Source organism: Nonomuraea rhodomycinica (assembly GCF_013363995.1).
In the GTDB taxonomy this organism is placed as follows: domain Bacteria; phylum Actinomycetota; class Actinomycetes; order Streptosporangiales; family Streptosporangiaceae; genus Nonomuraea; species Nonomuraea rhodomycinica.
Map to the genome: position 1 here is coordinate 451842 of NZ_JABWGO010000003.1, position 56159 is coordinate 508000.

The 56159-nt window shown below is 74.4% G+C and carries 55 protein-coding genes, 1 tRNA gene, 1 pseudogene and 1 riboswitch (2 of these 58 cut by a window edge); of the genes and pseudogenes, 21 read left to right on the forward strand and 36 right to left on the reverse strand.

The window, feature by feature from the left end; translation table 11 throughout:
* A protein-coding gene (locus HT134_RS17870) for a DUF7825 domain-containing protein (RefSeq protein ID WP_175601496.1) crosses the window boundary here: on the forward strand, positions 1-1320 show its 3' portion. 1311 nt of this gene lie to the left of the window's left edge; the window shows 1320 of its 2631 coding nt (coding positions 1312-2631); the start codon falls outside the window, past its left edge; its stop codon occupies positions 1318-1320.
* 171 nt (positions 1321-1491) lie between these two features.
* On the opposite strand, the gene HT134_RS17875 is transcribed toward HT134_RS17870, so the two are convergent.
* Positions 1492-1689 carry a hypothetical protein gene (locus tag HT134_RS17875; protein ID WP_175601497.1) on the reverse strand — a complete coding sequence of 66 codons (198 nt, stop codon included), beginning with the start codon at positions 1687-1689 and terminating at the stop codon, positions 1492-1494.
* 280 nt (positions 1690-1969) lie between these two features.
* A complete protein-coding gene (locus HT134_RS17880; protein ID WP_175601498.1) occupies positions 1970-3055 on the reverse strand; it encodes a Zn-dependent alcohol dehydrogenase in 1086 nt (361 codons plus the stop codon).
* A 153-nt stretch (positions 3056-3208) separates the two neighbouring features.
* On the opposite strand from HT134_RS17880, the gene HT134_RS17885 reads away from it, so the two are divergent.
* Positions 3209-4639, forward strand: coding sequence for an aldehyde dehydrogenase (locus HT134_RS17885; RefSeq protein ID WP_175601499.1), 1431 nt, complete (start codon positions 3209-3211; stop codon positions 4637-4639).
* A 12-nt stretch (positions 4640-4651) separates the two neighbouring features.
* Here HT134_RS17885 and HT134_RS17890 read toward each other — a convergent pair whose 3' ends face one another.
* Positions 4652-5101, reverse strand: a complete 450-nt coding sequence (locus HT134_RS17890) for a DUF2690 domain-containing protein (protein ID WP_175601500.1) — start codon at positions 5099-5101, stop codon at positions 4652-4654.
* A gap of 282 nt (positions 5102-5383) precedes the next feature.
* On the opposite strand from HT134_RS17890, the gene HT134_RS17895 reads away from it, so the two are divergent.
* From HT134_RS17895 to hypF, 3 genes are read left to right on the forward strand one after another with little or no spacing between them, the layout of a single operon-like run.
* Positions 5384-6220, forward strand: coding sequence for an SIS domain-containing protein (locus HT134_RS17895; protein WP_175601501.1), 837 nt, complete (start codon positions 5384-5386; stop codon positions 6218-6220).
* Positions 6217-6843 carry a D-sedoheptulose-7-phosphate isomerase gene (locus HT134_RS17900; protein WP_175601502.1) on the forward strand — a complete coding sequence of 209 codons (627 nt, stop codon included), beginning with the start codon at positions 6217-6219 and terminating at the stop codon, positions 6841-6843. The genes HT134_RS17895 and HT134_RS17900 overlap by 4 nt, the downstream gene beginning before the upstream one ends.
* Positions 6840-9206, forward strand: a complete 2367-nt coding sequence (gene hypF / locus HT134_RS17905) for a carbamoyltransferase HypF (RefSeq protein WP_175601503.1) — start codon at positions 6840-6842, stop codon at positions 9204-9206. Before HT134_RS17900 ends, hypF begins: the two co-directional genes overlap by 4 nt.
* 97 nt (positions 9207-9303) lie before the next feature.
* On the opposite strand, the gene hypE is transcribed toward hypF, so the two are convergent.
* From hypE to HT134_RS17965, 13 genes are read right to left on the reverse strand one after another with little or no spacing between them, the layout of a single operon-like run.
* A complete protein-coding gene (hypE, locus tag HT134_RS17910) occupies positions 9304-10476 on the reverse strand; it encodes a hydrogenase expression/formation protein HypE (protein WP_175601504.1) in 1173 nt (390 codons plus the stop codon).
* Positions 10473-11600 carry a hydrogenase formation protein HypD gene (gene hypD / locus HT134_RS17915; RefSeq protein ID WP_175601505.1) on the reverse strand — a complete coding sequence of 376 codons (1128 nt, stop codon included), beginning with the start codon at positions 11598-11600 and terminating at the stop codon, positions 10473-10475. The genes hypE and hypD overlap by 4 nt, the downstream gene beginning before the upstream one ends.
* Positions 11601-11609: 9 nt before the next feature.
* Positions 11610-11882: a HypC/HybG/HupF family hydrogenase formation chaperone gene (locus tag HT134_RS17920; RefSeq protein ID WP_175589329.1), complete on the reverse strand. Its 273-nt coding sequence runs from the start codon at positions 11880-11882 to the stop codon at positions 11610-11612.
* Positions 11860-12225 (reverse strand): hydrogenase maturation nickel metallochaperone HypA/HybF, encoded by a 366-nt coding sequence (locus HT134_RS17925; RefSeq protein ID WP_175601506.1) that lies wholly within the window; start codon positions 12223-12225, stop codon positions 11860-11862. The genes HT134_RS17920 and HT134_RS17925 overlap by 23 nt, the downstream gene beginning before the upstream one ends.
* Before the next feature lie 6 nt (positions 12226-12231).
* Positions 12232-12339: a DUF6893 family small protein gene (locus tag HT134_RS48100; RefSeq protein ID WP_376768095.1), complete on the reverse strand. Its 108-nt coding sequence runs from the start codon at positions 12337-12339 to the stop codon at positions 12232-12234.
* Positions 12336-13337: a hydrogenase maturation protease gene (locus HT134_RS45685; protein WP_246364512.1), complete on the reverse strand. Its 1002-nt coding sequence runs from the start codon at positions 13335-13337 to the stop codon at positions 12336-12338. The genes HT134_RS48100 and HT134_RS45685 overlap by 4 nt, the downstream gene beginning before the upstream one ends.
* The gene (locus HT134_RS17935; RefSeq protein WP_217707981.1) at positions 13334-14371 is read right to left on the reverse strand and encodes a hypothetical protein; all 1038 of its coding nucleotides are present in this window, start codon (positions 14369-14371) and stop codon (positions 13334-13336) included. The genes HT134_RS45685 and HT134_RS17935 overlap by 4 nt, the downstream gene beginning before the upstream one ends.
* Positions 14361-15086: a DUF6084 family protein gene (locus HT134_RS17940; protein ID WP_217707982.1), complete on the reverse strand. Its 726-nt coding sequence runs from the start codon at positions 15084-15086 to the stop codon at positions 14361-14363. Before HT134_RS17940 ends, HT134_RS17935 begins: the two co-directional genes overlap by 11 nt.
* A gap of 3 nt (positions 15087-15089) precedes the next feature.
* Positions 15090-15314, reverse strand: coding sequence for a hypothetical protein (locus HT134_RS17945; protein WP_175601507.1), 225 nt, complete (start codon positions 15312-15314; stop codon positions 15090-15092).
* Positions 15311-16090 (reverse strand): DUF5947 family protein, encoded by a 780-nt coding sequence (locus HT134_RS17950; protein ID WP_217707983.1) that lies wholly within the window; start codon positions 16088-16090, stop codon positions 15311-15313. The genes HT134_RS17945 and HT134_RS17950 overlap by 4 nt, the downstream gene beginning before the upstream one ends.
* A gap of 10 nt (positions 16091-16100) precedes the next feature.
* A complete protein-coding gene (locus tag HT134_RS17955) occupies positions 16101-16628 on the reverse strand; it encodes a NifU-related iron-sulfur-binding protein (protein WP_175601508.1) in 528 nt (175 codons plus the stop codon).
* A 6-nt stretch (positions 16629-16634) separates the two neighbouring features.
* Positions 16635-18428 (reverse strand): nickel-dependent hydrogenase large subunit, encoded by a 1794-nt coding sequence (locus HT134_RS17960; RefSeq protein ID WP_312888201.1) that lies wholly within the window; start codon positions 18426-18428, stop codon positions 16635-16637.
* Positions 18429-18444: 16 nt separating this feature from the next.
* Positions 18445-19488, reverse strand: a complete 1044-nt coding sequence (locus tag HT134_RS17965; RefSeq protein ID WP_175601509.1) for an NADH-quinone oxidoreductase subunit B family protein — start codon at positions 19486-19488, stop codon at positions 18445-18447.
* Between the two features lie 264 nt (positions 19489-19752).
* On the opposite strand from HT134_RS17965, the gene HT134_RS17970 reads away from it, so the two are divergent.
* Complete coding sequence (locus tag HT134_RS17970; RefSeq protein WP_175601510.1) at positions 19753-21243, forward strand: purine-cytosine permease family protein; 1491 nt, start codon at positions 19753-19755, stop codon at positions 21241-21243.
* On the forward strand, positions 21240-21821 hold the full coding sequence (locus HT134_RS17975) for a cysteine hydrolase family protein (protein ID WP_175601511.1): 582 nt from the start codon (positions 21240-21242) through the stop codon (positions 21819-21821). Before HT134_RS17970 ends, HT134_RS17975 begins: the two co-directional genes overlap by 4 nt.
* A 13-nt stretch (positions 21822-21834) precedes the next feature.
* On the opposite strand, the gene HT134_RS17980 is transcribed toward HT134_RS17975, so the two are convergent.
* The 5 genes and pseudogenes from HT134_RS17980 to HT134_RS45695 form a co-directional block, all read right to left on the reverse strand.
* Positions 21835-22500 (reverse strand): CAP domain-containing protein, encoded by a 666-nt coding sequence (locus HT134_RS17980; protein WP_217707984.1) that lies wholly within the window; start codon positions 22498-22500, stop codon positions 21835-21837.
* A gap of 123 nt (positions 22501-22623) precedes the next feature.
* Positions 22624-23226, reverse strand: coding sequence for a TetR/AcrR family transcriptional regulator (locus tag HT134_RS17985; protein WP_217707985.1), 603 nt, complete (start codon positions 23224-23226; stop codon positions 22624-22626).
* Complete coding sequence (locus tag HT134_RS17990) at positions 23214-24752, reverse strand: FAD-dependent monooxygenase (protein ID WP_175601513.1); 1539 nt, start codon at positions 24750-24752, stop codon at positions 23214-23216. Before HT134_RS17990 ends, HT134_RS17985 begins: the two co-directional genes overlap by 13 nt.
* A gap of 71 nt (positions 24753-24823) precedes the next feature.
* Complete coding sequence (locus HT134_RS45690; protein ID WP_312888221.1) at positions 24824-25615, reverse strand: IclR family transcriptional regulator domain-containing protein; 792 nt, start codon at positions 25613-25615, stop codon at positions 24824-24826.
* Positions 25616-25945: 330 nt separating this feature from the next.
* Positions 25946-26419, reverse strand: a pseudogene (locus HT134_RS45695) (helix-turn-helix domain-containing protein); the annotation flags it as partial.
* A 71-nt stretch (positions 26420-26490) separates the two neighbouring features.
* Between HT134_RS45695 and HT134_RS18000 the strand changes: the two are divergent.
* The 6 genes from HT134_RS18000 (at position 26491) to pcaDC (ending at position 31779) form a co-directional block, all read left to right on the forward strand.
* A complete protein-coding gene (locus tag HT134_RS18000; RefSeq protein ID WP_175601515.1) occupies positions 26491-27267 on the forward strand; it encodes a CoA transferase subunit A in 777 nt (258 codons plus the stop codon).
* A complete protein-coding gene (locus HT134_RS18005) occupies positions 27264-27893 on the forward strand; it encodes a CoA transferase subunit B (RefSeq protein WP_175601516.1) in 630 nt (209 codons plus the stop codon). The genes HT134_RS18000 and HT134_RS18005 overlap by 4 nt, the downstream gene beginning before the upstream one ends.
* 125 nt (positions 27894-28018) lie before the next feature.
* Entirely contained in the window at positions 28019-28771 is a 753-nt protein-coding gene (gene pcaH, locus HT134_RS18010) for a protocatechuate 3,4-dioxygenase subunit beta (RefSeq protein ID WP_175601517.1), read from the forward strand.
* Positions 28768-29292 carry a protocatechuate 3,4-dioxygenase subunit alpha gene (pcaG, locus tag HT134_RS18015; RefSeq protein WP_175601518.1) on the forward strand — a complete coding sequence of 175 codons (525 nt, stop codon included), beginning with the start codon at positions 28768-28770 and terminating at the stop codon, positions 29290-29292. The genes pcaH and pcaG overlap by 4 nt, the downstream gene beginning before the upstream one ends.
* On the forward strand, positions 29279-30589 hold the full coding sequence (locus HT134_RS18020) for a lyase family protein (RefSeq protein WP_246364513.1): 1311 nt from the start codon (positions 29279-29281) through the stop codon (positions 30587-30589). Before pcaG ends, HT134_RS18020 begins: the two co-directional genes overlap by 14 nt.
* Positions 30586-31779, forward strand: coding sequence for a bifunctional 3-oxoadipate enol-lactonase/4-carboxymuconolactone decarboxylase PcaDC (gene pcaDC, locus HT134_RS18025; protein WP_175601519.1), 1194 nt, complete (start codon positions 30586-30588; stop codon positions 31777-31779). Before HT134_RS18020 ends, pcaDC begins: the two co-directional genes overlap by 4 nt.
* On the opposite strand, the gene HT134_RS18030 is transcribed toward pcaDC, so the two are convergent.
* The 6 genes from HT134_RS18030 to HT134_RS18055 form a co-directional block, all read right to left on the reverse strand.
* Positions 31769-32995: a cytochrome P450 gene (locus HT134_RS18030; RefSeq protein WP_175601520.1), complete on the reverse strand. Its 1227-nt coding sequence runs from the start codon at positions 32993-32995 to the stop codon at positions 31769-31771. The genes pcaDC and HT134_RS18030 overlap by 11 nt on opposite strands.
* Before the next feature lie 62 nt (positions 32996-33057).
* Complete coding sequence (locus tag HT134_RS18035) at positions 33058-34503, reverse strand: MFS transporter (protein ID WP_175601521.1); 1446 nt, start codon at positions 34501-34503, stop codon at positions 33058-33060.
* Positions 34504-34526: 23 nt separating this feature from the next.
* Positions 34527-35762 (reverse strand): NAD(P)/FAD-dependent oxidoreductase, encoded by a 1236-nt coding sequence (locus HT134_RS18040; RefSeq protein ID WP_175601522.1) that lies wholly within the window; start codon positions 35760-35762, stop codon positions 34527-34529.
* Positions 35759-35959 carry a ferredoxin gene (locus HT134_RS18045; RefSeq protein WP_175601523.1) on the reverse strand — a complete coding sequence of 67 codons (201 nt, stop codon included), beginning with the start codon at positions 35957-35959 and terminating at the stop codon, positions 35759-35761. The genes HT134_RS18040 and HT134_RS18045 overlap by 4 nt, the downstream gene beginning before the upstream one ends.
* Before the next feature lie 17 nt (positions 35960-35976).
* A complete protein-coding gene (locus HT134_RS18050; protein ID WP_376768099.1) occupies positions 35977-37197 on the reverse strand; it encodes a cytochrome P450 in 1221 nt (406 codons plus the stop codon).
* Positions 37198-37272: 75 nt separating this feature from the next.
* Positions 37273-38028 (reverse strand): SDR family NAD(P)-dependent oxidoreductase, encoded by a 756-nt coding sequence (locus tag HT134_RS18055; RefSeq protein ID WP_175601525.1) that lies wholly within the window; start codon positions 38026-38028, stop codon positions 37273-37275.
* 124 nt (positions 38029-38152) lie between these two features.
* Here HT134_RS18055 and HT134_RS18060 point away from each other — a divergent pair, with 124 nt between their 5' ends.
* Positions 38153-38707 (forward strand): TetR/AcrR family transcriptional regulator, encoded by a 555-nt coding sequence (locus HT134_RS18060; protein ID WP_175601526.1) that lies wholly within the window; start codon positions 38153-38155, stop codon positions 38705-38707.
* A 42-nt stretch (positions 38708-38749) separates the two neighbouring features.
* Here HT134_RS18060 and HT134_RS18065 read toward each other — a convergent pair whose 3' ends face one another.
* From HT134_RS18065 to HT134_RS18085, 5 genes are all read right to left on the reverse strand, one after another.
* Entirely contained in the window at positions 38750-39367 is a 618-nt protein-coding gene (locus HT134_RS18065; RefSeq protein ID WP_175601527.1) for a hypothetical protein, read from the reverse strand.
* Positions 39364-40755, reverse strand: coding sequence for a selenium-binding protein SBP56-related protein (locus HT134_RS18070; RefSeq protein WP_175601528.1), 1392 nt, complete (start codon positions 40753-40755; stop codon positions 39364-39366). Before HT134_RS18070 ends, HT134_RS18065 begins: the two co-directional genes overlap by 4 nt.
* Positions 40756-40818: 63 nt before the next feature.
* Positions 40819-41562: an alpha/beta fold hydrolase gene (locus HT134_RS18075; protein ID WP_217707986.1), complete on the reverse strand. Its 744-nt coding sequence runs from the start codon at positions 41560-41562 to the stop codon at positions 40819-40821.
* A gap of 128 nt (positions 41563-41690) precedes the next feature.
* Positions 41691-42731, reverse strand: coding sequence for a phosphate ABC transporter substrate-binding protein PstS (pstS, locus tag HT134_RS18080; protein WP_175601530.1), 1041 nt, complete (start codon positions 42729-42731; stop codon positions 41691-41693).
* Positions 42732-42950: 219 nt separating this feature from the next.
* A complete protein-coding gene (locus tag HT134_RS18085) occupies positions 42951-43274 on the reverse strand; it encodes a DMT family transporter (RefSeq protein ID WP_175601531.1) in 324 nt (107 codons plus the stop codon).
* 16 nt (positions 43275-43290) lie between these two features.
* Positions 43291-43356: riboswitch (guanidine-III (ykkC-III) riboswitch) on the reverse strand.
* A gap of 132 nt (positions 43357-43488) precedes the next feature.
* Here HT134_RS18085 and fdh point away from each other — a divergent pair.
* From fdh to nrfD, 3 genes are read left to right on the forward strand one after another with little or no spacing between them, the layout of a single operon-like run.
* Positions 43489-46665: a formate dehydrogenase gene (gene fdh, locus HT134_RS18095; protein ID WP_312888202.1), complete on the forward strand. Its 3177-nt coding sequence runs from the start codon at positions 43489-43491 to the stop codon at positions 46663-46665.
* Positions 46658-47482, forward strand: a complete 825-nt coding sequence (locus tag HT134_RS18100; RefSeq protein ID WP_175601533.1) for a 4Fe-4S dicluster domain-containing protein — start codon at positions 46658-46660, stop codon at positions 47480-47482. Before fdh ends, HT134_RS18100 begins: the two co-directional genes overlap by 8 nt.
* Positions 47479-48426, forward strand: a complete 948-nt coding sequence (gene nrfD / locus HT134_RS18105; RefSeq protein WP_312888203.1) for an NrfD/PsrC family molybdoenzyme membrane anchor subunit — start codon at positions 47479-47481, stop codon at positions 48424-48426. The genes HT134_RS18100 and nrfD overlap by 4 nt, the downstream gene beginning before the upstream one ends.
* A gap of 324 nt (positions 48427-48750) precedes the next feature.
* Here nrfD and HT134_RS18110 read toward each other — a convergent pair whose 3' ends face one another.
* From HT134_RS18110 to HT134_RS18120, 3 genes are all read right to left on the reverse strand, one after another.
* Positions 48751-49617 (reverse strand): hypothetical protein, encoded by an 867-nt coding sequence (locus tag HT134_RS18110; RefSeq protein ID WP_175601534.1) that lies wholly within the window; start codon positions 49615-49617, stop codon positions 48751-48753.
* A gap of 137 nt (positions 49618-49754) precedes the next feature.
* Positions 49755-50687: an AraC family transcriptional regulator gene (locus tag HT134_RS18115; protein WP_175601535.1), complete on the reverse strand. Its 933-nt coding sequence runs from the start codon at positions 50685-50687 to the stop codon at positions 49755-49757.
* An 8-nt stretch (positions 50688-50695) separates the two neighbouring features.
* The gene (locus HT134_RS18120) at positions 50696-51619 is read right to left on the reverse strand and encodes an NADP-dependent oxidoreductase (RefSeq protein ID WP_175601536.1); all 924 of its coding nucleotides are present in this window, start codon (positions 51617-51619) and stop codon (positions 50696-50698) included.
* A 223-nt stretch (positions 51620-51842) separates the two neighbouring features.
* On the opposite strand from HT134_RS18120, the gene HT134_RS18125 reads away from it, so the two are divergent.
* Entirely contained in the window at positions 51843-52289 is a 447-nt protein-coding gene (locus tag HT134_RS18125) for a Clp protease N-terminal domain-containing protein (protein ID WP_175601537.1), read from the forward strand.
* 41 nt (positions 52290-52330) lie between these two features.
* On the opposite strand, the gene selD is transcribed toward HT134_RS18125, so the two are convergent.
* The gene (gene selD / locus HT134_RS18130) at positions 52331-53356 is read right to left on the reverse strand and encodes a selenide, water dikinase SelD (RefSeq protein ID WP_376768100.1); all 1026 of its coding nucleotides are present in this window, start codon (positions 53354-53356) and stop codon (positions 52331-52333) included.
* A 118-nt stretch (positions 53357-53474) separates the two neighbouring features.
* On the opposite strand from selD, the gene HT134_RS18135 reads away from it, so the two are divergent.
* The 3 genes from HT134_RS18135 to HT134_RS18145 all read left to right on the forward strand — a co-directional run.
* Positions 53475-53568, forward strand: a tRNA-Sec gene (locus HT134_RS18135).
* Positions 53569-53581: 13 nt separating this feature from the next.
* On the forward strand, positions 53582-55018 hold the full coding sequence (selA, locus tag HT134_RS18140) for an L-seryl-tRNA(Sec) selenium transferase (protein ID WP_175601539.1): 1437 nt from the start codon (positions 53582-53584) through the stop codon (positions 55016-55018).
* Positions 55015-56159 carry the 5' portion of a SelB domain-containing protein gene (locus tag HT134_RS18145; protein WP_175601540.1) on the forward strand. It continues 859 nt past the right edge of the window, so only the first 1145 of its 2004 coding nucleotides appear in the window; it begins with the start codon at positions 55015-55017; its stop codon lies beyond the right edge, outside the window. Before selA ends, HT134_RS18145 begins: the two co-directional genes overlap by 4 nt.

Genomic DNA, 56159 nt, shown 5'->3' on the forward strand with positions numbered 1-56159 from the left:
GTGCCCGCGCAGTTCGAGCGCATCCTCGCCGCTCTGGTCAGGCTCACTCATCTGGACCGCGGCGCCGTCGTGACGGGGTTGCAGTCCTGGTGGCAGACGAACTGGCAGCATCCGTTCGACGCGCACCCGTACGTGTACGGCATCTCCGGCTTCGACGAGGACATCCGTTCCCTGCTGATGCGTTGCGTGCTGGCCGTCGTCTCGCCCGACGACAGCCGCGCGCTGACCGCGGCGCTGAACGAGAGCAGCCGCCGCTGGCCCAGCTCCGAGCCCGCCCCACAGCGATTCGTCCAGCGGCGGTTCCGCGAGGTCATGTCCCTGTTCGAACGGGGCGAGTCGGTCCCCGTGCTGCTGGCCACACCGACCTCGCCCACTGGGCACGTCGACGCCGCGACCCTGCTCACGCGCATGGAGGAGCTGGGCGGCACCGAGCCGCTGGAGTGCGATTTCCTGCAGGCGCTGCTCCGGTTGCCGCGCCACATCGACCCCGCGCTGGTGGCACGGGCGGAGAAACTGCCGTCACAGGCGGGCCGGCGGCTGACTGCGTGCCTGCGCGACGGCGGGTTGCCCGAGCCCGTCGTGACATGGGAGCTTCTGGCATTCGACCGCCCGGCGCACTACCCGCAGTCGCTGCAGGAGGCCCATGCCGGCCTCGCACCGCCCGAGGGGGTCTCTGAGCAGCTCGCCGAACTGTGGACCCTGCACCCCAAGCCGGGCTATCCCCCGTTCTCCCGGCACATGGTGTGGTGGCCGTCCGTCATGCCGTCCCATCGTGAGGCCGTCGCGGCCCACGTCCTGGCGTGCCTGCCGTGGATCATGGACAGTACTGACGGCCAGGTCGGGGCCGTGGCCGCCCTGGCGCATGGCGACGGCCCCGCGGGCATCGCGACCGCCGGCGCGATCGTCATCGGCATGGGGCATCAGCACTCCGCCCAGCGGGCGTACGCCGCCGACGCGATCATCACCCTTGCTGCGCACGGTGAGCTGCCGGCGGCCGACCTCGGCCGGGCCCTTGGGCACATGATCAGAGGCGAGCAGGTCAAGCTCAATCGGGTCACCGGCGTACTGGACGAGGTCACGTCGGCCGGGGCGCACGCCGAGGTGTGGGCCGCCCTGGCGGAGGCGATCCCGCTGCTACTGCCCGGGCCCGGCGAGAAGGCCAGGGCTGGGCTGGGCGAGCTGCTCAAGGTCGCCGTGCGAGCAGCGGAGCTGAGCGAGGCGCGGGGCGACACGCCGAGGCTGGCGGAGCTGGCTGCGCGCAAGGGCTCAAGCCAGCTACTCCACCAGGCCCGGCGCCTGTACGAGGTGATCGCAAGATGATCATCTCAGTCGAAGCGGGGCAGGTCAGCGAGGGGGACATGCCTGCGGCCGGGCACCGGAATCGCGTGGTGCCGCTGGCCGGGTGTTCACGAATAGGGCTGCCTGGGGCACAGGAGGGGTTGAGAATGATCGCTTCCCGCGTACACAGCCCGGGCGCTGACCCTCCAGGGGTCAGCGGGTCGCGTCGGGCATGCGGACCGTCATGCAGGGGTGCGGCCGCTCCAGCCACTCGCCGGTCAGCCGTGCCCCGGTGCCGTGGTCGATGACGGCCAGACAGGCGGCCCTCCAGCCGTAGTCGGCGCGGTCATCGAGGTCGTCCTCATCCTCGTCGAGGTCCTCGGACGCGGGCGCGGCGAAGAAATCCGTCATCGCCTGCAGCTCGGGCCATCGAGTCAGGCCGGCATGGTGTTCCTGCCGCCCGGGGAAGGGGTACCGGTAGTAATCGCGGAAAAGGGCCCGGCCCACGGCCGAGGAGCTGGACGCCCACTGCCGGCGTCGCCTGTCCGGCTACAAGGTGCCGAGGACGTACGCGTTCGTGGAGCGGATGACGCGATCACCCGCCGGAAAGGCCGACTACCGCTGGGCGAGGGAGACCGCGCAAGCTGGCGAGCCGCGGGGCGGGGACGGCCCCGCCCCGCGAAGGGCCGGGTCAGTCGAAGAGCACCACCTGGCGGATCACGTCCCCGCCCTTGTCCAGGGCCAGCACGGCGTCCGGCAGGTCCTCGAAGCGGATGCGGCGGGTGATGAGGCTCTCCAGGTCCAGCCGGCCGGCCCGCCACAGGTCGACGAACCGCCTGGCGTCGCGGCGCAGGTCGGAGCAGCCGTAGATGGAGCTCAGGATGTTCTTGCCGTCGAACAGCAGCGAGAAGGCGTCGAGCTCGACCTGGTCGTCCGCGGCGCCCGCGCCCACGACCACCACGTCGCCGCCGCGCCTGGCGGCCTGCCAGGCGGCCTTGACGGTGCTCGACCGGCCGACGGCCTCGAAGGCGTGGTCGAAGCCGCGCCCGCCGGTGAGCAGGCCCTTGACCGCCTCCATCTGCTCCGGCGTGGTCGCGTGGGTGGCGCCGAAGCGCTTGGCGGCCTCGTGCTTGGCCTCGACCGGGTCCACGGCCAGGATGGTCGCCGCGCCGGCCAGCCGCGCCCCCTGGATGACCGACAGCCCGATGCCGCCCGCGCCGATGACCACGACGGAGGCGCCCTCCTCGACCCGGGCCGTGTTGATGACCGCGCCGACGCCGGTGGCGACCGCGCAGCTCAGCAGCGCGGCCAGCTCGAACGGCACGTCCGGGTCGATCTTGACGGCGGCCTGTGCGGGGACGACGAGCTCCTCGGCCCAGGCGCCCAGGCCGCCGAAGCCGAAGCACGGGGAGCCGTCGCCGAGGCGGAAGCGCGGCTTGGTGAAGCCCTCCAGGACGTAGGTGATGCACAGGTACGGCTGGCCGCCCAGGCAGTCGGCGCACGAGCCGCACGGCGGGATGAACGACAGGATCACGTGGTCGCCCGGCGCGAGCCCGCTCACCTGGGAGCCCGCCTCGACGACCTCGCCGGCCGCCTCGTGGCCGAGCACCGCGGGCAGCGAGGCGGGCAGCACGCCCTTGAGCGCCGACACGTCGGAGTGGCAGACGCCGGTCGCCCGGACGCGGACCCTGACCTCGCCCGGGTCGGGCCCGGCGACGGTGACGTCGTCGCGCAGGTCGATGGCGGCACCGGGCTCGTGCACTAATGCGGCGCGCATGGGCTGTTCCTTCCCGGACGGGATTCCGGCTGCTCTTGATAGAACCTGTTTCAGGTGGATGTTATTGTCGCTCGGTAGCCATATTTCAAGCAAGCGTTTGGTCGGATGGTGCGGGGACGGGCGCGAGTCCCCTCTTCGTGAGGAGAGGCGGAAGTGCGCGAGTACACCCAGCTCTACATCGGGGGCCGCTGGACGGCCCCGGCCACGGGCCAGGTCATCGAGGTGGTGTCCCCCCACACCGAGGAGGTCGTCGGCAGGGCGCCCGAAGGGTCCCCGGCCGACATGGACCGCGCCGTCGCCGCGGCCAGGGAGGCGTTCGACAGTGGTCCGTGGCCGCGGATGTCACCGGCGGAGCGGGCCGGGGCGCTGGGCCGGCTCGCCGCCGCGTACGAGGCCAGGCGGGGCGAGATGGCCGAGACCATCACCGCCGAGATGGGCTGCACGCTGGCCTTCTCCCAGCTCGCCCAGGCGCCCATGGCCCACGCGGTGCTGTCGTTCTACGCCGGGCTCGGCGACTCGCTGGTCGTGGAGAGCGAGCGGCAGGGCCTGTTCGCGCCCATCACCGTCCGGCGCGAGCCGGTCGGCGTCGTGGCCGCCATCGTGCCGTGGAACACCCCGCAGTTCCTCACCATGACCAAGATGGCGCCCGCCCTGCTCGCCGGCTGCACGGTCGTCGTCAAGCCGGCCCCGGAGACGCCGCTCGACGCGCAGCTCCTGGCCGAGCTGGTGGACGAGGCGGGCCTGCCGCCGGGCGTGGTCGGCATCGTCCCGGCCGGCCGCGAGACCGGCGAGCACCTGGTCCGGCACCCGGGCGTGGACAAGGTGGCCTTCACCGGCTCCACCGCCGCGGGCCGGCGCATCGGCGCCCTCTGCGCCGAGCGGGTCAGGCGGTGCAGCCTGGAGCTCGGCGGCAAGTCCGCGGCGATCCTGCTGGACGACGCCGACCTCGACTCCTACATCGCCTGGCTGCCGATGACGTCGTTCATCATCAGCGGCCAGGGCTGCATCGCGCAGACCCGGGTGCTGGTCCGGCGCGACCGCGTGCAGGAGGTGCTGGACCGCCTGTCGCAGGCGTGCCGGGCGATGCGGATGGGCGACCCGTTCGACCCCGCCACCGAGCTCGGCCCCCTGGCCACCGCGCGGCAGCGCGACAGGGTCGAGGGCTACATCCGCCTCGGGCGGGAGGAGGGCGCCGAGCTCGTCGTCGGCGGCGGGCGCCGCGGCTTCGAGCGCGGCTGGTACGTCGAGCCCACCGTCTTCCTGGGCGACAACACCATGCGCGTGGCCCGCGAGGAGATCTTCGGCCCGGTCCTCGTCGTCATCCCGTACGAGGACGAGGAGGACGCGGTCCGGCTGGCCAACGACAGCGAGTACGGCCTGGGCGGCTCGGTGTGGACCAGGGATGCCGAGCGCGGCCTGGCCGTCGCGCGGCGGGTGCGCACCGGGGTGTGCGCGCTCAACGGCTTCCTCCTCGACCCGGCCGCCCCGTTCGGCGGCTTCAAGGCCAGCGGCATGGGACGCGAGCTCGGCCCGGAAGGGCTCGACGGCTACCTGGAGTACAAGTCCATCCCGCGGATGGGGTGAGTTCCCGGCCGCTCAGCCGCACGCCTTGGCGGTGCCGCCGGAGCCGGTCTGGAGGGCGCGGCCGCTGTTCCACCGCACCGTGACCTCGCCCCAGGCGCAGGTCCTGGCGGCCTGGAGCATGTTGCCCCAGTGGCGGCCGTTGTTGCCCGGCCTGAAGTCGAAGACGTCCCTCCTGCGATCGGCGGTGTACAGCTGGATGGTGCCGCCCGCCTTGGAGTCGGTCGTGACCTCGACCCAGTTGGTCCGGCAGCGGGGGGACCACCACAGGTTGATCCGCCCGGCGGGGTGGTGGCCATGATGGCGTACCAGGGTGCCGGTCCGCGCCACGTGTGCGGAGTTCCAGCATCCGGACCTGGCCGGGTCCTGGTGATCGTAGGTCCTGACCTGGGCCTGCGCGGGCGCGCCTGACAGCAGGCCCAGCGCCGCGGCTGCCACGGTGACGGCCGTGACTCGAAGCTGCATGTGGGTCGACCCCTTCCTTGGGATGAGAACGCGTGCCGCGCCACTATAACAGAGCATCTGCTCTGTTATAGTGGATCCTGGGTGGGTCGTTCCGAACCAGCCGGCATCGACGCAGACGGTCGTCTAGACGTATCCGTACACCTGCGCTCCGCGCCGGGACGATGACCTGCGCGTGCGGCCGAAACCTGGCCCAACATTGACGCGACCCGGGCACTCGCACACCCCGGGCGCGTCGCGGCGCCGATCAGCATGTCTGCTGAGGCACCACCACGGGGGACGCGCATGGCCATCGAACCGGGGACACCCGAGGACCTGCTGGAGCAGGCCGCCGCGCGCCGGGCCGCGCCCGGCCGGGCGCTGGCCCGCGACGCCGGGCCGATCGCCGCCGCGGCCCGGGGCATGGCGGCGCGCCTGCGCCGCGGGGGCCGGCTCATCACGTTCGGCGACGGCGCGGCGGCGGCCGACGCGGGGCACGTGGCCGTGGAGTTCACCCATCCGGTGATCGTGGGCAAACGGGCGCTGCCGGCGATCTCGCTGGCCGGGGACGCGGCGGCGCTGGGCGGCCCCGCCGGGGGGAGCGGGCCCGAGACCGGGTTCGCCGCCCAGATCAGGACGTTCGGCCGGCCGGGGGACATCGCGCTCGGCGTGCTGACGGGCGAGGACGACCGTCGCGTGCGGGACGGGCTCGCGGCGGCCCGCGAGCTCGGCCTGCTGACCGTCGCCCTGACGGCCGCCTCGCCAGAGGAGGGGGGCTCGTCCGGCCCGGTGGCCGCCGATCACGTGCTGACCGCCTGGTGCGACGATCCGCTCGTCGCCCGGGAACTGCACGTGACGGCCTACCACCTGCTCTGGGAGCTGGTCCACGTCGTGCTGGACGAGCCCGAGGAGGCGGCGCCGCGGGCGGCGTGCGACACCGGCGGCACGTGCGTGACGTGCTCCGACACGGCCGTCCCGGTGCACGTCACCGAGCTGCGTCCCGGCGGGCTCGCCCTCGTGGACACCGGCGAGGGCGTCGAGGAGGTCAGCGTCGCCCTGGTGGAGGCGCGGGTCGGCGACGTCGTCCTGGTCCACGCCAAGGAGGCCATCGCGGTGCTGGGCGGCGGCGGTGACGGCTCGTGAGCGCGCTCTACCCGTTCCTCGCCCCCGACGGCGACGCCGCCACGGACCTCGTCCGCTCCACCGAGGCCAAGGCGGCCGAGAGCCTGGAGCTGCGCCTGCGCGTGCTCGCCGGACTCGGCCCCGCCCTCGTCTCCTGCGCCGCCGCCATGGCGGCCGCCTTCCGGGCCGGGGGCACGCTGTTCGCCTTCGGCAACGGCGGCAGCAGCACCGACGCCCAGGCCGTCGCCCAGGTGTTCCGCACCCCGTACGGCAGCAGCCCGGGCGTCCCGGCGATCTGCCTGACCGGCGACGCCGCGCTGCTGACCGCGCTGGCCAACGACGTCGCCTTCGAGGTGGTCTTCGCCCGGCAGCTCGCCGCGCTCGGCCGTCCCGGTGACGTGGCGATGGCCCTGTCCACCAGCGGCGGGTCCGTCAACGTGCTGCGCGGCCTGGAGCAGGCCCGCCGCACCGGCATGGTCACGGTCGGCCTCGCCGGGGCCGGCGGCGGCCGGATGGCCGAGGAGGGCCTGGCCGACCACCTGTTCGTCGTCCCCTCCTCGTCGGTGCACCGGGTGCAGGAGGCGCAGACGACCCTCTGCCACGTGCTGCGCGAGCTGGCCGGGCGGGCGCGGGCGGAGGCGTGAGCGGGCGGGTGCGCTCCCTCATCCGGGTCGAGGGCGTCGTCCAGGGGGTCGGCTTCCGGCCGTTCGTGCACGCCCTCGCCTCCCGGTACGGGCTGGCGGGGCTGGTCGGCAACGACGGCGGCGGGGTGTTCATCGAGGCGGAGGGCCCGCCCTCGGCCGTCGCCGCGCTGGTGGAGGCGGTGCGCGAGCGGGCCCCCGTACTGGCCGTCGTCGAGCGGGTCAGCGTCACCCCGGTCCCGCCGACCGGGGACGGCGGGTTCCGCATCGTGCCCAGCGTCGCCGGCGGCCCCGGGCGGGCGCTCGTCCCGCCGGACGTGGCCACCTGCGACGACTGCCTGGCCGAGCTGTTCGACCCGGCCGACCGCCGCTTCCGGTACCCGTTCGTCAACTGCGTCACCTGCGGGCCCCGCTTCACGATCATCACGGCGGTGCCGTACGACCGGGCCGTCACCACGATGGCGGGCTTCGCCCTGTGCGCCGCCTGCGCCCGCGAGTACCACGACCCGGCCGACCGCCGCTTCCACGCCCAGCCCACGTGCTGCCCCGCCTGCGGCCCCCGGCTGTCGCTGCGCGCGCCGGACGGCACGTCGCTGCCCGGCGACCCGCTCACGCAGGCGGCGGCCCTGGTCGCCGGTGGCGCCGTCGTGGCCGTCAAGGGGCTCGGCGGCTACCACCTGGCGGCCGACGCCGCGTCCGAGGACGCGGTCGCCGCCCTGCGGGCGCGCAAGCGGCGGCCGGACAAGGCGTTCGCGGTGATGGCCGCCGACCTGGCCGCCGCCCGGGAGCTCTGCGAGGTCGGCGAGGCCGCCGCAGCCCTGCTGACCGGGCCGGCCCGGCCCATCGTGCTGCTGCCGCGGCGGGCCGGCGCGCCGGTCGCGCCCTCGGTGGCGCCCGGCGGGCCCGACCTGGGGGTGCTGCTGCCGTACACGCCGCTGCACCACCTGCTCTGCCACGAGCTGGCCCGCCCGTACGTGCTGACCAGCGGCAACCTGGCCGACGAGCCGATCGCGCACGACGACGAGGACGCGCTGCGGCGGCTGGGCGGCGTCGCCGACGCGTTCCTGTGCCACGACCGGCCCATCCACACCCCCGCCGACGACTCCGTGCTGTGCGTCTTCCGCGGCGCGCCGGTGCCCGTGCGCAGGTCGCGCGGGTACGCCCCCGAGGCCATCACGCTGCCGTGGCCGTTCCGCCGGCCCGTGCTGGCCTGCGGCGCCGAGCAGAAGAGCACCTTCTGCCTCGGCCAGGGCCACCGCGCGGTGCTGTCGCAGCACCTCGGGGACCTGGAGGGCCACCTGGCGTGGCGCGCCTACACCGGCGAGATCGGGCGGCTGCGGCGGCTGCTCGGCGTCGAGCCGGAGGTCGTCGCGTACGACCCGCACCCGGAGTACCTGTCGACGAAGTACGCGCTGGAGCTCGACGGCGTGGACCTGGTCGCGGTCCAGCACCACCACGCCCACATCGCCTCCTGCCTGGCCGACAACGGCGAGCCCGGACCGGTCGTGGGAGTGGCGTTCGACGGCACCGGCCACGGCCCCGACGGCACGATCTGGGGCGGCGAGCTGCTGGTGGCGAGCCTGGCGGGGTACGAGCGGGCCGGTCACCTGGAGCGGGTGCCGCTGCCGGGCGGCGTGAGCGCCATCCGCCAGCCGTGGCGCATGGCCGCGGCGTACGCGGGCGCGGCGGGCCTGGCCGCGGCGGGGGAGCCCGCCGACCGGCTCGCGGTGGCCCGCCGCAACGCCCGGCTCTGGCCGGCCGTGTCGGCGCTCGCCGCCGCCGGCGGTCCGGCCGCGCCGCTCACCTCCAGCGCCGGGCGGCTGTTCGACGCGGTGGCGGCTCTGCTGGGCGTACGCGACACGGTCACCTACGAGGGGCAGGCGGCCATGGGGCTGGAGCACCTGGCCGACCCGGCGGTGCGCGACGGCTACCCGGTGACCGTGACCGGAGGGACCGGGTCGCGGCTCGCCGGCGAGCGCTGCGCCGCCGGCTCTCCGGGAGCGGCCGGAGCCGGCCGCGGGGCGGCGCGCGCCCTCGCCGCCCCTGTGGTGATCAGGAGCACCGACCTGGTGCGGGCCGTCGTGGAGGACCTGCGGCGCGGCGTGCCGACGCCGGTGATCGCGGCGCGGTTCCACCACGGGCTGGCCGAGGCGGTGGTGACGGCGGCCGGCCTGGTCGCCGAGGCCGCCGGGATCGGGACGGTGGCGCTGTCGGGCGGCGTGTTCGCCAACGAGCTGCTGCTCGGTGGCGTGGCCGACGGGCTGCGCGCCCAGGGGCTGCGCGTGCTGACGCACCGCCGGGTGCCGTGCAACGACGGCGGGATCAGCCTCGGCCAGGCGGCCGTGGCCGCCGCCTCCGCTCCATGAGCGAGCCTCGTCCCTGACCCGGCCTCATTCCTGGCGCGCGCCCGGAGAGGGTGCGCGCGGGCGGTGCCCTCAGCGTCGTGGGCCCCGCCCTCCCCGGTCAGCAGATGCGCGGCAGCGGGTCGCCCACGAGCAGGTCCACGATGCGGGTGCCGCCGAACGCCGTGCGCAGCAGGACGAGCCCCGGCGGGTCGTCCCGCACCGTGCCGATCACCGCCGCCCCCGCGCCGAGCGGGTGCCCGCGCAGCGCCTCGACCGCGCGCTGCGCGTGCTGGCCGTCCACCACCGCCACGAACCGGCCCTCGCACGCCACGTACAGCGGGTCGATGCCCAGCAGCTCGCACACCCCGGTCACCTCGGGACGCACCGGCAGCGCCTCCTCCTCCGCCACCACGCACACGCCGGAGGCGACGGCCACCTCGTTGAGGATGGTGGCGACCCCGCCGCGCGTGGCGTCGCGCAGCGCCCGCACCCCGCCGGGCGGCAGGTCGTCCAGCAGCGCGGCCACGATCCCGTGCAGCGGCGCCGTGTCGGAGACGATCGGCGCCTCGATGCCGAAGTCGCCGCGCGCCAGCATGATCGCGGCGCCGTGCTCCCCGATCGGCCCGGACACGATCACCGCGTCACCCGGCCGCGCCCGCGCGGCCGACAGCTCCACGGGCCGCTCCAGCAGCCCGACGCCCGCGGTCGTGACGTAACAGCCGTCCGCCTTGCCCCGCTGGACGACCTTGGTGTCACCGGTGACGATCTCCACCCCGGCCGCGGCCGCGGCGGCCGCCATCGAGGCGGCGATCCGCCGCAGGTCGGCGACCGGGAAGCCCTCCTCCAGGATGAAGCCCGCCGACAGGTACGCGGGACGGGCCCCGCACATCGCCAGGTCGTTGACCGTGCCGTTGACCGCGAGGTCGCCGATGTCTCCCCCCGGGAAGAACAGCGGCGACACCACGAAGGCGTCGGTCGTGAACGCGGTCCGCGCGCCGCCCAGGGCCAGCGTCGCGCCGTCCTCCAGGGGCGCGAGGCGCGGGTTGCGGAACGCCTCCAGGAAGACCGCCTGGACGAGCGTCTGCGTGGCCTTGCCGCCCGAGCCGTGGGCGAGCGTGATCCGCTCCTCCCTGACCACCGGCCGGCGCCGCCTGGCCCGCGCGATCCGGTCGAGAACCTGCTGCTCGCGGTCGCGCAACGGCGTCCCGGGAGCGGGCGGCGCGTCCTCCTCGAACGCCACCCCGGCGGGCGGCGCGTCCTCGTCGAGGGAGCCCTCCGTCTCGGCGGTCATGAGCGCGTCGCCTCCCTCACGCGTTCGCGGCTGAAGCGGCCGAAGTTGTAGTACGCGGCGCAGGCGCCCTCGGAGGACACCATGCACGTGCCGATGGGCGTCTCCGGCGTGCAGGCCGTGCCGAACACCTTGCACTCCCACGGCTTGAGCACGCCCTTGAGCACCTCGCCGCACTGGCACGCCTTGGGGTCGGCCACGCGCAGCCCGGGCAGCTCGAAGATCCGCTCGGCGTCGAAGGCCGCGTACGCGTCGGACAGCGCCATCGCCGAGTGCGAGATGAAGCCGAGCCCGCGCCACTCGAAGTGCGCCCGCATCCGCATCACCCGCCCGATGGCCGCCATGGCCGTGCGGTTGCCCTCCCAGGGCACCACCCGCGCGTACTGGTTGGCCACCTCCGAGCGGCCCGCCGCCAGCTGCCCGAGCAGCATGTGCACGGACTGCAGGATGTCCAGCGGCTCGAACCCCGCCACGACGAGCGGCTTGCCGTAGTCGCGGGCGATGAAGTCGTACGGCCGGCAGCCGATCACGGCCGAGACGTGGCCGGGGCCGATGAAGCCGTCGAGCCGCAGGTCGGGCGAGTCGAGGATGGCCTTGATCGCCGGGATGATGAGGACGTGGTTGCAGAAGACCGAGAAGTTGCGCACGCCCTCGGCGGCGGCCCGCAGCACGGTCATCGCCGTGGACGGCGCCGTGGTCTCGAAGCCGATCGCCATGAACACGACGCGGCGGTCCGGGTTCTCCCTGGCGATCTTGAGCGCGTCCAGCGGCGAGTAGACCATGCGGATGTCGGCGCCGGCGGCCTTGGCGTCGAGGAAGGACCCGGTCCCGCCCGGCACCCGCATCATGTCGCCGAACGACGTCATGATCACGCCGGGCTGCGACGCGATGTGGATGGCGTCGTCCACGCGGCCCATCGGGATCACGCACACCGGGCAGCCCGGGCCGTGCACGAGCACGACCTCCTCGGGCAGCAGGTCCTCCAGCCCGTGCTTGTAGATGGTGTGGGTGTGGCCGCCGCACACCTCCATGAACGTGTACCGGCGGCCCGGCTCGCACCGGGCGGCGATGCCGGCGGCCAGCGCCCGCGCCCTGCCCGCGTCGCGGTACTCATCGACGAACCGCACGCGACCCCCTCACGTGATGTCCGACTGGCGCAGCGCGTCCAGTTCGTCGTCGTAGGCCGGGCCGAGCCCCTCCAGGTAGTCCAGCACCGCCTGCGCCTCCTCCTCGGAGATCTTCGACAGCGCGAACCCCACGTGGACCAGCACCCAGTCACCGATCTTCAGGTCCTCGTCGGCGAGCAGGCCGACGTTGATGCGGCGGCGCACGCCCGCGACGTCCACCACCGCGAGGTCGGCGTTGTCCGCGTCGGCGGCGACGAGCTCACCGGGGATGCCCAGGCACATCGGCCGGCTCCTCCCCGAACGTGATGGACTCCAGCACCAGCTCGTCGCCTCCGGTGACGTCCACGTCGTCGCTGCCGCAGGGCGGGCAGACCGCCAGCACGTCCAGCGACTCGCAGCGGGCGCCGCAGGCCCGGCAGGTGACGGTGACGGGCGTCACGACGAGATCGACGGCGGCGTCCTGCGCGACGGTGCCCGCCGAGGCGAGCGTGAAGGCCTGGTCGAACGCTTCCCCGACGACCGCGTGGCGGACACCGACCCGCACCCGCGCGCCGTTGATCCGCCTGCCACCGGCCCGCCGCTCCAGCAGCTCGACCAGGCCCTCGCACATTCCGATCTCGTGCATACGGCACTACATCCGTTTCATCGTTATGTACCGGTGAATTTCCGGCCATTGGCGGACGATGACCGCGCTTACCGTGGCTATCGCGATCAGTGCCGCAACGTGTCTCTTTCTCATGCCATGTCACCTCCTTCCGCATGCGGAGGCCGGGAAGCGGGCCCGGCGTTTTCCGCAATCATGTCCATCACCAGACGGACCGCATGGCCGGCCGCCTCCCGTACGGGCGCGCTCAGCTCCACCAGCACGTCCTCGTCCGGACCGCCGGACGGCGCGACGGCGGGCTCGCAGCACACGACGACCACCCGGCCGGGCAGCCGCCCGAGCTCCGCGGCGAGGCGGAGCACCGTGACCGGGTCCATGCCGTGGCCGTCCGCCCGCGCGGCCTCCCGCGCCGCGCCGCCGTCCCCGGACAGGTCCGGCTCCAGCACCGTCAGCGTGCCGGGCGCCTGGCCGCGGGGCGCGGCGTCGACGAGGATCGCGAGGTCGTAGTCCCGCTGCAGCGCGTACGCGAGGTCCATGCCGCGGATGCCGAAGTCCACCACGTCCACGCCGCCCGGCAACGGCAGCGCCGAGAGCCGGCGGGCCACCTCGACGCCGAACCCGTCGTCGCCGAAGAAGACGTTGCCGATGCCCGCGACGAGGATCCGCACGGCCGGGGGCGCCTCGGCCCGCTCGTCCAGCGGCTCGATCTCGTCGGCCGCGTAGAAGAAGCGGTGTCCGGGCATCCGCGCCTCGCCGAGGTCGCGGCCCGGGTCGTCGTCGAGCGTGACCGCGACGTGGAAGGCGCCCTCGTCGTCCTGCTCCACGGACTCCACGACGGCGACGCGGCCGTCCAGCACCAGGTCCATGATGTCGGCCCGCCTCATCGGCGAGGGCCGCAGCCGGACCCGGCTGCCCGCGCGCACGGCCCGGCCGCCGACCGTCACCACGCCGGGCCCGCGCCGCTCCATCCGCGCCCAGAACCCCAGGCCGATCAGGCGATCGCCCCCCGGATCAGGACGCGCCGGGCGGCCGTCCGGATCGCCGTTCATGGGATCGAGGTCGGCCGGGCTTCCGTGGGGATCGCCGTTCATGGGATCGGGGTTCGCCGGGCTTCCGTAGGGATCGCCGTTCATGACGGATCCGCGCGCAGGACGCCGTGCAGACGCATGAGCTGCTCGGGCGTGAGCCCGGCGCAGCGCTCCAGGATCTCCCGGCCGCGCGGGTCGCCCTCGCGGATCTCCCGCTTCTCCTCCTCGCTGAGCGCCAGCACGCTCAGCGTCAGGAGCTGGTCGATCTCCGTCGCGTCGAACAGGTCGCCGGGGCTCTCGGGCGAGATCCGCGGGTGGTCGTACAGGATGATCGGCGCCGACAGCATCGTGTCCCGCTCGCCCTCCTCGCCGACGAGCACCGGCCAGGCGCCGAGGCCGCGGCAGCCCTCCGCGTGGGCGCGCAGCTCCTCGGGCGGGTCCATGAGCGACACGAACCGGCCGCCACGCGCGTGCAGCACCGTGTGCGCCGACACCAGCGTGCGCCGCATGAGGTCGGTACGGGTGCCGCCGGGCCACGGGGTCGTGTTGACCACGTCGGCCGTCAGCCGGAACAGGCCGGGCTCCAGCGGCTCGGCGCTCACCTCGACGTGGCCGCGCAGCGCCTCCCAGTGCCGCACCACCGCGCCCGCCGGCCGCCCCCGCGTGACCGGGCCGGGATCCGGCAGCGGCTCCATCTCCTGTCCGGCGGGCACCTCGATCGCCGCGCGGACCGGCCGCCGCGCCACCTCCTCCAGGGCCAGGCCGCACGCCGCCGCCTCGCGCTCGGTCGCCTCCTCCCGGGGCAGCACCCGCACGCCGCCGGCGACCAGCTCCGGCACGGGCTCCGCGAGGCCGTCCCGGACCAGGGCGGGCTCCCGCACGACGACGTGCAGGTAGCGCACCCGCACGTCCACGCTCGCGCCCGCGCCGGCCTGCACGAGGCACTGGGTGCGCATGAGCCACGGGTGGCCGTCGTGCTCGCGCCCGTAGGGCTCGGGGTGGACGCCGCCGATCGTCCAGCGGTGCCGGTTCTTCAGCGCCGACTGCCGGTACGGCCACAGCAGGTAGCCCTCGTACAGCACGGCCCGCGCGATGCGCCGCACCTGCTCCAGGGGCGCCCGCCCGTCCTCATCGTGCATCGGCTCGTCCATCGGCTCCCGCCTCCAGCAGCGACTCGACCACGTCGTCCCAGCCCGGCAGCGCGTTGCGGGTCCGGTAGGCGTGCAGCCGGTCGAACGTGTCACGGCCCAGGCGCAGCCACGCCGCGCCCGGGAAGTAGCGGTCCATGAGGTCCCGCCAGGTGGCGGCCGGCATGCGGAAGCCGGCCTCGGTGTCCCACGGGATCCGCGTGGCCCGCAGCATGCCGCCGGCCAGGGCGAACACCGTGCCGCTGAAGAGGAACTCCAGCGGGATCTCGCCGTCGCGCACGCCGTCGAGGTACTTGGCGGCGGCCACGTCGAAGTCGTAGGTGCAGGGCACCCGGAGCAGCGCGGTCGTCTCCCCGGTGAAGGCCGGGAGCTGCGTGACGATCTGCGCCCACAGCAGGCTGGCCGGTTTGCGTCCCCACAGCTCGGGCGGCCCGAACAGGTCGGCGAGGCGTTCGCGGCACGCCTCGTCGTAGCCGCGGCGCGCGACGGCGATGCGCAGCTGCGTCTCCAGGATCACCGAGCGCACCTCCGCCCCGCCGGTGCCGGCGATCCGCAGCGCGAACTCCAGCGTCGGCACGGCCGCGAACTCGGCGGCCCGGACCCCCTCGACCGTGATGCGCAGGGCCGGGACCTGCTCGGCCGTGGTGAGCGCGGACGGGACGGCGCCGGCCGCCGCCCCGTCCTTCGGCGCTGTGGTGTCGCGCACGGCTCAGGCGGGGGAGAGGTTCGGCATGCCGGGCAGGATGGGGTCGCGGTCCGCGGCGTTGACGCCGGTGGAGCGCGCGGCGGTCGAGCGGCCGTCCACGAGGTGCCCGACCTGGCTCTCGTAGTGGCCGACGGCGTTGCCCTCGTTGACGCCGTCGATGTGCGAGGGCGTGTCGGGGTGCACCTGGGGCCGTCCGGTCCTGATCCGCGTCTCGCTCGTCCTGGTCATCGCGTTCCCCCTCGGATGTGCGTCGGTTGTCCGGCCGGGGTCACGGTCGCCGACCCCTGGCGTAGCTCGGTGAAGAAGCCGCTGACCGCGTCCCAGACGCGCGGGCCGCCGGCCAGCCCCTTCCAGTGGGTGCGGAGCAGGCCGACCAGGCGGTAGCAGTCGTCCACCGGCACGATCCAGTGCTCGGCGGCGGCGCCGGTCCGGTTGACGAGCAGCGCCTCGACGTCCGGTGTCAGCCGCCGCAGCACGGGGTTGGCCTCCTCCAGGCGCCGCCACAGGGACGGCTCCAGCGGCGACTCCACCGGCCCGCCGGGGCTCGGGTAGAACAGCGCGGTCCGGCCGGCCGCCGCGTCGTGGAAGAGGAACGCCATCCGCACCGGGATGCCCAGCTCGGCCCACATGGCGTCGTCCAGGACGAAGCCGTCGAGCAGCCACCGGCGGTCCGGGACCAGCCGGTAGCGCCCGCCGCCGCCTTCCCCCGCTGACGGTGCCTCGCGCGGTTCGGCGAACAGCACCGAGCAGGGACGGCAGGCGCAGCGCAGCTCGCGGGCCGCCAGGTCGAGCAGGTGCCGGTGCGGCGCGTCGAGAGGCGCGGCGCACAGCTCGCACGACTCGCGCGGCTCGGGCCTCGGACCGCCGGGAGCCGCGCGGGCGATGAGCCTGCGCAGCGCGCCGCCCGGGACCCGCCCTCCTCCCGGGAGCCGTCCTCCGGCCGGGACCCGCTCTCCGTGGACCCGCTCTCCGCCCGGGACCCGCCCTCCGGCCTGGGCGCTCATCGCGGCCGCCTCACGCCCGCGTCCCCGGCACCCGGAGCAGGCTCTCCACGGGGATCACCACCGGTTCGGGCGCGGCCGGGGCCTCCTCCTCGACCACCACCCGCTCGAACTCGGGCGCCGCGTCCCGCACCGCGCTCTCCACGGCCGAACGCGCCCGCGCCGCCGTGGAGCCGCACCCGCCCTTCGCCCCGGGAGCCGGGCGCAGCCGCAGCCGCACCGCGTCCTCCTCGACCGCGACGAGCACCGCCTCCGCGCCGCCCAGCCGGTCGCGGACCCGCTCCAGCGCGTGGCGGACGCGGGTGGCCGCGTCCAGGGGGTGCAGGTCGTGCAGCAGCAGCAGGTGCGCGACCAGGTCGTCGGCGGCGATCCGTTCCGGCAGGCCGCCGCCGGCCGCCGCGGCCACCGTCATCACCCGCGCGAGCGCCTCGCCGTACAGGTCGAGCAGCGCCTCGGCGAGCTCGACCGCCCGCGGGTCGGCGCCGCCTTCGAGGAGCTCCTCGACGCGGCGCACCCGCTCGGTCACCTCGTGGTCGTCCATCGCGGCTCAGCCCGCGACGCTCGTGCCGAGGGTGGGGGAGTGGACCTGCCGCAGCACCTTGCCGCCGCCGACGTACATGTGCACGCCGCAGGGCAGGCACGGGTCGAAGCTGCGGACGGTCCGCATGATGTCGATGCCCTTGAAGGTGTCGGGGCCGTTCTCCTCGAAGATGGGCAGCCCCTGCACGGCGTCCTCGTACGGCCCCGGAGTGCCGTAGACGTCGCGCGGGCTGGCGTTCCACGGCGTGGGCGGGTACGGGTGATAGTTGGCGATCTTCCCGTTGCGGATGACCATGTGGTGCGACAGGACGCCCCGCACGGCCTCGTGGAAGCCGCAGCCGATCGCCTCGTCCGGCACGTCGAAGTCGGTGAAGACCTTGGTGCGCCCGGCCCTGACGTCGTTGAGGGCCTGGTCGACGAAGTGGAAGGCCAGCGCGGCGGCGTAGGCGACGAAGTACATGCGGGCCCGGTTGCGCTCGATCGTGTTGGCCCACTTCGGCACGTGCCACTCCAGCCGCATCTCCGGCATGGAGCCGGACTTGGGCAGGTTGATCTCCACGCTGTGCCCGGTGGCGCGGACGCCGCCCGCGTCCACCAGCCCGGCCAGCGCCGTCGTCCACAGCCGGGCCAGCGGCCCGCCGCCGGTGTCGAGCGCCAGGTGGTCGCCGGTGCGCCGGTCGTGCCAGCGGGGGCTCATCACCCAGCTGTAGTTGCCGTGCTCCAGGTCGCGCTTCTGCGGCTTGGGCAGCGTCGTCTGGTTCCACGGGTGGCGCTGGTCGACCGGGTTTCCGAGGGGGTCGTGGGTGACGAACTTCTCCTCGTTCTGCCAGTCGTCGTAGTACGAGCTGCCGAGCAGGATCCGGATGCCGAGGTTGATGTCGACGAGGTTGGTGGTGATCAGCTCGCCGTCCACCACGATCCCGGGCGTGACGAACATGGCCCGGCCCCACTCGTCCATGTGCCGGTAGTCGTAGTCGCAGACGTTGGGGTCCTGGAACGCGCCCCAGCAGCCCAGCAGCACCCGCCGCCGGCCGACCTCCTCGTAGCCGGGCAGCGCCTGGTAGAAGAAGTCGAAGACGTCGTCGTTCATCGGGACGGCCCGCTTGACGAAGTCCAGCGCCCGCACCAGCCGCACCAGGTAGTCGGTGAACACCTGGGGCGTGGCGACCGTGCCGACGCCGCCCGGGTAGAGGGTCGAGGGGTGGACGTGCCGGCCCTCCATGAGGCAGCACATCTCCCGGGTGAGCCGGCTGACCTGCAGCGCCTCCTTGTACATCGCGCCGGTGAACGGGTTGAAGGCGCGCATGATGTCGGCGATGGTGCGGTAGCCGTGCAGGTGGCCGCGGGGCGCCTCGGTGGTCTCGGCGCGGCGCAGCATGCTCGGGTTGGTCTCCTTGACCATCTGCTCGCAGTAGTCGACGAAGACCAGGTTGTCCTGGAACAGGGTGTGGTCGAACATGTACTCGGCGGCCTCGCCGAGGTTGATGATCCAGTCGGCGAGGGGCGGGGGCTTGATGCCGTACGCCATGTTCTGCGCGTAGATCGAGCAGACCGCGTGGTTGTCACCGCAGATGCCGCAGATGCGGCTGGTGATGAAGTGCGCGTCGCGCGGGTCCTTGCCCTTCATGAACACGCTGTAGCCCCGGAACAGGGACGAGGTGCTCTTGCACTCCACGACCTGCCGGTTCTCGAAGTCGATCTTGGTGTAGATGCCCAGGTTGCCGATGATCCTGGTGATCGGGTCCCAGGACATGTCCACCAGCTGGCGGGTCTCCTGGGCCTGCTCTGCCTTGGTCGTCACCTCGACGATCCCCCTTCTAGCCCCGCCACCGGGGGTCGTATCCGCTGGTCAGCTTGTCCTCGTTGTGACGCCACTTCGGCTCTTTGTTGGCCGTCTTGTTGGTGATGGACCGCAGACGGCGGATCATCGCGCCGTAGACGCCGACCGTGCCGGCGGAGACGGACGCTCCGGGCGGCTGGTCCATGAACGGCATGAACTTGTCCGGGAAGCCGGGCATCGTGCAGCCGATGCAGATGCCGCCCACGTTGGGGCAGCCGCCGAGCCCGTCCATCCAGCCGCGCTTGGTGACGTTGCAGTTGACGACGGGGCCCCAGCAGCCGATCTTGACCTGGCACTTGGGCGAGTTGTAGTCGTGGGCGAAGTCGCCCTGCTCGTAGTAGCCGGCCCGGTCGCAGCCCTCGTGGACCGTCTTGCCGAACAGCCACGTCGGCCGGAGCTGCCGGTCGAGCGGGATCATCGGCGCGAGGCCCGCGGCCTGGTACAGCAGCCAGGTCAGGGTCTCCATGAAGTTGTCCGGCTGCACCGGGCAGCCGGGCACGTTGACGATGGGCAGGCCGCCCGCGGAGCGGAAGTCCGCGCCGAGGTAGTCGCCGAGCCCCATGCAGCCGGTCGGGTTGCCCGCCATGGCGTGGATGCCGCCGTACGTGGCGCACGTGCCGATGGCGACCACGGCCCACGCCCCCGGCGCGAGCCGGTCGATCCACTGGTTGACCGTGATGGGCTGCCCGGTGGCCGGGTCGTTGCCCATCGACGTCCAGTAGCCGTCACCGTTGATCTTCTCGTTGGGGACGGACCCCTCGACCACGAAGATGTACGGCCCGAGCTGCCCGGCCGCGGCCTGGTGGAAGGCGGCCATGAACTCGCTGCCGGTCTCCTTGGCCAGCACTTTGTTGTGCAGATGGACCTTGGGCAGGCCGGGCACGAGCCCGAGGAGCACGTCCTCGATGCTCGGCAGCGAGGCGGCCGTGACCGACACGGTGTCGCCGTCGCAGCTCATGCCCTCGGAGGTCCACAGGATGTGCACCTCGTCCACCGCGGTGTCCGGTCTGGTTGTGGTCATGGCCCCGAGCCCCCTTGCCGGCCGTCACGGCCTCGTCGGCCTGGCGTCGCCGATCAGTGTCCGTTCGGTCACTGTCTGTAGTGCTCTACCGCGTACGAGGGCGTGGCAAACCATGACACCGATCGCGAACCGGCGCACGCCGAGCGCGCCCCGCAGGCGCGGGCCGTCCCACGGTTCATTCCGGGAACGGGAGGAATATCACCATTGACGCCGTCCGAAATCGGCCCCTACGTTCGGCTGCAAGGAACGAGACAGGCAGGTCACATGGACGACACGCAGGACGCACGGGCCGGCGCGCGGCTCAAGGTGGAGACGCACGGGCTCGACGTCATCGGCGACGCCGACCGCAAGGGACGCCCGCGCCAGCTCTTCTGGCCCTGGTTCGGAGCCAACGTCTCCGTCCTCGGGCTCAGCTACGGCTCCTTCGCCCTCGGCTTCGGCGTCTCCTTCTGGCAGGCCCTGGTCGCGGGCGTCGTCGGCATCGTCTTCTCCTTCCTGCTGTGCGGGTTCGTCGCCGTGGCCGGCAAACGCGGCTCGGCGCCGACGATGGTGCTGAGCCGGGCGGCGTTCGGCGTGCGCGGCAACCGGCTGCCCTCGGCGATCTCCTGGATACTCACCGTCGGCTGGGAGACGGCCCTCACCGCCCTGGCCACGCTCGCCGCCGCGACCGTCTTCGAGCGTCTCGGCTGGGGCGGCGGCACCTCGACCAAGGTGATCGCGCTCGTCGTGGTGACCGCGCTGGTCGTCGCGGCCGGCGTCATGGGCTTCGACGTCATCATGCGCCTGCAGACCGTCATCACCGTGGTGACCGGCGTGCTGACCGTGATGTACGCCGTCCTGGTGCTGCCCGAGATCCACTGGGACGCGGTGCGGGCGATCCCCTCCGGCTCGGCCGGCAACTTCGTCGGCACTCTGATCTTCATGGTGACCGGGTTCGGGCTGGGCTGGGTCAACGCCGCCGCCGACTACTCCCGCTACCTGCCGCGCCGCTCGTCGAGCGCCGGCGTGGTGGGCTGGACGACGTTCGGCGGGTCGCTGGCGCCGGTGGTGCTGCTCGTGTTCGGCCTGCTGCTGGCCGGCTCGTCGCCGGACCTGAACAAGGCCGTGGCCGGCGACCCGATCGGGGCGCTGACCACGGTGCTGCCCACCTGGTTCCTCATCCCGTTCGCGGTGGTGGCGGTGCTCGGCCTGGTCGGCGGCGCGGTGCTCGACATCTACTCCTCCGGCCTCGCCCTGCTCGCCGCCGGCCTGCGGGCGCCCCGCTACGTCGCCGCCCTGATCGACGGCGCGCTCATGGTCGCCGGCACCGTGTACATCGTCTTCTTCGCCGACGACTTCCTCACGCCGTTCATGGCGTTCCTCATCACGCTCGGCATCCCGATCGCCGCCTGGTGCGGGGTCATGCTGGCCGACCTGGCGCTGCGCCGCCGCGACTACCACGAGGCCGACCTGTACCGCCCGGCGGGCCGGTACGGCGACGTGCCGCCGCTGCCCATCGCGATCGTCGTCGGCGCCACGCTCATCGGCTGGGGCCTGGTCACCAACGGCACCGAGCAGTGGCTCGCCTGGCAGGGCTACCTGCTCGGCCCGCTCGGGCTCGGCGGCCGGCAGGGCGACTGGGCCTACGCCAACCTGGGCGTGCTGGCCGCGCTCGCGGTCGCCTTCGCCGCCGCCTTCCTGCTCGGCCGGTCCCGGGTACGCGCCCAGGAGAGCGCCCCGGCCACGACCGGAGCCGCCGAGGAGAGCCGGGCATGACGGGCAAGGTGCCCGCGTTCCGCGACCGGGAGGCGTGGCTCGCGGTCATCGACATGCAGCGGGTCTTCGCTGAACCCGACAGCGACTGGTTCGCCCCGCGTTTCGCCGAGACCATCGACCCGATCAGGCGGCTCGTCCGGGCCTTCAGCCCCCGGGTCACGTTCACCCGGTTCGTCGCCCCCGAGCGCCCCGCCGGGGCCTGGGCCGACTACTACCGGCGCTGGCCGTTCGCCCTGCAGCCGCCCGACTCGCGCGCGTACGGGCTCGTCGACGCGTTCGCCGCCGACGCCGGGCCGACCCTGGACGCCACGACGTTCGGCAAGTGGACGCCCGAGCTGGCCGAGCGGGTCGGCGGCGACGGCAGGCTGATCCTCGCGGGGGTGTCCACCGACTGCTGCGTGCTGTCCACGGCGCTGGCCGCCGCCGACGCCGGCGTCGAGGTGGTCGTCGCCGCCGACGCGTGCGCGGGCGTGGACGACGCCAGCCACGTACGGGCCCTGGACCTCATGCGGCTGTACGAGCCGCTGATCCGTGTCCTGACCGTCTCCCAGATCCTCTCCGGGCACCCGCGCCGGTGACGGACGCGGCGGGTCAGCGGCAGACGCCGAACACCTGGGTCGCCACGAGCTGGTGGTCGGAGGTGACGCCCGGCCGCGCCGAGCCGTGCCGCACCGAGACGCCCGTCTCCGCCATCCGCGCGTCGAGGAGGGCGGCCCGGTGCGGCGGGCTGCCCATCCACCAGGCCACCGCGGCCCTCGGGGTCGCGCCGCCCGTGCCCCAGCCCTGGTAGACGTTCTCCAGCACCTGCCACGTGCCGGACGAGCAGTACCCGGCCGCCCGGACCCGGTCGCCGGGACCGCTCCCCGTGCGCGGGTTGACGTGGAAGTTCGCCCCGTCCACCCACCACTTGATCTGCTTGGCGGCCTTGGTGTGGGCGTCGGCCGCGTTGAACAGCCGCAGCACCTCCCGCAGGGCCGGCAGGCCCCGCGCCGTGCGCTCGGCGTTGACCAGGCAGCGCACCGCGTTGTCCGCGAACGCCTCGTTCAGCGCGACGGCCGCCTGCACCCTGCCGCTGTCCCAGTCGGGGTTGTGATCGCGGTACCACTGCGGCGTCCTGACGGTGTCGTCGGCGAACGCGCAGTCCGCCCGCGCGGCCCGCGACGTCGCGTGCGCCGGGCCGGAGGGCGGCAGGGCGCCCAGCGCCAGGGCGGACATGGCCGCCGCGGCGGCCCGCCTGCTCGTAACCGTGGAGATCATGGGGATGCGCTCCTCGCAGTCGGACCTCGCTTCCCTCCGACTGTGCGCGACGGCGGGCCGGCGCGCCTGAGTAGTCCCTCCCTACTCAGGCGCCCGCGAGAGGCCGCTCCCCGGAACGGCGGATCAGGCCGGTGGGGCCTGGCGGGGCGGCTCGTACCCGAGGTGGCCCAGCAGCGCCCGCAGGCGCCGCTCGACCTCCGCCGCCGTCACCTCCTCCTCACCCCGCAGCAGGACGAACCCGATCGAACTGGCCAGAACGTCCTCCAGGACGCCCGGGTCGGTGCCCGGCGGGAGGCGGCCGTCGTCCACGGCCCGCCGGGCCACCTCGGCCAGGGCGTCCAGACGTGGCCGCAGATGCCGCTCGGTGTAGGCGGTCACCAGCTTCGGGTGGTCCACCGAGGCGCCGATCACCCGCGCCATCAGAGCGCGGAAGCGGGAACGGCTCAGCAGCGCGGCCACGTGCCCGATCAGCTCCTCCAGGGAACGCCCGGCGACGGGCGGTCCCTGGAGATCCGGGTCGCGGGCGTGCTCCAGGGCGGCCATCAGCAGGTCCTCCCTGGTCCGCCACCGCCGGTAGACGGTCAGCTTGGCCACGCCGGCGCGCTGGGCGACCCCTTCGATGCTGGTGCCTCCGGCTCCGCGCTCGATCAGCAGGTCCAGCGCCGCATCGAGGATCGCGGCGTCGTTGCCCGGGTCGCGCGGACGGCCGCGCTCTACGCCGGCCACAGCACCTCGTCGATCCATGCCGCCAGTCTGTCGGGTGCCGGGCGGCCACGCCAACCGATGTGCCCGTCGGGACGGACCAGCACCACGTCACGCGCGTCCACGCCGGCGGCCTCGGCCGCGCCGGGCACGGGGACGAGGGCGGTGACCAGGTCGTCGCCCAGGCGGGCCGCGGCCGCCCGGGCGTGCCGTTCGGCGACATCCCGGTCGGCGGCCAGCACCACCCAGCGGGCGGAGACGGCCGCGTGCAGGGTGACCTCCTCGCCGCCCGCCTCCACGCACCCGAGGTCCGGCATCCGGTCGCCCGGCTGCGGGCCGGAGGCCCACCGGTGCGCCGCGGGGGCCAGCGGCCCGCCCCGGTAGCCGATGCCGAGCTGGGACGCCGCCAGCCACAGCCGCCGCTGCACGGCGGGCAGGCGGACGGCCGGCAGGACCACCTTGTCGCGGACCAGGCGCTTCCACGCGGCGTCGGGCAGCATGACGCCCACCGCCGTGCTGGTGGCCCGCAGCACGTTGCGCGCCAGCGGGCGCCGCTCGCCCTCGTACGTGTCGAGCAGCCGCGCGTCCGCGCGCCCGCGCGCCACCAGGACGAGCTTCCAGGCGAGGTTCTCGGCGTCGCCGAGCCCGGTGTTCTGCCCCTGCCCGCCGGAGGGGCTCTGGATGTGGGCGGCGTCGCCGGCCAGCAGGATCCGGCCGCGGCGGTAGGCGTCGGCCAGCCGCCGGTGGATCCGGAACTCGGTGGCCCAGCGGATCTCCATGACCGTGTCGAGGCCGACGCCGCTGCGACGGGAGAACTCCTTCAGCACCCGGTCGGCGATCTCGTCCTCGGACAGGTCCTCCGGCAGGTCCGCCGGCGGCTCGGTGAAGATCCGCCAGGTGTCGTCCGGCAGGGCGGTCACCGACAGCATGCGGCCGACGTCCATCCAGGTCGTGCTGCCGTTCCGGTCGAACGGCCAGCGGGCCCGCACGTCCGCCATCAGCAGGCGCTCGATGAGCTTGCGGCCGGGGAAACCGATCCCGGCGAGCTTGCGCACGGTGCTGTGCGCGCCGTCGCAGCCGATCAGCCACCGCGCCTCGACGCGCCGCTCGGCGCCGTCCTGTGTCCGGACGGTGGCGGTGACGCCCGCGCCGTCCTGCTCGGCCGCGACCAGCCGGGTGCCCCACTCCACGTCGCCGCCCACCTCGCGCAGCCGCCGCCGCAGGACGCCCTCCACCTCGGCCTGCGAGACCAGGAGGGCCGGTTTCGGCTGGTCGGCGAGCGCCTGGCCGACGTGCATCCGCAGGACGGTGCGGGAGCCCTCGTTGTAGGACATGGTGAGCGAGCGTTGCGAGCGTCCGGGCAGGTCGCCGAGCGCGCCGATGCGTTCCAGGACCTCGGCTCCGCGGGGCTGGAGTCCGAGCGCCCGTGAGGTGGTGGCGGGCGCGGGGGCGGCGTCGATCAGCCGCACGGGGACGTGGTGCAGGGCCAGGTGCACGGCGAGGGCCAGCCCGGTGGGACCGGCGCCCGCGACGAGTACGGTGTCCGTCATTTAATAAACGGTACCGTACCGATTACTAATTCGGCAGAGGGGCAGCCACGTATCCGGCGGTGATCGTTCTCCTACGGCGTCGCCGGGAGGTGGCGCAGGTCGGCCTCCATGCGCGCCGCGCTCTCGCGCAGCGCGGGCAGGACGTCGCGCAGCAGGTCGTCCGGGGTGGCCCGGCTGGCGTGGGTGGCGACGTTGACGGCCGCGGCCACGCGCCCGTCCCGGCCGCGCACCGGCACCGCGATCGACCGCACGCCCTCCTCCAGCTCCTGGTCCACCAGGGCGTAGCCGTCCTCGCCGGCCCGGCGGACCGCCGCGGCGAACGCGGCGGGGGAGGTGATCGTGCGCCGGGTCAGCGGCTTGAGCGCGAGCGCGGCCCACCCTTCCGCCGGCCGGTCGGCGAGCAGCACCCGGCCCATGGAGGTCGCGTACGCGGGGAAGCGGGTGCCGACCCGGATGTCCACGGTCATGATGCTCACGGTCGGGACGCGGGCCACGTACAGCACGTCGTCGCCCGACAGCACCGCGACCGAGGCCGAGTGGCCCAGCCGCGCCACCAGGTCCGCCAGGTGCGGCTGGACGACCTCGGCGAACGAGCGTTCCGACAGGTGGGCGTAGCCCAGCTCCAGCACCCGGGGGAGCAGGACGAAACGGGGGCCGTCGGCGCTCGCGTACCCGAGGCGTTCCAGGGTGAGCAGCGAGCGCCGCGCCGTGGCGCGGGGGAGGCCCGTGGCCCGCGCGACGGCGGCCAGCGTCGATCCGCCGGGCGTCGCGCCGAGCGCCACCAGCACGGCCAGCCCGCGGGCCAGCGACTGCAGGATCTCGGGGGCCGCCGCCCCTACGGGCCTGTCCTGAGAGACCGGCACGGCGACGGGGGAGTCTGGTGCGGCGGCGGGGGAGGCCGGTGGGGCGGCGGGGAAGGCCGGTGCGGCGGCCAGGGCGGCCTCCATCTCGGCGACCGTCTTGAGCAGCCTCGGCATCGCGTGCTCGCGCAGCCCGGAGGCGGTGTGCCGGCTGGTGTGGCTCACCACGCTCACCGCGCAGACCGGCGCGCCGTCCCGGCCCCGTACGGGCACCGCCACCGCGATCAGCCCCGGCTCGACGAGCTGGTCGTCCTCGGCCCACGGCGCGGCCGGGTCGAGGAGGACGAGACCCGCGGCGCAGCGACGGGCGGGCAGCAGGTCGCCGACCCGGAACCTCACCGACATGGTGCGCCGCCGCGTGAACTGCGCGATGAAGCGCACCCCGTCCCCGTCGAGGACGGCCAGCGACACCGACTCGTCCAGCTCCTCGGCCAGCCGCTCGGCGAGCGGCGCCAGGGGGTCGCGCAGGCCGCCGCCCGTCAGGTACGCCTCGCCCAGCTCCATCAGGCGCGGCGCCGGCCGCAGGTCACGGCCGTCGAAGCGGACGTAGTCGAGCCGGGCGTACGTGGCCAGGACGCGGTCGACCGTGGCCCTGGCCAGGCCGGTGGCGTGCACCAGGTCCGTGGCCCGCGTCCGCCGCGCGGGCTCGGCGGTCAGCGCGCGCAGCACGGCGAGCCCCCGCTCCAGGGTCCCGGCCGGTTCCATCCGCCCTCCTCGGTCCGTTCGAACGCCGCCCGCCCGCTCGCGTGCCGCCCGCCCGCGTGCCGGTGAACTGACACTTTGACAGGACCGCCGCGGCCTCCGCATACTCGTCCACGATAATGAACTGAAGTTCGCTCAGCGAACACCCTGCGGGCACCCCCGGCGGAGGGAGCGTCGTGCCGAGAGACAAGGTGGTCGCGACCGCCCGCGAGGCGCTGGCCGGCGTGCGCGACGGAGCGTCGTTCGCGGTCGGCGGCTTCGGGCTCAGCGGCATCCCGAACGTCCTGATCCGCGCGCTCCACGACACCGGGGTCACCGGGATCTCCGTGGTGTCCAACAACTGCGGCGTCGACGGCGGCGGCCTCGGCATCCTGCTGGCGGCCGGGCGCATCGCCCGCGTGACCGCCTCCTACATCGGCGACAACAAGGAGTTCGCCCGGCAGTTCCTCACCGGAGAGCTGGAGGTGGAGCTGACCCCGCAGGGCAGCCTCGCCGAGCGGCTGCGCGCGGGCGGCGCCGGGATCCCCGCCTTCTACACCCCCGCCGGGGTCGGCACGCCCGTCGCCGAGGGCGGCCTGCCGCTGCGCCACAACCCCGACGGGTCGGTCGCGCTGGCCTCGCCGCCCAAGGAGGTGCGCGAGTTCGACGGCCGGCCGTACGTGCTGGAGCGCGGCATCACCACGGACTTCGCGCTGGTCCGCGCGGCCAGGGGTGACCGGCACGGCAATCTCGTCTTCGCCAAGGCGGCCCGCAACTTCAACCCCCTGGCCGCCATGGCGGGGCGGGTCACGATCGCCGAGGTCGAGGAGCTCACCGAGCTGGACCCCGACGAGGTCCACCTGCCCGGCGTGTTCGTGCGGCGCCTGGTGGTGCTCACCCCCGAGCAGGCCGCCGACAAGGCCGTCGAGCGCCGTACGACCTCCGGACCCGCATCCGGAGGGGACGTCTCGTGAGCTGGACCCGCGACGAGATGGTCGCGCGCGCGGCGGCCGAGCTGCGCGACGGCGACCACGTCAACCTCGGCATCGGCCTGCCCACCCGCGTCCCGTCGTTCCTGCCGCCGGACGTGGACGTCGTCCTGCACTCCGAGAACGGCATCCTCGGCGTGGGCCCCTACCCGGCGGAGGACGAGGTGGACCCCGACCTGATCAACGCGGGCAAGGAGACCGTGACCGTCCGCCCGGGGGCGTCGTTCTTCGACTCGGCGCTGTCGTTCGGCATGATCCGCGGCGGGCACATCGACGTGGCCGTGCTGGGCGGGATGCAGGTGTCGGCGCGCGGCGACCTGGCGAACTGGATGGTCCCCGGCCGGCTGGTCAAGGGCATGGGCGGGGCGATGGACCTGGTCCACGGCGCGCGCCGGGTCATCGTGATCATGGAGCACACCGCCAGGGACGGCACACCGAAGATCGTCGAGGAGTGCACGTTGCCGCTCACCGGACGGGCGTGCGTCCACCGGATCATCACCGACCTGGGCGTGCTGGACGTCACCGGCGACGGGCTGAGACTCGTCGAGACCGCGCCCGGCGTCACCCCGGCCGAGCTGCGCGACCGTACGGACGCGGAGGTGCGCGCGTAAGGCCGGGCCACGCCCCTCACCGCCGGGGTCGCACCGCCTCGCCGCGGGGCCGCACCCCTCACCGCCGGGGCCGGGCCGCACCCCCACAGCCGGGCGTACCCCTCACAGCCGAAGGAGAGCCGCACATGACGTCACCCCCCACCCAGGCCGACATCGACCTGGAGATCGCCGCGATCCGCGCCGCCCGTGAGGGCGCGCGGACCCACCACCCCGACCGCGACTACGCCCCCTACCGCAGCACCGCGCTGCGGCACCCGAAGCAGCCGCTCGTCCCGCTCAAGGACCCCGAGGCGGCGGAGCTGACCGGCCCGGTCTTCGGCGTCACCGACGTCACGGCGCTCGACTCCGACCTGACCCGGCAGCATCCCGGCGAGCCGATGGGCGAGCGCATCACCGTGCAGGGCCGCGTCCTCGACCGGGACGGCCGTCCGGTACGCGGCCAGCTCGTGGAGATCTGGCAGGCCAACGCCGCCGGCCGCTACCCGCACCAGCGCGACGACCACCCCGCGCCGCTCGACCCGAACTTCACCGGCGTCGGCCGCTGCCTCACCGACGACGAGGGCGGCTACGCGTTCACCACGGTCAGGCCCGGCGCCTACCCCTGGCGCAACCACCTCAACGCCTGGCGTCCGGCGCACATCCACTTCTCGGTGTTCGGCACGGCCTTCACCCAGCGGCTGGTCACCCAGATGTACTTCCCGGGGGACCCGCTGTTCCCGTACGACCCGATCCTGAACTCCGTCACCGACGAGCGCGCCAGGCGGCGGCTGGTGGCCGCCTACGACCACGAGCTGTCCCGGCCCGAGTGGTCGCTCGGCTACCGGTGGGACATCGTCCTCGACGGCCCCGCCGCGACCTGGACGGAGGAAGGCCGGTGAACCCGACCCCCTCGCAGACCGTCGGCCCGTTCTACGGGTACGCGCTGCCGTTCCCCGGCGGCGGCGACCTCGCCGCCGGCGGTGTCACCGTCCACGGGTACGTCCACGACGGCGCGGGCGCGCCGGTGCCGGACGCGCTGCTGGAGTTCTGGCAAGCCGACCCGGCGGGCGGCCTGCGCGGCACGCCCGGCACGCTGCGCCGCGACCCGGTGAACGGCGCGATCATCGGGCGGCACGGCGTCGACTTCACCGGCTTCGGCCGGGTGCCCACCGACGCCGACGGCCGCTGGACGTTACGCACCCTCGTGCCGGGCACCGGCTACATCAGCGTCTGCGTGTTCGCCCGCGGCCTGCTCCACCACCTGTACACGCGGATCTACCTGGCCGAGCACCCGTTCCTCGACACGCTGCCGCCCGAGCGGGCGCGCACGCTGCTCGCCACGCGCGAGCGCGACGACGTCTACCGGTTCGACATCCATCTCCAGGGGGACAAGGAGACGATCTTCTTTGACTTCGGCTGACCGGCCCGCCGCATGCCCTGCGGTCCGCTCCGCCGGGGCGGACGTCGGGCTGCTGTCGCCCATGCGGGTCGCGGCGGCGGAGGAGACGGGCGACGCCGCCGTCCTGCGGGCCATGCTGGACGCGGAGGCCGCGCTCGCCCGCGCGCAGGCGTCCCTCGGCCTGATCCCGGCGCGGGCCGCCGAGGCCGTGACCGCCGCCGCCCGCGACGGCGCCTTCGACCCGCTGAGCCTGGCCGAACGGGCCCGCTGGGGCGGCAACCCGGTCATCCCGCTGGTGGAGGACCTGCGCGCCGCCGCGGCGCCGTACGGCGTGTTCGTCCACCGGGGCGCCACCAGCCAGGACATCCTGGACACCGCCCTCATGCTGGTCGCCCACCGCGCCCTCGGCCCCGTCACCGACCACCTGGAGCTGGTGGCCGGGCGGCTGGGCGGGCTGGCGGCCGAGCACCGTGACACGGTCATGGCCGCCCGCACGCTCACCCAGCAGGCGGTGCCGACGACGTTCGGGCTGAAGGCCGCCGGGTGGCGCGAGCTGGCCGCGGGCGCCCGCACCCGGCTGCTCGCCGCCCGCCAGGCGCTCCCGGCCCAGCTCGGCGGCCCGGCGGGCACCCTCCGCCCCACCGATGCCAGGGCTGACAGTGGCGGGGCTGACGGTGACAGGGCGGGCGGTGACAGGGCGGACGGTGACGGGGCGGACGGTGACGTCGGGCTGCGGCTGCTCGCCGCCTTCGCGGCCGAGACCGGGCTGGCCGAGCCCGTGCTGCCGTGGCACGTGCTGCGTGCCCCCGTCGCCGACCTGGCGGGGGCCCTGGCGTTCGCCGCGGGCGCGCTGGGCAAGCTCGCCGCCGACGTCCTCGTGCTGTCCCGTACCGAGATCGCCGAGGTGCGAGAGGGCGCGGGCGGCGGCTCGTCGTCCATGCCGCACAAGCGCAACCCGGTGCGCGCCACGATGATCGCCGCCGCGGCCCGCCAGGTGCCCGCGCTCGCGGCGATCCTCTACGGCTCGCTCGCCGCCGAGGACGAGCGGCCCCCGGGCGCCTGGCACGCCGAATGGCAGCCGCTGCGTGAGGCGCTGCGGCTGGTCGCCGGGGCGGCCCGCGACGCCGCCGAACTCGTCGCCGGCCTGCGGGTGGACCCCGGCAGGATGCGCGCCAACCTGGACGTCGAGGGCACACCGGGCTCCGCGGCGGCCCTCGTCACCCGAGCCCTGTCCCCGCGAACCGCGCCCGGCCGGAGCCGGGCCGGCGGGGGACCGGGCGGCGCGGAGGCGGCCGGCCACGGGACGGGGGACGCGTGACCCTCCTGCGGCACCGCCTGGACGGTCCCGAGGGCGGGCCGCCGCTCGTGCTCGGGCCGTCTCTCGGCACCTCGGCACGCGTGTGGGAACCCCAGCTCGCCGCGCTGTCGAGGACGTTCAGGGTGCTCCGGTACGAGCTGCCGGGCCACGGCGGCTCGCCGGCGCCGGCGACGGCGACCGCCATGACGATCGACGGCCTCGCGGAGCACGTGCTGGAGCTGGCCGGCGCCGCCGGCATGGAGACCTTCCACTACGCGGGCGTCTCCATCGGCGGCGCGGTCGGCGCGGTCCTGGCCGCCCGTCACCCCGGCCGCGTGCGGACGCTCGCGCTGATCTGCTCCTCCGCCCGGTTCGGCGAGCCGGAGGCGTGGCGGCAGCGGGCGCGCCTGGTCAGGGAGCGCGGAACCGCCGCGCTGCTGGAGGGCGCGGCCGGGCGGTGGTTCGCGGGCCCCGCCGACCGGGCGCTGCTGGACGACCTCGCGGCCACCGACCCCGGGGGGTACGCCGCCTGCTGCGACGCGCTGGCCGCCTACGACCTGCGCCGGGAGCTCGGCGGCATCGACGTCCCCACGCTGGTGGTGGCCGGGCGGAACGACCCGGCGACGCCGCCCGCCCACGCCCGGGAGCTGGCCGACGGCATCCCCGGCGCCACGCTCGTCGAGGTGCCGGGCGCCGCCCACCTGGCGAACGTCGACCAGCCCGGCAGGGTCACCGCCGCCCTTCTCGCCCACCTGCCCCAGCCCCGCCAAGCGCCGCGGACACCGCCACCCCGGCCGGGGACCCCGGAGCCCGCGCAGACCCTTGAGGAGCTGACCGCGCGGGGCATGCGGGTGCGGCGGGAGGTGCTGGGGGACGAGCACGTGGACCGCGCCGCCGCCCGCACCACCCCCTTCACCCGCGACTTCCAGGACTTCATCACCCGCTACGCCTGGGGCGGGATCTGGACCCGGCCCGGCCTGGACCGCCGCACCCGGAGCTGCGTCACGCTCGCCGCGCTCGTCGCCCGCGGCCACCTCGACGAGCTGGCCCTGCACGTACGCGCCGCGCTGCGCAACGGCCTGACCCCGGACGAGATCGCCGAGGTGCTGCTCCAGACCGCCGTCTACTGCGGCGTGCCCGCCGCCAACGCCGCGTTCGCCGTGGCACGGCGCGTCCTGTCCGAGGAGCCGGGCGCGCCGGCTACCACGTGACGGGCAGCTCGTAGACGCCGTAGACCTGGCCGTCGTGCTTGAACGGGACGCGCTCCAGGTCGGTGGCCAGGCTCAGGGTGGGGATCCGCCGGTACAGGGTGCTGTACACCACCTGGAGCTCCATACGGGCCAGCGGCTGCCCCAGGCACTGGTGCACGCCGAACCCGAAGGCCACGTGGCGGCGGGCGTCCCGCCGCAGGTCCAGGTCGTCGGGGCCGGGGAAGACCTCGGGGTCGCGGTTGGCGATGTCGTTCGCCATGATCATGCCCTCGCCCGCGCGGATGACCTGACCGCAGATCTCGATGTCCGCCAGCGCGACGCGGCGCCGCCCGCTGTGGGTGATGTTGAGGTAGCGCAGCAGCTCCTCGACCGCCCCCGCGACCAGCCTCGGGTCGTCCGACTCGCGCAGGAGCGCGAGCTGGTCCGGGTGCCGCAGCAGGGCCAGGGTGCCGAGCGCGATCATGTTCGCGGTGGTCTCGTGCCCGGCGATGAGCAGCAGGACGCCCATCTGGGCGGCCTCCGCCCGCGACAGCTCACCGGCCTTGACCCGCTCGGTCAGCCGCGACAGCAGGTCGTCCGCCGGTTCGGCGAGCTTGCGCCCCACCAGGTCGTCCAGGTACGCGTTCAGCCGGGCGCCGGCGGCGGCCCGCTCCTCGGGCGCGGCGTCGCGCCTGATGACGGTCTTGCTGTTGTCCTGGAAGAAGTCGTGGTCGTCGTACGGCACGCCGAGCAGCTCGCAGATCACCAGCGAGGGCACCGGCAGGGCGAACGCCTCCACCAGGTCCACCGGCTTCGGCCCGGCCAGCATGGCGTCGATCAGGTCGTCCACGATCCTCTGCACGGCCGGGCGCATCTCCTCCACCCGCTTGACCGTGAACGGCGCCTGCACCATGCGGCGCAGCCGGTGGTGCTCGGGGTCGTCCATCAGGATGAAGCTGGCGAACGAGCCCTTGGGGATGGGGGCCGGCGCCGGATAGCCGGGCCGGGTGACGTCGGCGCTGACTCGCGGGTCCGCCATCAGCGCCCGCTGCTCGGCGTAACGGGTCACCACCCACGGCGTGCTGCCGTCCCACAGCCGGACCCGCGCGAGCGGGCCCTGCTCCTGCAGGGACCGCAGGGCCGGCGGCGGGTCGAACGGGCACCGGGCCGCCCGCGGCATGGGGAACTCCGGGACGCCGGCCGGCTCTCCGCCGGCCGCGCTCGACGTGTCGGTCATCGCGCTCTCCTCGCGTTCGTCGGGATGTTCGGGGTGATCTCCCGGCATGAGCCGCCGGGCGTTCAGCGCTCCGACCCGGCCAGGGACGCCGCCGGGACGCCGGGCTCCTCCGCCGGGGAGTCCCGGCGCCCCGGCAGGGCCAGGGTGACGGCGGCGGCGAGCAGCGCGGCGCCGCAGCCGACCAGCATGCCGGTGCGGAAGCCCGCCTCGGACGGCAGGACGTGCCCGCCGAGGCTGACGGTCAGCTGGGACAGGACGACGCCCACGACCGCGGCCGACACCGTGGTGCCGATGGAGCGCATCAGCGTGTTGAAGCTGTTGGCCGCGGCCGTCTCCGAACGCGGCACCGCGCCCATGATGAGGGCCGGCATCGAGCCGTAGGCGAACCCGACGCCGATGTTGCAGACGCAGGTGACGACCAGCAGCCCCCAGGTGGAGCCGAGCAGGACCATGGAGGAGCCGTACCCGAGCGCCATGACGAGACTGCCGACGACGAGCGTGACCTTCGGCCCGCGCCGGGCCGACAGGCGCGCCCCGATCGGGGAGACGATCATCATCATGAGACCCGAGGGCGCCATCCACAGGCCGGCGGCCAGCATCGACTGGCCCAGGCCGTACCCGGTGGCCGCGGGCAGCTGGAGGATCTGCATGACGACCAGCGCCTGCGCGTACATCGCGAAGCCCACCACGATCGAGGCGAGGTTGGTGAGCAGCACCTGCGGCCGGGCGGTGACGCGCAGGTCCACCAGCGGATCCCCGGCGCGCAGCTCCCACCAGCCCCACCCGAGCAGGGCGACCAGCGCGGCGCCGAGCAGCCCGAGCGTGGTGCCGCTCGACCAGCCCCAGTCGCCGCCCTTGGAAACGCCCAGCAGCAGGCAGACCAGCCCCACGCCGAGCCCGAGCGCGCCGGCGACGTCGAGCCGCCCGGACGCCCGGCCGGGCGTGGCGGGCACCAGGAGCCGGATCAGCGTGCCGACCAGCACGCTCAGCGCCGCCGACACCCAGAACAGCACCCGCCAGCTCGCGTACTCGGCGACCGCCGCCGAGATCGGCAGCCCGAGCGCGCCGCCGATGCCCATGGAGGAGCTCATGAGCGCGATCGAGGGGCCCAGCCGGTCGGGCGGCAGCAGGTCGCGCAGGGCGCTGATGCCGAGGGGGATCAGCCCCATGCCCATGCCCTGCATCCCCCGGCCGACGACCATGGGCATCAGGGAGCCGGACACCGCGCAGATCACCGATCCGGCGACCAGGGGCACCGCGCACACCAGCATCATGCGCCGCTTGCCGTACAGGTCGCCGAGGCGGCCGATGACCGGCGTGGTGACCGCGCCCGCGAGCAGCGTGGCGGTGATCACCCACGAGGCGTTGGACGCGCTCGTGCCGAGGAGCTTCGGCAGCTCGCCGACCAGGGGCACGACCAGCGTCTGCATGAGCGAGGCGACGATGCCCGCCACCGCCATCACCGTGACGATCCCGCCCGGACGCGTGGCGGGCGTGGAGTCCTCCATGAGACTTCTCTCTTCCTGGCGGGCTAGGCCCGCGTGTTCACGCTCGCGGCCGGGGCCGCGGCGGCGATCGATGGGCCGGAGGCCGGGGGCGGGGCCATGGTCTCGGCCACCAGCGGGCGGCGCAGGCGGGCGGCCTTGGCCATGTTCCAGCCGAGCACGCCGGTGACCGCGCCGCCCTCCCGGTAGAGCGCGACGAAGCGGCCGTCCTCGGGATCCCCCTCGACGACCTCCACCTCGGCGGCCGCCGTGGGCAGGCCGTACGCCTGGATCCTGACGTCGTACTGGTCGGTCCAGAAGTACGGGACCGGCACGTACGGCCGCTCGCCGCCGAGGACGTTGGCCGCCACGACCTGGGCCTGCTCGACGGCGTTGGTCCGGTTCTCCAGCCGCAGCCGCCTGCCCAGGCCCTCGTGGTGCCAGGAGGCGACGTCGCCCACCGCGTACACGCCGGGCGCCGCGCGGCAGAAGGCGTCGCAGACCACGCCGTCGTCCACCGGCAGGCCGCTGCCGGCCAGCCAGCCCGTGGCCGGGCGCGAGCCGACCGCGACCACGACCGCGTCGGCGGGCAGCAGCTCGCCCGTGGCCAGCCGCACGCCCGTGACCCGGCCGCCGGAGCCGGTCAGCTCACGGACGGCGGCGCCCAGCCGCAGCCGGACGCCCCGCCCGGCGTGCAGCCGGGTCAGCGCCCCGGCGATCCGGTCGCCGAGCTGGTCGGCCAGGACGGCCCGGCCCAGGCCGGCGAGCGTGACGTCGAGGCCCATGCCGCGGGCCGCGGCGGCGACCTCAGCCCCCAGCACGCCCTCGCCGACCACGACGAGACGCGGACCGGCCAGCAGGTGCTCGCGCAGGCCGAGCGCGTCGTCCAGGGTGCGCAGCACGTGCACGCCCGCCAGGTCGTCCTGGCCGGGCAGGCGGCACGGCGTCACGCCGGTGGCCAGGACGACGGCCCCGGCGCGCAGGGTCCGGCCGGAGGCCGTCAGCACCTCGCGGGCGGCCACGTCCAGGCGGACGGCCGCGTCGCCGAGGACGAAGTCCGCCTCCAGCGCGCCGAGCTGTTCCGCCGAGCGCAGGTGCGCCCGCTCGCGCTCCCACGCCCCGCAGAGCACCTGCTTGGACAGCGGCGGCCGGTCGTAGGGAGGGTGCGGCTCGGCGCCGAGGACGGTCAGGCCGCCCTGGTGGCCCTGGCGCCGCAGCGCCTCCGCGACGGCCAGGCCGCCCGCCGAGGCGCCCACGACCAGCACGTCGGCAGGGGCCGTCAAGGCCGCTCCTCCACGGTGATCGCGGCTGCCGGGCACACGTCGGCCGCCTCGCGGACGGCGGCGCGCAGCGCCTCGGGCGGCGTGGCGTCCAGCAGGACCACGATGCCGTCGTCCTCGTTCTGGTCGAAGACGTCGGGCGCGAGCAGCACGCACTGCCCCGCGCCGCAGCACTTGCCGGCGTCGACGGTGATGTTCATGTCTCTCCTTCCCGGGGTCACCACGTGACGGGGACCCGCTCCAGACCCCCGACGAGCAGCCCCTCGCGGCGCCTCAGGTCGGCGGCGGGCACGGCGAGCGCCAGCGTGGGCAGGCGCTCCACCAGCACCTTGAGGACGGTCTGCAGCTCCGTGCGGGCCAGCGACTGGCCGAGGCAGGCGTACGGGCCCGCGCCGAAGATCAGGTGCGGGTTGGGGGAGCGGGTCAGGTCCATCCCGGCGGCGTCCTCGAACGCGGACTCGTCGCGGTTGGCGGCCGAGAGGCTGCACACGACCGTGGAGCCCTTGGCCAGCGTGGTGCCGCCGATCTCGACGTCCTCGCTGATGTAGCGGGGGATGCCGAAGCCGAAGTTGGCGTCGTGGCGCAGGCACTCCTCGACCGCGGTGCGCACCAGCGACGGGTCGGCGACGATCCGCTCCCACCGGGAGCGGTCGGCCAGCAGCATCGCCACCATCTTGCCGATCATGTTGGCGGTGGTCTCGTGCCCGGCGACCAGCAGGCCCTTGGCGGTCATCAGCACGACCTCCTCGGTGACCCGGCCGTCGAGGGCGCCCACGAGCGTGATGAGCTCGCTGATCAGGTCGTCGCCCGGGGTGGCGCGCTTGGCCGCGACGTGGTCGCGCAGGTACGCGGCGAACTCGGCCTGCGCCGCGTCGATCTCCTCCTGGGTGTAGCGGGTCAGGCTCAGCAGCGTGTCGGACCAGTACGCGAACCGGTCGCGGTCGGAGTCGGGCACCCCGAGCAGCTCGCAGATGACCCACACCGGCAGCGGGAACCCGAGCGCGGCCGCCAGGTCGGCGGGAGCGCCTCGCTCGACCATCTCGTCCACCAGGCGGCGGGCCGTCGCCTCGATGCCGGGCTGCAGCGCCGAGACCCGCTTGGCGGTGAACGCCCTGCCGATCAGCTTGCGCCACTCCCGGTGGGCGTCGCCCCTGACACTGGCGCCGTCGCCGCTGGCGAACACGCCGCCCGACTCGTTCGCCGTGATGGAGGCGGCGTCCTCGGCCACCAGGTGGTGGGTGAAGCGGGGATCGGACAGCAGCTCCTTCACGTCGTCGTACCGGGTGAGCAGCAGCGCCTCGTCGCCGCTGGCCAGCCGGACGCGCGCCACGGGGCAGCGCGCGCGCAGCTCGGCCCACTCCTCGGGGGGCTCCAGCGCGGCGGGCGCGGCGAACGGGTAGTCCTGGATGTCGGTCACATGTCCTCCTGGAGCGCCGATCAGGGCTGATCGGCTCGTCGATGGGTGTGCCGCCGAAGGGGGCGGCCCCTGCGGGGAGCGGCGGGCGCCCCGAACTCAGGCGGCCGACCAGCCGCCGTCCACCGGGACGAGCGCCCCGTTGACGAACGAGGCGGCGTCGGAGGCGAGGAACAGGGCGGCCTGCGCCATCTGCTCCGGCTCCGCGAGCCGCTCGCCGAGGGCCAGCACGGGGCCGAGCCGGGCCGCGCCGGCCTGGTCGAACGTCAGGTTGGTGGCGATGCCGGTCATGGTGGGGCCGGGCAGGATGGCGTTGCAGCGGATGCCGTCGTTGGCGTAGGCCCAGGCGACGCTGCGGGTCAGGCCGGCGACGCCGTGCTTGGAGGCGGTGTAGGCGGCCCCGGCGGCGCCGCCGCGCACCGCCGCCTCGGAGGCGGTGTTGACGATCGCGCCGCCGCCCTGCCGCAGCATGTGCGGCAGCACCGCGTGGGTGACGAGGAACGTGCCGGTGAGGTTGACCCGCAGGACCCGCTCCCACAGGGAGGGCGGGATGTCGGCGGGCAGCGCCATGGTGTCCATGATCCCGGCGTTGTTGCACAGCACGTCCACCCGCCCGAACGCGCTGATCGTGGTCTCGACCAGGGCGGTCACCGACGTCTCGTCGGCGATGTCGGCGGGGACGGCGAGCGCGGCCTCGCCGAGGTCGGCGGCGGTGCGCCCGGCGGCTTCGGGGTCGATGTCGCAGACGACCACGCGCGCTCCGGCCCCGGCGAAGGCGACGGCCATCGCCCGGCCGATGCCGGAGCCCGCTCCGGTGATGAGGGTGACGCGGCCGTCGAAGGCGGAGGAGGTCACAGGCGATCCTTTCGCTACCGGACAATGTTGTCCGGTTGGTAGTCACCGTAACGCCCGCGTCCGCCACGTGTCGAGCCGGGGTCCGCGAACCGGACAATTGTGTCCGGTTGCTACTCTGACGGCCATGTCAGCTACGCGCCGTCCCAACAGGGGTCCGAGTGCCGCGGCGGAGAACCGGGCCGCGCTCATCGCGGCGGCCCGCGAGGTCTTCGCCGGCGCCGGTTACGACGCGCCGCTCAGCGCGATCGCCCGCGCGGCCGGGGTCGGCCAGGGCAGCCTCTACCGGCACTTCCCCGACCGGACCAGCCTGGCGCTGGCCGTCTTCGAGGACGGGGTGAGCGAGCTGGAGGCGCTGGCCGCCGACCCGGGCGCCACGCTCGACGACGTGCTCGCCATGGTCACCGAGCAGACCATCGCCTCGACGGCGTTCATCGACATGGTGAGCGTGCCGCCGCTCGACGAACGCATGATCAGGGTCCGCGACCGGGTGGCCGACGTGCTCGCGGGCGTGCTGGAGCGGGCCAGGAGCACCGGCGCCGTGCGGGCGGACGTGACGGCCGACGACCTCGTCACGGCCGTCGGCATGCTGGCGGGGGTGCTGCGCAGGACTCCCGCGCCCGACCGCCACCGGACGGCCGAGCGGGTGTGGCGCCTGCTGCGCAAGGGCATCGACGCCTGACCCGCCGCGGAGCGCTCAGGGTCGGGCGCGGAGCACAGCGGGTCAGGCGCGGAGCAGGGTGACGATCCCGGCTCCCACCAGGGCCGCCGCCCACATGCGGTCCACGTTGAACCACGCCCGCCGCAGGACGGCCAGCCCCGCCACCTCGTAGACGAGCAGCGCCACCACCCCGGCGGTCGTGAACATCCCGAGCGTGTGCCACAGCGCCACGCCCAGGCCCCCCGCGACGGCGTGCGCCGCGTGCCCGCCGGCCGGCCCGCCCTGCTCGGCGGCCAGCCCGGCGAAGACGGGGACGAGCATGAGGCCGGCCCCGTGCGCCGAGGACATGAGGAACGACCACGCCGCGAGCTGCGGCAGCGACAGCCGCATCCCCACCCAGCGGAAGTGCCGCTTCGACAGCAGCCGCCACAGTCCGAAGGCGACCAGCAGCACGCCGCCGGCGACCGACAGCACCGTGGCCGTCGTGAGCGAGCCGGTCACCCCGACCACCACCGCGACCAGCGCGACGGAGGCCAGGTGCCCGGCGGCGATCGCCGGCAGCGACGCCAGCAGCAGGTCGCGGCTGCGCTCCTGCAGGCCGCGGGCCACCGCGAACAGCCACCCCATGGCCGGGTTCAGGCCGTGGAAGGCGCCCAGCAGGAGAGCCGCGGTGATCGTCATGGGTAGCAGTAGGAGTCGGACGAGGCGTCGCCGCCCTGCAGCCGCACCTGGTGGACGCGCCGCCCGCGGAACTCGTCGCCGTGCGGCAGGAACCGCGGGTCGAAGGTAAACGACTCGGCGTCCACCTTGGCCATCCAGGCGCCGACGCCCTCGGGGTAGAACTGGTCGTCCCAGGCGCCGTACAGGGAGTTGGTCAGGTAGACGCGGGCGCCGTCCCTGCTCACCTCGACCATCTGCGGGCCGCCGCGCAGCCGGGCGCCGCCGGCGGCGGGGTGGGACTCGCCGCGCACGATGCCGCCGATCCGCAGCGAGCCCAGCTCGACGGGCTTGAACGGGTCGCTGACGTCGTACTGCTTGAGCTCCCCGGTGCCCCAGCAGGAGACGTACAGGCGCCGGTCGTCCACGGACAGGTCGATGTCGGTGACCAGCGGCGGGACCGCGCCGAACGGCTTGAGCACGTCGGGCAGGTCCTTCGGGTCGGCGGGCTCGGCCGGGATCTCGATCACCTTGCGCGCCTGCCAGCGATCGTCCTCCCGGAACCACGTCCACACCGACGCCGACAGGTCCTCGACGCTGATGACGACGCCGGCGAACCCGTACGTCCTCGTCGGGTCGTGCGCGGGCCGCAGCTCCAGCGTCATCTGGTGCTGGTCGCCCAGGTCCACCTCCTGGACGTGGCGGCGCCGGCGCAGGTCCCAGAAGTGCAGCCGGTGCCCGTACTTGCGGCCGAGGAGCAGCTCGCCCACGACCCCGTTCTCGATCATGGACGGTGTGCCCCACTCGGAGCTCACGAGCACGTCGTGGTTGATGTGCCACCAGAAGTCGTAGGAGAGGTACTGCGGCCCCCGGTCCACCTCCCAGCGGCCGAGCACCTCGAACGACTGGTGGTCGAGGATGGCGATGCCGCCCGGGCCGTCATCGCCGTTGGCGCCGCCGAGCGCGGAGACGTACAGGCCCTCGGGGCCGCAGTGGACGGTGTGCGGGCGGGAGTACCCGGCGCGTTTGGCCAGCTCCTCAGGCTCGATCACCTTGACCAGCTCGGGGCTGACCCGGTCCTTGGTGTCGAGGATGTGGATGCGCGAGGACCGGATGCCGGGCACGACCAGGTAGCGCCGCTCGATGTGGGGGTGCGGCGCGTAGGGGCACAGGGCGCTGCTGCAGGCGTTCCAGCCGAAGTGGTGCAGCTCGTCGCCCTTGTTGGGCAGGTCGGTCCAGCCCACGACCCGGCCGTAGCCGGGGGAGGAGGGGTCGGTGTCGACGACGGCGATCGCGTCGGGACGCTCCGCCGGGCGGTCGAACGCGGCCACGTAGGCCAGCCGCTCGGCCGGCGCGGCGGCGGCGTCGCGCGGCGAGGGGTAGAACGTGGGATCCGGAGTCCAGAGTGCCATGACTCCCATGATTCATTCATTACCTACCCGGTCAATAGACAAGCTGCCGAGACCTATGCCGGTTCAGTGCGAAAGATTGGCCTGCGCGGGCGGAACCGTGACCCGGAGGAAGTCCAGGAGCAGCTCCGTGACCTCGGCGGGCCGTTCCAGCGACGGCAGGTGACCGGCCCAGGCCAGCTCCACGTGGCGGGCCCGGGGCAGCCGCTCGGGGAGCCCGGCGGCGATCTCGCGGAAGTCGGGCACGTCGTGGGCGCCGGACACGGCCAGGCACGGCGCCGCGATCCGCGCGAGGTCGGCCTCGGGCCGGTTCTGCGGGAACTGCTCGGCCGCGGCGAGCTGCACCTCGAACGCGCGCCGCTGCATGACGCGCACCTGGTCACGGGCCTCGGCTCCCGCCTCGGGGCCGAGGAACGTCTCCACGTTGAGCTCGACGGCCCCGTCGAGGTCGCCGGCGGCGAGCAGCGCGTCCTCCCGCTCGGCGAACGACCGCAGCTCGGGTCCCGGCACGTGGCCGGGCACGGCCGGGCACAGCAGCGCGAGCGCCGCCACCAGCTCCGGCCGGCTCGCCGCCAGCTCCAGGGCCACCCGGCCGCCGTAGGAGGAGGCGGCCACGGCCGCCCGCTCGACGCCGAGCGCCCGCAGCAGCTCGGCGACGTCGCCGGCGTCGCTGTACGGCCCGTCCGCCACCGGCGAGAGCCCGAAGCCGCGCAGGTCCGGCCGGATCACGCGGTACCCGGCGGCGGTCAGGGCCGTCCACTGCGGATCCCACATGCGGCGGTCGCACACGCCCGAATGGAGCAACACCACGGCCGGACCGTCGCCGGCGACATCATGAGCAAGAGGCATGCGACGGCACGGTAGCGCCTGCGCTGCCGGATGTCGCCCCATTTATCGCTTTTTGGGAGTATCGCCTGAGGAGGACGCCGCGCGGGACGTCAGGTCATCGCGGCGAGGCGGGCGCGGACCTGGACGACCACGTCCTGCGGCAGGGGCGCGTAGCCGAGCAGCGACAGGTACGACTGGCCCGCGTTGCTCGCCGTGTACCGCAGGAAGCCGCGCGCCAGCGGCGCCGCTCCCCGCGCGCAGACGATCTCGTAGGTGATCAGGACGAGGGGGTACGCCCCCCTCTGCCTGGTCGTGTAGTCCAGCGTCATCGCGAGGTCGCCGTCGTCCCCGGTGACCCGGGCGCCCTCCACGGCCTCCGTGGCGCCCTCGGGCGACAGGGCGACGTACTCACCCGTGCCGTTGCGCACCTTCGCCGTCCGCAGTCCCGCTCCGCTGGCGTAGCCGTACTCCACGTACCCGATCGTGCCCCCGCTCTCCCGGATCGCCTCGGCCATGCCGTCGGAGCCCTCGACCCCGCGGCCGGGCCCGGGCCAGTCCGCCGACGGCGGGTACGGCCAGCCGCCCGCCGCCCTGAGGTAGGAGGTGAACACGTGGCTCGTGCCCGAGTCGTCGGAGCGGTGCAGGACGTCGATCTCCTTGTGCGGCAGGGCCGCACCCGGGTTCTCGGCGGCGATCTGCGGGGCGTCCCAGGCGGTGATCGTCCTGCCGAACACCGCGGCCATCGTGGCGGGTGAGAGCCGCAGTTCCGGCACGGAGGGCAGGTTGTAGGCCACGGCGATCGGCCCTACGACCATGGGCAGGTGCAGCGCGCGGTCGCCGCACCGCCTGTCGGCCAGCGCGTGCTCCTGGGCGCCCATCACGTAGTCGGAGCCGGCGAACTCGGTGGCGCCCCGCAGGAAGTCGCGCACCCCGGCGCCGGAGCCGTTGGCCCGGTAGACGATCCGCGTGCCGGGATGCATCGACCGGAAGTCGTCGCGCCACGCGTTGATCGCCCCGAGCTGCGCCGTCGAGCCCGAGGCGCTGATCGCGTCCCCGCCGTCCGCCGGCGCGGCCGGGCCGATCTGGGCGCAGCCGGTCAGCGTGACGGCGGCGAGCGACACGGAGAGGGCCAGCGACGTCAGCTTGAGCACGTATACGACCGTATGAAGGGTTCGTGACCGAAGAGTGCATTCTCGTGCAGATCAATCGGAAGGAAACGCCAACACCAGGTCAAACCATCGATGTCCCGCCTCCCGGCCCTCGGCGCGGCCGTGATCGACGAGTGCCGTGAAGACCGTCATGCCCGCGCCCCTCCTCCCGGAGCGGACGCCGGGCGACCCGGTGGACGACCGTCCGGCGCCCAAGCCCGGTCAGTGGCCGGCGCCCGCGAGGTTGAGGCCGACGACGCCGCACAGGATGAGCCCGATCGACACGAGCTTGAGGAGGGAGGCGTCCTCGCCCAGGGCGACCATGCCGAGCACCGCCGTGCCGACCGCCCCGATCCCCGTCCACACCGCGTACGCCGTGCCCACCTCCAGGCTCTTCAGAGCCATCGCAAGCAGGCCGAAGCTGGAGACGGCGAACACGCCGAAGGCGACACTCGGCAGCGGGGCGGAGAACCCGTCGCTCAGCTTGAGCGCGTAGGCCATGGCCACCTCGAACAGGCCGGCGGCGACGATCAAGAACCAGGCCACGACGGCTCCTTTCTCGGGAGCGTCGTCTTGTCGGGCCGGGTACGGCGCGTCTCGTCCGGACGGGCCCGGATCGGGCCCGCGTCCAGGGGAACGGCCGCGACGGCCGCCCGCATTCCCGGACCCGCATCCTCAGGGCATCCGCATTCAGACACCCCGCATACTCCTTGCCAGGACATCCGGCATAGACCCGGCGAAAGCGGGCAGGACCCGCGTTGTGCCTGGTAGTGGATGGCTTGCTCGCTGGCCGGTGATCCGGCAGCTCAAGGGCGAGGACCCCCGGGGCTCGGCCGCGCGCTCCGCCCGCACCGACGCGCTGCGGCCCCGCACCGAGCGGGCCGACACGGTCGCCCGCTCCGTCTGCCCGTACTGCGCGGTCGGCTGCGGCCAGCTCGTCTACGTCCAGGACGGCCGGGTCACCCAGATCGAGGGCGACCCCGACTCGCCGATCTCCCGCGGGCGGCTGTGCCCCAAGGGCTCGGCCAGCAAGCAGCTCGTCACCCACCCGGGCCGCCAGACGCGGGTGCTCCACCGCAGGCCGTACGGCACGGAGTGGGAGCCGCTCGACCTGGACACCGCGATGGAGATGATCGCCGACCGGGTCGTGCGCACCCGGCGCGAGACCTGGGAGCAGACCTGCGAGGGCAAGGTCGTGCGCCGCACCATGGGCATCGCCGGCCTGGGCGGGGCGACGCTCGACAACGAAGAGAACTACCTGATGAAGAAGCTCTACACCGCCCTCGGCGCCATCCAGATCGAGAACCAGGCCCGTATTTGACACTCCTCCACCGTCCCCGGTCTGGGGATCAGCTTCGGGCGTGGCGGCGCGACCACCTTCCAGCAGGACCTGGCGAGGGCGGACTGCATCGTCATCCAGGGCTCCAACATGGCCGAATGCCACCCCGTGGGCTTCCAGTGGGTGATGGAGGCCAAGGCGCGAGGAGCCAGGATCTTCCACGTCGACCCGCGTTTCACCCGCACCAGCGCCCTGGCCGACCGGTACCTGCCGATCCGCGCGGGCAGCGACATCGTGCTGCTCGGCGCGCTGATCAACCACGTGCTGCAGAACGGGCTGGACTTCCGCGAGTACGTGCTGGCCTACACCAACGCCGCCACCATTGTCTCGGCGGACTTCCGTGACACCGAGGACCTCGACGGGCTGTTCTCCGGCTGGGACCCGGAGACCGCCACCTACGACCCGCGGAGCTGGGCGTACGCCGGCACCGACGAACAGCCGCAGGGCGAGCACGTGGAGGGCGGCCGGCGGCACGCCGAGGCGGCCGGCCCCGAGAGCTACGGCGCCGGCGGCGCCGGCGCGCACCCCAGCCCGCGGACGGACCCGACGCTGGACCACCCGCGCTGCGTCTACCAGATCCTCAAGCGGCACTTCGCCCGCTACACCCCGGAGCTGGTCGAACGGCTCTGCGGCATCCCGAGCGCCGCCTTCGCCGAGCTGGCCGAGGCCGTCACGGCCAACTCCGGCCGGGAGCGCACCACCGCGTGGGTCTACTCCGTCGGCTGGACCCAGCACACCGTGGGCGCCCAGTACATCCGCACCGCCTCGATCCTGCAGCTGCTCCTCGGCAACATGGGCCGGCCCGGCGGCGGCATCATGGCGCTGCGCGGCCACGCCAGCATCCAGGGCTCCACCGACATCCCGACGCTGTTCAACATCCTGCCCGGCTACCTCGCCATGCCGCACGCCCACCGCCACGACGACCTGAACCACTACCTGGAGCTGGAGGGCGGCGAGACCGGGTTCTGGGGCAACCGCCGCTCCTACCTGGTGAGCCTGCTCAAGGCGTGGTGGGGCGAGGCGGCCACCGAGGACAACGACTACTGCTTCGGCCACCTGCCGCGCATGACCGGCGACCACGGCCACTACACCACGGTCATGGGCCAGATCGACGGCACGGTCAAGGGCTACTTCGTGATCGGGGAGAACCCCGCCGTCGGCTCCTCCGGCGGCCGGGCGCAGCGCCTCGGCCTGGCCAACCTCGACTGGCTCGTGGTCCGCGACCTGACGCTGGTGGAGACCGCCACGTTCTGGCGCGACGGCCCCGAACTGGAGACCGGCGAGATGCGCACCGAGGACATCGGCACCGAGGTGTTCTTCCTGCCCGCCGCGAGCCACGTCGAGAAGGAGGGCACCTTCACCAACACCCAGCGCCTGCTCCAGTGGCGGGAGAAGGCGCTCGACCCGCCCGGCGACTGCCGCAGCGACCTGTGGTTCTACTACCACCTCGGCAAGCTGGTGCGGCGGCGGCTGTCCGACGACGAGATCGACCGGCCGGTGCGCGAGCTGACCTGGGACTACCCCGAGCACGGCGCGCACCGGGAGCCGTCCGCCGAGGCCGTGCTGCGCGAGATCAACGGCGTCGGCCCCGACGGGCGCGCCCTGTCGTCGTCCACCCAGCTCCGCGCCGACGGGTCCACCGCCTGCGGCTGCTGGATCTACTGCGGCGTCTACGCCGACGAGGTCAACCAGGCCGCGCGCCGCCGCCCCCGCGGCGAGCAGGACTTCGTGGCGCCCGAGTGGGGCTGGGCGTGGCCGGCCAACCGGCGCATCCTCTACAACCGCGCCTCCGCCGACCCCGAGGGCCGCCCGTGGAGCGAGCGCAAGGCGTACGTGTGGTGGGACGCGGAGCGCGGCGAGTGGACCGGCCACGACGTGCCCGACTGCGAGATCGGCAAGCCGCCGGACTACCTGCCGCCCGAGGGCGCCCGCGCCCAGGACGCGCTCGCCGGCACCGACCCGTTCATCATGCAGTCCGACGGCAAGGGCTGGCTGTACGCGCCGTCCGGGATGGCCGACGGGCCGATGCCCGCCCACTACGAGCCGCACGAGTCGCCGGTCGCCAACATCCTGTACGGCCAGCGGGCCAACCCCGCCCGCCGCACCTTCGACCGGCCCGAGAGCCCGTACAACCGGCCGGGGCCGCTCTTCCCGCACGTGCTGACCACGTACCGGCTGACCGAGCACCACACGGCGGGCGGGATGAGCCGGCCGCTGGCCTACCTCGCCGAGCTGCAGCCGGAGCTGTTCTGCGAGATGGACCCGCGCCTCGCCGCCCGGCTCGGGCTGGGCAACGGCGACTGGGCCACGATCGTCACCAGCCGCACCGTCCTGGAGGCCAGGGTGCTGGTCACCGGGCGCATGCGGCCGCTGCGCGTCGAGGGCAGGGTGATCCACCAGATCGGGCTGCCGTACCACTGGGGGTGGGGCGGCGGCGGCCTGGTCACCGGCGACGTCGTCAACGACCTGATGCCGCTGGTCCTCGACCCGAACGTCTACATCCAGGAGGGCAAGGCGATGACCTGCGACGTGCGGCCGGGCCGGCGGCCGAGGGGCCGGGCGATGCTCGACCTGCTGGAGACGTACCGCCATGGCTGAGCGGATGGGGTTCTTCACCGACACCAGCGTCTGCATCGGGTGCAAGGCGTGCGAGGTGGCCTGCAAGGAGTGGAACCAGCTCCCCGACGACGGGTTCGTCTTCGAGGCCACCTCCTACGACAACACCGGCATGCTGGGGGCGAGCACGTGGCGGCACGTCGCCTTCATCGAGCAGTCGCGGCCGGTGCGGGTCGAGGGCGACGAGGGCTCCGTGGACCGGTGGCTGATGTCCTCGGACGTGTGCAAGCACTGCACCCACGCGGCCTGCCTGGACGTGTGCCCGACCGGGGCGCTGTTCCGCACGGAGTTCGACACGGTCGTCGTGCAGTCCGACATCTGCAACGGGTGCGGCTACTGCGTGCCCGCCTGCCCGTACGGCGTGATCGACCGGCGGGAAGGCGACGGGCGCGCCTGGAAGTGCACCATGTGCTACGACCGGCAGCTCGGCGGGCTCGAACCGGCCTGCGCCAAGGCGTGCCCGACCGACTCGATCCAGTTCGGCCCGCTCGACGAGCTGCGCGAACGCGCCGAGGAGCGGGTGGCGCGGCTGCGCGCCGACGGCCACGAGGAGGCGCGCCTGTACGGGGAGAGCCCGTCCGACGGGGTGGGCGGGGCGGGCGCGTTCTTCCTGCTGCTGGACGAGCCCGAGGTGTACGGCCTGCCGCCGGACCCGGTGGTGACCACCCGCGACCTGCCGGCGATGTGGCGCTGGGCGGGGGCGGCGGCCCTGTCGATGGCCGGCGCGGTGGCGCTGGCGTTCCTGCGGGGCGGGGCTCTGCCGAACCATCAGGCTTCGGTGAGAGGCGGGACGAGGTGAGGACCGAGGGGGCGGCCGTCCCGGAGGCCGAGGCCGGATTCCGCTCCTACTACGGCAAGCCGGTCATCAAACCACCAGTCTGGCACGAACCCCACATGCCGACATACCTATATCTGGGCGGGATGTCCGGCGTGTCGTCCTCGATGGCCGTCATGGCCCGCCTCACGGGCAACCACCGGCTCGCCCGCACCGCCCGCCTGGCCGCCGCCGCGGGCGCGGCCGTCGGCGCCGCGCTGCTCGCCGCCGAACTGGGCCGGCCCGAACGGTTCCTCAACATGCTGCGCGTCTTCAAGCCCACCTCGCCGATGAGCGTGGGCTCCTGGATCCTCGCCGCCCAGAGCGGCCTGTCGGCCGCCGCCGCGTCCGCCGACCTGACCGGGGGGCTCCTGCCCGCGGCCGGTGGCGCGCCGCTCCTGGCCGCCGCCGGGGACGCGGCGCTGCTGGCCACCGGCCTGACCGGCCCGCTGACCGCCACCTACACCGCCGTCCTGGTCGCCGACACGGCCGTGCCCGCCTGGCACGAGGCGTACCGGGAGCTGCCGTTCCTGTTCGCGGGCAGCGCGATGGCCGCCGCCGGCGCGGTCGCCATGCTCGCCACGCCGCGGGCCCAGGCGGCTCCGGCCAGGGCCGTGGCCGCGCTGGGCGCCGCCGTGGAGACGGCGGCGGGCACGGTCATGGAACGGCGGCTCGGCATGGTGGGCCGCCCGTACCGGGAGGGGCGGGCGGGCCGCCTCATGGGAACCGCCCGGATGCTGACGGCCGGAGGCGGGCTGCTCGCGGCGGTCGCCGGGCGCAGCCGCGTGCTGACCGCGCTGTCGGGCCTGGCGCTCACGGCGGGCTCCCTGTGCACGCGCTTCGGCGTCCTGGAGGCGGGCCGCGCCTCGGCCGCCGACCCGGCGTACACGATCGTCCCCCAACGCGAACGCCTGTCCGCCGCCTCCTAGCGGGGCCTCACCGGCACGGGCCTCACGAGAGCGCGCTTCGCACGGCGGCTCGGGCTCCACAGGCATGGTCCTCACGAGGGCGCGCTTCGCGCGAGGCGGCTCGGGCCGCGGCAGATCCACGGCGGCGCCCTGCACGCCTTCCACCACCCGCCGGTCGACGGCCCCGTGGTGCCCGGCGTCGGACACCATCCACGGCACGCGCAGCGAGCCTGGCGCGACATCCTCGACGTGCTCGCCGAGTGCCCGCCCGTGACGGAGTGAGCCGGCCCTTCCACGTCTCCGCGGCGGGCGATGCCGGGCTGGGCGCAGCCGTGCTCCTGCTGGTCACTCGACCGCGGCGAGCTTGGCGAGCTCCACGGCCGAGACGGGACGGAAGGTGGACAGCGCCGCCACCAGGTCGGCCTCGGAGACGCCCGAACCGTTGAGCATGACCAGCGCGTCGCCCGACCTGGCGAAGAGAGTGACCCAGCCGGAACCGGCGCCGGTCCGAACCCATCGGTCTCCCGGGAGCGCCTTGCATCGCAGCGCGACTCCGAAGTCCTCGGTGAGCGCCAGGCAGGAGTCCCGCGGGGTTCCGGCCGCGGCGGGCCAGACCGAGACCTGGATCTCGGAAAATCCCCGCTCCGGCGTGGCCTTCCGCCAGTACTCCAGCCAGGTGGACGGCTCCGGCTCCCGCTCCCCGGCGGCGTTGAGATGCACGTGGACCAGCTCGTAACCCTGGATGGCCGGAGCGATCAGCGGCACGCCGGACCTCTCGAAACTGCGGACCTCCAACCAGGCCGTGATCTGCGGCTCGCGCTGCGCCGCGCCCCAGGATCCGAGGGGCACGACCACGGCCAGGGCCACCGCCCACCAGCGCAGGGGTGACATGAACGACCACGCCAACAGGGCGAAGCCGACCACACCACCGACGACGTAGACAGGGACGACAAGGGCCGGAAGAGAGCCGATCAGCTCCCCCTCCGGCACCGGCACCAGCACGGCGAGGGCGCCGACGAGCAACCAGGTCGCAGAGCCCCCGACAGGACCGGCCACGCCCCAGCGCGGCAGGCCGGCCAGCCGCGCTCCCACCGTGCCCAGGACGGTCGCGAGGAGGAACGCCACGAGGTGCGTGGCCGGCCGGAGCCCGGTCTCGTCGAGGTCTTGCCCTTGCGTGTTCGCGAAGATGATCCCCGCAGGGATGCTCGTCACCAACCCGACGAGGGCTGCACGCCCCAGGACAGCCTTGGCTGATAAGTGATGCATGCGCCTATTGTCGATGCCGGCCCATGCCAGAACGCGTCGGCGACGTCGTGGGGGACATCGGGCTTCCGGCCCGTGCGCGTCCGTCAGGCGGCGCCGGCCTGGCGGCGGTAGCCGCCGGGGGCGATGCCGTACTCCCGCTTGAACGCCCGGGCCAGGGCGAACTCGGTGCTGTAGCCCGTCCGGGCGGCCACGGTGAACAGCGGGACGTCGGAGTCGCGCAGCAGCTTGGCGGCCAGCGTCATCCGCCACCGGGTCAGGTAGGCCATGGGTGGTTCGCCGACCAGGGTGGTGAACCTCCGGGCGAAGGCGGCGCGGGAGAGCCCGGACCGTACGGCCAGCGACTCCACCGTCCACGGAGCCGAGGGGGTGTCGTGGATGGCCGCGAGCGCCGGGGCGACCGCCGGGTCGCGGAGCGCGGTGGACCAGCCTTCGGCTTCGGCGGGCTGGTCCTCCAGCCAGGCGCGCAGGATGTACAGCAGCAGCGAGTCGATCAGCGCCGGCACGATGCCTTCCGAGCCGATGCGCGGATTGTCCAGCTCCGCGCCGAGCAGCTGGACCGCGGCGCTCAGCTCGGCATGGCGGCCGTCGCGGGTGGACAGGTGGACCACCTCGGGCAGCTGCCGGACCACGGGATGCGGCCGGGCCATGTCGAGAGGGTAGTTGCCGCACAGCAGGGTCGTGCGCGTCCCGCCGCCGTCGCCGAGCACGACCGAGCCGATCGGCGGAGCCTTGGTGAAGCGCTCCGGTCCCGGCACCTCGCCGGGAGTGCTGGGGTGGTCGGCCAGGACGTGGCGGGAGCCGCTGCGCAGGAACACCACGTCGCCGACGTTCAGCGGGACCGGCTCCAGCTGCGGGCTGTCCACGGGGACGAGCCAGCACGAACCGTGCAGCACCACGTGGAAGCCGGCGCCCGCGGCGGGCGGCAGCCGCAGCCCCCACGGCGCGTGACCGTCGGTGCGCACGGAGGTGGGACGCCCGGTGCGCATCGACTCCAGCGCTTCGGCGAGGATGTCCATGTCCTGCTTTATACCGTCAAGACGAGCTTCCCCCGGACCTGGCCCGCCTCCAGCATCTCGTGCGCCTTCGCGGCCTCCTCCAGCGGGAAGGTCTCCTGGACGTGCGGGCGGATGGCCCCGGCGTCGACCAGCGTGGCGATGGCCTCCAGCGCCGCGTAGTCGGGCTCGACCGACACCCCCGCGAAGCGCCGCCCCGCGGCCTCCACCCGCGCGGCGAGCTTCGCGTTGGCGTGCTCCATGATGCTGACCAGCACCCCGCCGGGCCTGAGCACGGACAGGGAGCTCTCCCCGAGGGCGTTGGAGTCGAGGACGACGTCCACGCCGTGGACCGCCTCGGTGAAGTCGACCGCCTGGTAGTCGATCACCTCGTCGGCGCCGAGGGAGCTGACGAACTCGTGCTTGCCCGCGCTGGCCAGCGCGATCACGTACGCGCCCCGCGCCTTGGCGATCTGCACCGCCAGATGCCCGACCCCGCCCGCGGCCCGGTGGATCAGCACCCGGTCACCCGCCTTGACGTCCGCCGCGTCCACCAGCCCCTGCCACGCGGTGAGCCCGGCCAGGGGGAGGGCCGCGGCCTGCACGTGGTCGAGGGTGACGGGCTTGCGGGCCACCTGGCGGGAGGGGGTGGCCACGTACTCGGCGTAGCCGGTCGCGGCGCGGGGGAAGAACGGCATGCCGTACACCTCGTCGCCCACCTTGTACCGGGCACCGGGAGCGGCCTCCTCCACCACCCCGGAGATGTCCCAGCCGACGCCGAACGGCGGCTGACCGAGCAGCGGGTAGGCGCCGGACCGCACGGCGGCGTCGACCGGGTTCAACCCGCTCGCCCACACCCGGACCAGGACCTCGCCGCTCAGCGGCTCGGGGCGCTCGGTCTCGACGACGCGCAGGACCTCGGGGCCGCCGAAAGAACTCTGCATGACAGCACGCATGGGGACACTCCTCAGTGGTTCGATCTCCTGCGGCCAACCCTAGGAACGGCGGGCGGCGCGAAGAATGGCCGGCAGTCTTCGCCGCATACCCCGTCGTCTCTCCCTTGCGGGCGGAGCGTCGTCAGCCGGCCTGGGCCGGGAACACCTCGTCGACGGCAGCGGCGCGGGTGTGTCCCACTAGCATGTCCCGGACCCCAGTGACGTTGTGGCGAGGAGCGGCGGCATGTTCGAGAAGTTCACCGACCGGGCGCGGAACGTGGTCGTCCTGTCCCAGGAAGAGGCCAGGATGCTCAACCACGACCACCTCGGCACCGAGCACATCCTGCTCGGTCTGATCCGCGAAGGCGGGGGCGTGGGCGCTGCGGTCCTCGTGGGTACGGGCCTGACCCTCGATGAGGCGCGCCGGCAGGTCGAGGAGAGCCAGGGCCGAGGCCGGTCCGCCACGCCGGAGCGCCTGGCCTTCACCCCGCCGGCCATCCAGGTCCTCCAGGGGGCGAACCAGGAGTCCTTGCAGCGCGGCCTTGACTACGTCGGCACGGAGCACATCCTGCTCGCGCTCGTCCGCGACAGCGAGAGCGTGGCGGCCAGGCTGCTCGTCAAGCACGGAGCCGACCTCGACCAGGTCGCGCGGAGCACGGACGAGCTCGTCCGGCAGTACACGTCCCGGTAGGGCACCGGAACGTCCACCCCGCTTTCGCGGACGCCTCAGCGTCAGCGCAGGCGCAGGTGCGGGCCCTCGAACGGGACCAGCTCGCCGACGACCGGCGCGCCGGGGATCTCACCGGCCACCAGCAGGCCGCCCGACGTCTGGGCGTCGGCGAGCAGCAGCAGCTCGTCCTCCCCGAAGCCGCCCGGGTCGAGCCGGGGCCGCACCCAGTCGAGGTTGCGGCGGGTGCCGCCGCTGACGTACCCGTCGCGCAGCGCCTCCCGGGCTCCTTCCAGGTACGGCACCGCGGCCACGTCCACCACCGCCGTCACCCGGCCGGCCCGGGCCAGCTTGTAGAGGTGGCCGAGCAGGCCGAACCCGGTCACGTCCGTCGCGCACTCCGCCCCGGCGGCCAGGGCGGCCCTCGACGCGTCGCGGTTCAGCGCCGTCATCACGGCGACCGCCTGCTCGAACACCTCACCCGTCGCCTTGTGCCGCGCGTTCAGCACCCCGACGCCGAGCGGCTTGCTCAGCGACAGCGGCAGCCCGGGCCGGGCCGCGTCGAGGCGCAGCAGCCGCGCCGGGTCGGCCAGACCCGTGACCGCCATGCCGTACTTCGGCTCCGGGTCGTCCACGCTGTGGCCGCCCGCGACGTGACAGCCCGCCGACCGCGCCACGTCCAGGCCGCCGCGCAGCACCTCCGCGGCCAGCTCCAGCGGCAGCCGCCCGCGCGGCCAGCCCAGCAGGTTCAGGGCCACCAGGGGCTCGCCGCCGACGGCGTACACGTCGGACAGCGCGTTCGCCGCCGCGACCCGCCCCCAGTCGTACGGGTCGTCCAGCACGGGGGTGAAGAAGTCGGCGGTCGCCACCACGGCCCGGCCCCCGTGGATGCGCACCACGGCGGCGTCGTCGCCGTCGTCCAGCCCGACGAGCAGCTCCCCGGCGGCGCCCGGCGGAGCGGGCGGGCCGGCTTGAGGGGACGGGGCGGTCGGGCTGGAGAGGCCGGTCAGGGTGGCGACGACGGACTCCAGCTCACCGGGCGGGATCTTGCAGGCGCAGCCGCCGCCGTGCGCGTACGTCGTCAGCCGGATCCGCTCCCGCTCCGGCGGGACCGTGGACGTCGCGCTCTCGTTCACTCGTGCCTCACAACTGGGCTTCGTGCCGGTGTGCCGCCTCGACCTGTACCCGCCCGCGGGTAGGTTCTCCCTTGGAGGCGTCTGGGCGCCTGGTGGCCCCCGCGGTCTTCAAAACCGACGAGGCCGAGGTCCTCGGCCTGGCGGGTTCGATTCCCGTCCGCCTCCGCTTATGTTCGGAGAGTGGACCCGCGAAGGCGTGTGCCCCGCACCGACGCCGTGCTCGCCGACCCGCGCCTGGCCGAGGCCGCCGCGCGGCTGGGCCGTACGGTCGTCAAGGAGGCGGTGGGGCGGGCCCAGGAGCGGGCGCGCCGCGGCGAGATCGGCCCCGAGGAGGTGGCCGGCGCGGCCGTGGCGGCGCTCCCGGCGCGGGCGGCCGGCCTGCGCCCGGTGATCAACGCGACGGGCGTGCTGATCCACACCAACCTCGGCCGGGCGCCGCTGTCGGCCGCCGCGGTCGAGGCGATGACGGCCGCGGCCGGGGCCGCCGACGTGGAGTTCGACCTGGCGGCGGGCGGCCGGGCGCGGCGCGGGCGCGGCGCGCTGGAGGCGCTCGCCGCCGCCGTGCCGCAGGCCGCGGACGTCCACGTCGTCAACAACAACGCCGCCGCGCTCGTCCTGGCGGCCACCGCGCTGGCCGCCGGACGCGAGATCGTGATCAGCAGGGGCGAGCTGGTGGAGATCGGCGACGGCTTCCGCATCCCCGACCTGCTCGTCTCCACCGGGGCGAGGCTGCGCGAGGTCGGCACCACCAACCGCACCACGGCCCGCGACTACGCCGGAGCCGTGGGCCCGGAGACCGGGTTCGTCCTCAAGATCCACCCGTCGAACTACCGGATCGAGGGCTTCACCGGCTCACCCGGGGTGTCCGAGCTGACCGGGCTCGGCGTGCCCGTCGTCGTGGACATCGGCTCCGGGCTGCTCGCCCGCGAGCCGCTGCTGCCCGCCGAGCCCGACGCCGCCGACACGCTCAGGGCCGGCGCCGACCTGGTGACGGCCAGCGGCGACAAGCTGCTCGGCGGGCCGCAGGCGGGGCTCCTCCTCGGCCGGGCGGACCTGGTGGAGCGGTGCAGGCGGCATCCGCTCGCCCGGGCGCTGCGGGTCGACAAGCTGACGCTCGCCGCGCTGGAGGCGACGCTGCGCGGTCCCGTGCCGCCGGTCGCCGAGGCGCTGCGGGCGGATCCGGCGGAGCTGGCGGAACGCGCGGCGGCCCTGGCGGCTCGGCTGGCCGCCGCGGGGGTGGACGCCCGGGCGGTGCCCAGCGCCGCGGCCGTGGGCGGGGGAGGCGCGCCGGGGGTGAGCTTGCCGAGCGCCGCGGTGAGCCTGCCGGAGCGGCTCGCGGCCCGGCTGCGGACGGGTGAGCCGCCGGTCGTGGGGCGGGTCGAGGGCGGGCGCCTGCTGCTGGACCTGCGCGCGGTCCCGCCCGCGCGGGACGACGACCTTCTACGGGCGGTGCTCGCCGTCGAGCCCGCTCCGCCACCGGATGCGGAGCCAGGGAAGGGGGACGTCTCTTCCGTCTCGGCGGAACGCGGAGAAGGGCAGGCCCCCACCGGGCGGCGTGAGGAGCCGGGGACGTCGCGGCGACTCGATTCGTCCGGGCGGCCGGGGGTGGTGGGATGACGCACGTGGTCGCCACCGCCGGGCATGTCGATCACGGCAAGTCCACCCTCGTGCGGGCGCTCACCGGGATGGAGCCCGACCGGCTGGAGGAGGAGCGGCGGCGCGGGCTCACGATCGAGCTCGGCTACGCCTGGACGGTGCTGCCCTCGGGTGAGCGGCTGGCCTTCGTGGACGTGCCGGGCCATGAACGGTTCCTGGCCACGATGCTGGCGGGGGTCGGACCGGTGCCGGCCGTGATGTTCGTGGTGGCGGCCGACGAGGGGTGGATGCCGCAGTCGGAGGAGCACCTGGTCGCGCTGGAGGCGCTGGGAGTGCGGCACGGCGTGCTCGTGGTGACCCGGGCGGACCTGGCCGACCCGCGGCCGGCCGCCGAGCGGGCCGGGGAGCGGCTGCGCGAGGCCGGGCTGGGCGGGGCCGAGACCGTCGTCGTGAGCGGGCGCACGGGCCAGGGGCTCGACGGGTTGCGGGCGGCGCTGGACCGGCTGGTCGCCGCGCTCCCGGTGGCCGATCCGTCCGCTCCGGTACGGATGTGGGTGGATCGCGCGTTCAGCGTGACCGGCAGCGGCACGGTCGTGACGGGTACGCTGCCCGCCGGCACGGTCGCGGTGGGCGACGAGCTGCTGCTGGCCGGCGAGCCGGCGCGGGTGAGGGCGCTGGAGTCGCTGAAGGAGCCGCGGGAGACGGTGTCCGGGGTCGCCAGGGTGGCGGTGAACCTGCGCGGCCACACCGTTCCGGAACGGGGCCAGGCGCTGGTGACGCCGGGCCGGTGGACGTACACGGAGCTCGTGGACGTCCTGGTGGCCCGGGTGGGCGGGCGCCGCGGCCGGGCGACGCACGCGGATCCGCACGGCGGCCGGGGGGCGTCCTCTGCCGAGGAGGGGCGTTCGGAGGGGGAGCCGAGGGGGGCGTTCGGCAGGCTGCCCGGGCGGTTGACCGTTCACGTGGGATCGGCCGCGGTCGCCTGCGAGGTGCGTCCCCTCGGCGGGGCCTTCGCGCGGCTGAGGCTGGCCCGGCCGCTGCCGCTCCACCTCGGGGACGTGCTGCTCCTGCGCGACCCCGGCCGCGACCCGGGGCGCGACCGGGCCGAGGTGCGGGTGCTCGCCGGCGCGACGGTCCTCGACGTACGCCCCGAGCCGCTGCG

What these genes read in the sequence shown, in the direction of transcription:
- HT134_RS17945 (WP_175601507.1), bottom strand. Translation starts at nt 15,314, where the DNA reads ATGACCAGGACGAGCGAGACGCGGATCAGGACCGGACGGCCCCAGGTG.
- HT134_RS17965 (WP_175601509.1), bottom strand. Translation starts at nt 19,488, where the DNA reads ATGACCACAACCAGACCGGACACCGCGGTGGACGAGGTGCACATCCTG.
- HT134_RS18035 (WP_175601521.1), bottom strand. Translation starts at nt 34,503, where the DNA reads ATGGAGGACTCCACGCCCGCCACGCGTCCGGGCGGGATCGTCACGGTG.
- HT134_RS18125 (WP_175601537.1), top strand. Translation starts at nt 51,843, where the DNA reads ATGTTCGAGAAGTTCACCGACCGGGCGCGGAACGTGGTCGTCCTGTCC.
- HT134_RS17955 (WP_175601508.1), bottom strand. Translation starts at nt 16,628, where the DNA reads ATGGACGACCACGAGGTGACCGAGCGGGTGCGCCGCGTCGAGGAGCTC.
- HT134_RS17890 (WP_175601500.1), bottom strand. Translation starts at nt 5,101, where the DNA reads ATGCAGCTTCGAGTCACGGCCGTCACCGTGGCAGCCGCGGCGCTGGGC.
- HT134_RS17880 (WP_175601498.1), bottom strand. Translation starts at nt 3,055, where the DNA reads ATGCGCGCCGCATTAGTGCACGAGCCCGGTGCCGCCATCGACCTGCGC.
- HT134_RS17895 (WP_175601501.1), top strand. Translation starts at nt 5,384, where the DNA reads ATGGCCATCGAACCGGGGACACCCGAGGACCTGCTGGAGCAGGCCGCC.
- hypE (WP_175601504.1), bottom strand. Translation starts at nt 10,476, where the DNA reads ATGACCGCCGAGACGGAGGGCTCCCTCGACGAGGACGCGCCGCCCGCC.
- HT134_RS17950 (WP_217707983.1), bottom strand. Translation starts at nt 16,090, where the DNA reads ATGAGCGCCCAGGCCGGAGGGCGGGTCCCGGGCGGAGAGCGGGTCCAC.
- HT134_RS18100 (WP_175601533.1), top strand. Translation starts at nt 46,658, where the DNA reads ATGGCTGAGCGGATGGGGTTCTTCACCGACACCAGCGTCTGCATCGGG.
- HT134_RS18060 (WP_175601526.1), top strand. Translation starts at nt 38,153, where the DNA reads ATGTCAGCTACGCGCCGTCCCAACAGGGGTCCGAGTGCCGCGGCGGAG.
- HT134_RS17990 (WP_175601513.1), bottom strand. Translation starts at nt 24,752, where the DNA reads ATGACGGACACCGTACTCGTCGCGGGCGCCGGTCCCACCGGGCTGGCC.
- HT134_RS18045 (WP_175601523.1), bottom strand. Translation starts at nt 35,959, where the DNA reads ATGAACATCACCGTCGACGCCGGCAAGTGCTGCGGCGCGGGGCAGTGC.
- HT134_RS18065 (WP_175601527.1), bottom strand. Translation starts at nt 39,367, where the DNA reads ATGACGATCACCGCGGCTCTCCTGCTGGGCGCCTTCCACGGCCTGAAC.
- HT134_RS17935 (WP_217707981.1), bottom strand. Translation starts at nt 14,371, where the DNA reads ATGCACGATGAGGACGGGCGGGCGCCCCTGGAGCAGGTGCGGCGCATC.
- HT134_RS18070 (WP_175601528.1), bottom strand. Translation starts at nt 40,755, where the DNA reads ATGGCACTCTGGACTCCGGATCCCACGTTCTACCCCTCGCCGCGCGAC.
- HT134_RS17970 (WP_175601510.1), top strand. Translation starts at nt 19,753, where the DNA reads ATGGACGACACGCAGGACGCACGGGCCGGCGCGCGGCTCAAGGTGGAG.
- HT134_RS18030 (WP_175601520.1), bottom strand. Translation starts at nt 32,995, where the DNA reads ATGACCGACACGTCGAGCGCGGCCGGCGGAGAGCCGGCCGGCGTCCCG.
- HT134_RS17975 (WP_175601511.1), top strand. Translation starts at nt 21,240, where the DNA reads ATGACGGGCAAGGTGCCCGCGTTCCGCGACCGGGAGGCGTGGCTCGCG.
- HT134_RS18120 (WP_175601536.1), bottom strand. Translation starts at nt 51,619, where the DNA reads ATGCGTGCTGTCATGCAGAGTTCTTTCGGCGGCCCCGAGGTCCTGCGC.
- HT134_RS48100 (WP_376768095.1), bottom strand. Translation starts at nt 12,339, where the DNA reads ATGAGAAAGAGACACGTTGCGGCACTGATCGCGATAGCCACGGTAAGC.
- HT134_RS45685 (WP_246364512.1), bottom strand. Translation starts at nt 13,337, where the DNA reads ATGAACGGCGATCCCTACGGAAGCCCGGCGAACCCCGATCCCATGAAC.
- HT134_RS18115 (WP_175601535.1), bottom strand. Translation starts at nt 50,687, where the DNA reads ATGGACATCCTCGCCGAAGCGCTGGAGTCGATGCGCACCGGGCGTCCC.
- HT134_RS17980 (WP_217707984.1), bottom strand. Translation starts at nt 22,500, where the DNA reads ATGATCTCCACGGTTACGAGCAGGCGGGCCGCCGCGGCGGCCATGTCC.
- HT134_RS17920 (WP_175589329.1), bottom strand. Translation starts at nt 11,882, where the DNA reads ATGTGCCTGGGCATCCCCGGTGAGCTCGTCGCCGCCGACGCGGACAAC.
- pcaH (WP_175601517.1), top strand. Translation starts at nt 28,019, where the DNA reads ATGACGTCACCCCCCACCCAGGCCGACATCGACCTGGAGATCGCCGCG.
- HT134_RS17875 (WP_175601497.1), bottom strand. Translation starts at nt 1,689, where the DNA reads ATGACGGATTTCTTCGCCGCGCCCGCGTCCGAGGACCTCGACGAGGAT.
- HT134_RS17925 (WP_175601506.1), bottom strand. Translation starts at nt 12,225, where the DNA reads ATGCACGAGATCGGAATGTGCGAGGGCCTGGTCGAGCTGCTGGAGCGG.